Below are 57,671 nucleotides of genomic sequence, written 5' to 3'. Positions count from 1 at the left end.
GAGACCGGCCCGAGCATCGCCTTTGTGTGCGGAATGGTACAAAAATTAAACGCGATTTGCGCGGTGGCAAATATCCTCGCATCGCGCCGTCGCGCGCACCTCGCTTTTTCGGCGGGACCCAAAGGACCCGACGCCCGATTACGGAGGGGCCGCCATCTCCTGCGTTTCGCGCGTCATCACAACATCGATGCGAACCTGCAAACACCATCGCCATCATTGAGACGTGCCCTCGGGCTCACGTCTGCTTAGCCACCAAGACCTCAGTCGATAATTTCGGCGCTCACAAGAAGAGACGGTGGTATCGTGACGCCAAGCGCTTTGGCCGTCTTCATGTTGATCGCGAAGTCGAAGTGTGTAGGGCCCTGAAACGGTAGCTCGCCTGCGTGCGCGCCATTGAACATGCGCTCCACATAGCTTGCCGCCTGCTGGCCAAGTTCTTTAAGACTTGGGCCATAGCCAATGAGCAAGCCTTGTACGGCGCTCTCGCGGAAGCCTCCGATGGTCGGTAATCCAGCCTTTGCCGAAAGCGCGACGAGCGCTCCATTGTCGCGAAATAGTTCCGGTGTTGGCACGATGACGAGCGCTTCTGCGCCGCCTGCGCGCATGGCAGCAAACGCAGCATCATAATCGTTTGGGCCCTCGACCCAAATTTCGATCAGTTCCAGTCCGGCCTGGGCAGCAACCTTGCGCAAGGGCGGAAAGCCCGCTTCCACGACCTTGCGATGAGCGGACATCACCGCAATTCGATGCACTGATGGCAAGGCCTCATGAAGGAGGGACAGACGCTTGACCTCAAGTTCCCCCGCGATCAGACAAACGCCCGTGACGTTGCCCCCCGGATGCGCCCAACTCTCGGCGACGCCGGCGCGGACAGGGTCTGCGCCCATGGGCGCAGCGACAATCGGAATGGTGTTCGTTGCTGCACGGGCGGGATAAAGCGCCCAATCGGATGTGACGATGATGACATCGGGTTTGTCGCTGACCAGCGCTTGCGCCAGCGCCGGCATTTGCTCCTCCGTACCCATGCGAACATCAAGGACTAAGTTACGACCTTCAACGAAGCCCCGGGTCGCCAAGTAGGGCAGCATGATAGAACCGACAGCGTTGGCGCCAGCGGTCCCCGCGAGTGTGAGTAGACCCAAGCGCCAAACCCGCTGTGCGGCTTCTGCGTACCTCGACGAAAGCACCGCCAGTACGCCGCTGGCCGCCATCCTGGCGACGAAATCCCGCCGTCGCATGAGCCCCTGCCAAAGACCGAGTGTGTGGGAGGATGAGCCTAGCACTTTGTCGCGGGGCTGTGAGGTACTTTGAAGGACCGCTCCGGGTCAAAGGCGGTAAGGTTCAGAGCTGACGTCAGGGCAGACGCAAAGGCGCGACCAGATCGATCGCACGGCATCGGCTCGACCTCGACCATCTGAGCGGGACGACGCTAGGCATCATCAGGGAAAGCCGCAGGAAGGCCCTTCAGCGCGCTGGGAGCGCGCCGGCCCGGACTTCGGGCGCATCAGCGGCTTGTTTCAATCCATCCGGTTCCCACAAGGGGAGAAGGAAGAAGGCGTCCGCTACTTCTGCGGCGGTCCCAGATCCAGCGGCGGCAGGTCGATCTGCGGCACCTCGATCTTGACCTTGTCGAGGTCGACATTGACCGGCTTGTCCAGGAGGCCCGTCACCGTGATCGGGAATGCGATCACGATGAGCACCATGATCATCTGAAGGCCGATCCAGGGCATCGCGCCCCAATAGATGTCCGAGCTCTTCACTTCCTTCGGTGCCACGCCGCGCAGGTAGAACAGCGCGAAGCCGAACGGCGGATGCAGGAACGATGTCTGCATGTTGACGCAGAGCATCACGCCGAACCAGATCAGGGCCGGTCCGTCGCCGACGACGGGTCCCAGAATCTTCTGCGCGATCGGCGCGATCATCGGCAGGATGATGAAGGCGATCTCGAAGAAGTCGAGGAAGAACGCCAGGAAGAAGATGAAGAGGTTGATGAAGATCAGGAAGCCCCAGACACCGCCGGGCAGCGAGGTCAGGAGGTGCTCCAGCCAGACACCGCCGGAAACGCCAAGGAACACTACCGAGAAGCAGGTCGAGCCGATCAGGATGAAGGTGACCATGCAGGTGAGGCGCATGGTGGACTCGTAGCCCTGCTTGATGAGGTCGCGCAGGTCGGGGATGCGCGCGGCCGAGATGCAGATCCAGGCTACCGCCAGATAAGTCACGGCGAACGCGATCTTGAAGATCAGGTTCTCAGTGAACAGCATCGCGACGATGGTGCCGATGCCGGCCGAGATCACGCCGATGATCAGCACCTTGCGGTCGGTCGAGGTGAAGTCCTTGTGGTGGATCGCCGCGAGCACGATGGCACCGACCGCGCCCATGGCGCCGGCTTCCGTCGGGGTCGCAAGACCCATCATCATGGTGCCGAGAACGACGAAGATCAGCACGGCCGAGGGGATGATGCCCATCAGGCACTTCTTCCACAGCGCCCAGCCGGTCAGCGTGCGCGCTTCCAATGGCACCGGCGGCACGTGGCTTGGTTTGATCAGGCCGAGGATGAAGGTGTAGCCGGCGAACAGCAGGATCTGGAACACCGAGGGCCCCAGGCGCCGAGATACATGTCGCCGACCGACTTGCCGAGCTGGTCGGCGAGCACGATCAGCACCAGCGAGGGCGGCACCAGCTGCGTGATCGTACCGGAGGCCGCGAGCACACCGGTGATGTAGCGCATGTTGTAGCCGTAGCGGATCATGATCGGCATCGAGATCAGCGCCATGGCGATGACCTGCGCCGCCACCGTGCCGGTGATGGCGCCGAGGATGAAGCCGACGATGATCACGGAATAGCCGAGGCCGCCGCGGACCGGGCCGAACAACTGGCCCATCGAATCCAGCATGTCCTCGGCCAGCCCACATCTCTCCAATATGGCGCCCATGAAGGTGAAGAAGGGAATCGCCAGCAACAGCTCGTTGGAGAGCACGCTGCCGAACACGCGGCCGGGAATCGCCTGGAGGAAGTTGAGGTCGAAGAACCCGAGATGGATGGCGAGGAAGCCGAAGGAAAGGCCGACCGCCGCCAGCGTGAACGCGACGGGGAAGCCGATCAGCATCGCCAGAACCAGGCCGCCGAACATCAACGGCGGCATCATCTCCAGCGTAATCATTGGGTCGGCCTCTCGTACTTGGCGTCGATCGTCACATAGCCCTGGAGAGCCGCGATACGCTTGATGACTTCGGAAACACCCTGGAGCGCCAGCATCACGAAGCCGGCGGGAATCACGAACTTGATGGGCCAGCGGATCAGGCCGCCGGCATTGCCCGACATCTCGCCGACGTCATAGGCCTGCATGAAGAACGGCCAGGACAGATAGGCGAGCAGGAGGCAGGAGGGGATCAGGAAGAACAGCGTGCCGATCATGTCGAGCCAGAGCTGGCCGCGCTCGGACAGGGTCAAATAGAAGAGCTCGACCCGCACATGCTCATTGCGCTTGAAGGTGTAGGCGGAGCCGAACATCACGAGGATCGCGAACATGTACCATTGCAGCTCCAGCCAGCCGTTCGAGGAGTAGCTGAAGGCATAGCGGATCATGGCGTTGACCGCGCTGACCAGGCACGCCAGGAGCACGAGAAGATTACAGACGTAGCCGATCTTCTCGTTGAGGAGGTCGATGGCGTTGCTCACCGCCAGCAATGGACGCATCTTACTTTCTCTCCGTCGCGGCCATGAGCATCATCCGGAAAAGTGTGAAGCGGTTTTCCGAAGAGATCATGCTCGAACAACAACCCGGGGGCGCGATGATGATTCATCCCCATCTCATCGCGCTTTGGACTTCACGGGAGGCATCGGCGCGCATCGCTCGGTCCGCATGCTGATGCACGCGGCCACACGGCTCGTTTTCCGGAGCGATTACGGCGTCAGTCCTCCCCTCGTGCCTTGCCGTCTTGACCGCGACCGCCAAAGGGGCAGGCCGGCTTATTGCTGCCGGGCAAGCAAAGGCGGTCGCACCAAATCAGCGGGCTTGCGTGCCGTCAATCGGAAAATGGGCAAATTGACGCGCAGTCAAAACCTTAGGTTGGCGGGGAGTGGGACGAATCGTCAGCCGCCGGTGACGCTCATGTGCCTGTTAACGCTGGGGCGGTCGTGGCGGCGGTCGATGATGAAGTCGTGGCCCTTGGGCTTGAGCCCGATGGCGCGGTCGATCGCATCCGCAAGCAGCAAATCGTCGCTCGATGCACGCAAAGGTTTGCGCAAATCGGAGGCATCCTCGTGGCCGAGGCAGGTGTGCAGCGTCCCGGTGCAGGTGATGCGTACCCGGTTGCAGGATTCACAGAAATTATGGGTCATCGGTGTGATGAAGCCGAGCTTGCCGCCGGTCTCGGCGATGCTGACATAACGCGCCGGCCCGCCGGTGCTCTCGGCCAGATCCGTCAGCGTGAACTGCTGGGCGAGGCGCGCGCGCACCAGCGACAGCGGCAGATATTGGTCGAGCCGTCCTGATCCGATCTCGCCCATCGGCATCACCTCGATCAGCGTCAGCCCCATGCCCTTGCCATGGGCCCAGCGCATCAGCTCGGGGATCTCGTCCTCGTTGAGGTTCTTCAGCGCCACCGCGTTGATCTTCACGCTAAGGCCTGCAGCGCGCGCGGCTTCGATGCCCTCGAGCACCTTGTCGATCTCGCCCCAGCGCGTGATCTCGCGAAACTTCCGGGGATCGAGCGTGTCGAGCGAGACGTTGATGCGGCGGACGCCGCAATCGGCAAGTTCACTTGCATGCTTGGCGAGCTGCGTGCCGTTGGTCGTCAGCGTCAGCTCGTTCAGCGCACCGCTCGTCAAATGACGCGATAGCGAGTGGACCAGCGTCATCACGTTGCGCCGGACCAGCGGCTCGCCACCCGTGAGTCGCAGCTTCTTCACGCCCTTGGCAATGAAGGCGGAGCAGAGCCGGTCGAGTTCCTCCAGCGTCAAAAGGTCCGCCTTGGGCAGGAACGTCATGTCTTCCGACATGCAGTAGAAACAGCGCAGGTCGCAGCGGTCGGTCACCGAGACGCGTAAGTACGAGATGGTCCGCCCGAACGGATCGGTCATTGCGCTCGACAGCGCGGCGCGGGAGCTCGCGGAAGATCCGTTCATACCAAATGCCTTGTCACTTACGGCGACGGGCGCACCTTTGCGTCAGCGGTGCTCCGGAAGCAATCTAAGCATCGGACGCGCCAAGGACAATCGGGTCTATACCGAGGTCAGCGCGTGCCCGCACTCGGGTCGGGGAATGGCGAGGCCGCGGCCGCTGCAGCCTCGGCTGGCGCGGCGGCGGGCGCTGCTGCTGCTGCCGGTTTCGGCTTTCTGGGCTGGTGCGGCTTGCGGACCGGCTTCGGCGGGGTGGATGGCTGAAGCTCCGCGAAGACCGGGCTCGGGTCAGTTGCGACCGAGGCGGGCGTGGTGAAATCGCCGGGATTCTTGATCACGTTCACCGGTACGCTCGCGGGCTGGTACTTTGGGAGGGCGTAGCTGACTGTGAAGGGAGCGTCGGGCGCGGGAACCGAGACGGAGCAGGGGGTCTTGCAGCCCGGACCGAGCGAGGTCTTGGCATCAGCGCCCGGGGGACTGGATTCAAGCTGGACCTGGACCGTCGGCGGTGCCGATTTGAACATGTCCCAGGACGTCGAGGAACAGCCGCCTAGACTTGTTGCCCCCAGGAGGCTCGCTCCCGCTAGCGCGATGACACGACGCATGACCCATCCACTTCTACTGCGACGAACCGCCACATCCCCGGCCGGACCTTAGGGGCGTCGCCTGGGGCAGGCAACCGGCGCGATATGCATAGTTAGTAGATGGTTAATGCAGAGTTACGCAGAATAACCCAACGTTGTCAGTAGCTTGTGGGGCTACGCCGACATCAGGCTGCTGGCGGCGGCCGGCAGGTCGCGCATGTGATGGATCAGACGGTCCGGCTTCAGCTCGGCAATCGGCACGTCGGTGTAGCCGAAGCTGACCCCGATCACGGGCACCCCGGCCCGTCGGGCCACCCCGACATCGGTTCCGGCATCGCCGACCATGATGCTGGCCTTCAGCTCCCCGCCAGCCCTCGCCACCGTCTGCCGGAAAATGGTCGGGTCCGGCTTCTGGACCCCAAAGGTGTCTGCGCCGCAGATCGCCGCGAAGCGCCGGCTCAGGCCGAGCTGGTCCAGGAGCCGCTTCGACAGCCATTCCAGCTTGTTCGTGCAGACTGCCAGCCGATGGCCCTGCGCCGCAAACTGGTCGAGCGCCGCCTCGAGCCCCTCGAAGGGGCGGGATTCGACGGCGATATGGTCGGCATAATAGGCGATGAAATCCGCCGTCATCCGGTCCATCTCCGCGACGGTGACCGTGCGGTCCTTGGCCTCCAGCCCCCGCTCAATCAGCCTGCGGGCGCCGGCGCCGATCATGTTGCGGGCCGACTGCATCGGCACGGGCGGCAGCCCTTCGCGGTCGAGCACGTAGTTCAGCGCGGTGATCAGATCGGGCGCCGTATCCACTAGCGTGCCGTCGAGATCGAAGACGATGGTGTGAGGGGAGGCCATGTCGAAAGCGCTACCGGCCCGGCCGTACCGGCGCAAGGGCGGGGCCATAAGATCAGTTAATAGGCCTGTCCCCCAGACCTGTTCTCCGGGGAAAAACGAGGCTACATAGGCCGCCGAAAGCGGCCTATATCGACGGCACCTTCGTGAATTCAAAGGCGGGCGCAAACGTGAACATGGACCAGTTGAAGCGGCAGGCTGCGGCGCGCGCGCTCGAGGAGGTGCGTGACGGCATGCAGCTCGGGCTCGGCACAGGCTCGACCGCCAAGCATTTCGTTGAGCTGCTCGGCGAGCGCGTGCGCGCCGGGCTCAAGGTGATCGGCGTGCCGACTTCCGAAGCGACCCGCGCCGACGCGGAGCGCTGCGGCGTGCCGCTGACAACGCTGGACGAGATCGACCATCTTGACATCACCGTGGACGGTGCCGACGAGATCGATCCGGCGCTCAACCTCATGAAGGGCGGGGGCGGCGCGCTGCTGCGCGAGAAGATCGTGGCGGCCGCCTCGGATCGCATGATCGTGATTGCCGACGACACCAAATGGGTGCCGACGCTCGGCCGCTTTCCGCTGCCGGTCGAAGTCATCCCGTTCGGGCTTGGCGCGACGCGCCGGGCGATCGAGAAGGCATTTGCGGAATGTGGCGTTTCCGGGCAAATGGCGGTCCGCAAGGCCAGGGATGGCCACGTTTTCGTCACCGATGGCGGCCACTGGATCGTCGATGCCCAGCTCGGACGGATTGAGGATCCCCCCAGCCTCGCCAAGGCGTTGAGCGCGATCCCCGGCGTGGTCGAGCATGGGTTGTTCATCGGCTTGGCCAGCTCGGCTGTTCTGGCGGGTGGCGAGGGAATCCGCGTGATTGAACGGCGAAAGCCGAAAGGAGACTAGGAATGAAAAGCGTTTTGAAATTCTTGCCGGCCGCCGCCCTCGCGGTAGGGTTGTTCATTTCGGCCGCTCCGGCCATCGCGCAGCAGGGGACTCCGCCGAAATCGTCTCCGGCCGCCATCGCTGCGGCCAAGGAGATCCTGGCGTTGAAGAACGCCAGCGCAATGTACGCCAATGCCGTGCCGGGCATGGTCGAGAAGACCAAGGGCGCGCTGATCCAACAGAACCTCAACTACCAGAAAGATCTCAACGAGGTCGCGCCGATCGTGGCCCAACAGCTCGCCGGCCGCCAGGCCGAGATCGGCGAGGGCATGGCGCAGGTCTATGCCAGCGAATTCACCGAGCAGGAGCTCAAGGATCTGGTCGTCTTTTACAAGTCGCCGCTCGGCCAGAAGCTGATCACGGCTGAACCCAAGGCTATCGGACTGAGCATGGCCTTCATGAATTCCTGGGCCCAGAACTTCACCGAGACCGTGATGGGTGCCTTCCGCGCCGAGATGCGCAAGCGTGGCAAGGACATCTGACAGACACTATCTGATCAGAAATCCCTAAAGCGCGTCATCGCGCTTTAGGTTGTTATTTGAGCATGATCTCCGCGCAAACGCGTTCCGCGTTTGTCGCGAGGGAAAACCGCCGCAGACTTTGCGCTACCGGATCATGCTGTAGAGGTCGGAGTGGACAATGGCTGAATTCGACGTCGACCTCTTCGTCATCGGTGGTGGTTCGGGCGGCGTGCGTGCCGCCCGCATCGCGGCCGGTTACGGCGCGCGCGTGATGATCGCGGAAGAGTACCGTATGGGCGGGACTTGCGTGATCCGCGGCTGCGTGCCGAAGAAGCTGTTCGTGATCGGCTCGCATTTTCGTCACGAGCTCGAGGACGCCGCGGGGTTCGGCTGGACCGTTCCGCCCGTCACCTTCGACTGGCCGACGCTGATCGCCAACAAGGACAAGGAGATCGCGCGGCTGGAGGCTGCCTACACGACGAACGTCGAGAAGTCAGGCGCGCAGATTGTCAAGAGCCGCGCGGTGATCGAGGACAGGCACACTGTCCGCCTGCTCGAGAACGACAGGAAGGTCAGGGCCAAATACATTCTCATCGCCACCGGCGGCGCGCCCAACCACGGCGCTGCCATCCCCGGCATCGAGCACGTTATCTCCTCCAACGAGGCGTTCCACCTGAAGCATCTGCCGAAGCGTATCGTGATCCAGGGCGGCGGCTACATCGCGCTGGAATTCGCGGGCATCTTCGCCGGCTTCGGCTCCGACGTCACCGTGATCTATCGCGGCGACAACATCCTGCGCGGTTTCGACGAGGATGTTCGGATCCATGTCCGCGCCGAGATGGAGAAGCAGGGCATCACCATCCTCACCGGCTGCACGGTGACGAAGGTCGATCGCCACGGCGAGGAATTCACCGCGCACCTGTCGAACGGGTCGAGCATCGCTTCCGACCAGGTGATGTTCGCGATCGGCCGCCATCCCGCCGTCGCCAATCTCGGCCTTGAGAAGGCCGGCGTCGCCCTCAATCCGAAGAACGGCGGCATCGCGGTGGATGGTTTCTCCAGGAGCTCGGTCGACAGCATCTACGCGATCGGCGACGTCACCCATCGCTTCAACCTGACGCCGGTCGCAATCCGCGAGGGCCATGCCTTCGCCGACACCGTGTTCGGCAAGCGCGAGGTGAAGGTCGATCACGCCAACATCCCGACCGCCGTGTTCTCGCAGCCGGAGGTCGGCACCGTCGGCCTCACCGAGACCGAGGCGCGCGCGCAATTCAGCCACGTCGACATCTACAAGGCGACGTTCCGCCCGATCAAGGCGACGATGTCTGGCCGCGACACCCGCGTGCTAATGAAGCTCGTCGTCGACGGTGCCTCAGACCGTGTGCTCGGCTGCCACATCGTCGGCGATGCCGCCGCCGAGATCATCCAGGCGGTCGCGATCGCGGTGAAGATGAGGGCGACCAAGGCCGATTTCGATGCGACGATTGCGCTGCATCCGACCGCGGCCGAAGAGCTCGTCACCATGCGCACACCGACCGCACGCCATGTGCGGCAGGCGGCGGAGTAGGGCCAGCGCTTACGCGTACAAGAGTTGCGTAGAGCGTCCGAAGCTCAGTCAAACGACTGAAACGCGGCCCGTTCCGGCTTGCCCGTTGGGCTGTCCGCCCACTTTGCCATTTCCATCGTCCGCGCGTCAACGCCTTCGCACCAGAAGCAGCTGGGCTGTGTCGCCCCCTTTTTGGACAGGATGGGGACCATGCCGTGGCCGCAGCCGGCGCAATAGGTGACGTGATTCATGCGTTCCTCCAGGGCACACCAAACTCAGGGACGACGTTATCGTTCCCAAAGCTTGCGCGGGCGCTATGACGCAGCCGGATCGGCGCCTCCGATCGGAGCGCGGTCCCTGATGTCGTCGATGTAGCAGTCCATCGTGACATGGCTGCGATATCGTCACCGCTTTCGCGATAGGCGCGAAGCTGGAATTCGGCCGAGCTGCCGTGTTCCGCGATGGTGCGGCAGTGCTCGACCTCTGGTTCCAGCTGCCGAGCCCAAACAGCATATGCGGAGTGGGGTTGTCTTAATCCATTCGCTGTGTAGAACAGCATCCGGGTGCGCGCTGCACGTGGCAGCGCCAGGTCAAGCGATGGTCGGGCCGCCACGCGGAAAGCGTGCGCCCATGAACGATCAGCTGCCGGGCAGGGACCTGTCCAAATCCCCGTTTTTTGTCGAGCGAGCGCTCACCACGCTGCAGCATTTCCTGCATGTCGAGGCCATCAGCGGTGTCGTGTTGCTGGTGGCCGCGGCCGCTGCCTTGCTATGGGCCAACTCGCCCTTTGCTCACGCGTATCACCACCTCTGGAACTTGCCGATTTCGCTTCGCCTCGGCGAGTTTGTCTTCGTCAGATCGCTGCACTTCTGGATCAACGACGCCTGATGACGGTGTTCTTCCTCGTCGTCGGCATGGAGATCCGCCGCGAGATTCACGAGGGTGCGCTCAGTAAATTCGATCAGGCGATTCTGCCGGTGCTTGCCGCCTTGGGCGGTGTCGTTGTTCCTGCGCTGATCTACCTGAGCTTCAACAACGTTGCCGCGCGCGGCCAGGGCTGGGCAATACCTACTGCAACCGACATCGCGTTCGCCGTCGGTGTGCTCGCGCTGCTGGGGCGATCGATCCCCGCCAACGTCCGGGTATTTCTGCTGGCGCTTGCCATCATTGACGACATCGTCGCAGTGGTCATCATCGCGCTGTTCTACACCAGCGGGCTGGATCTCAACGGCTTTGCCGTCGCATCGCTCGGCGTTCTGATCGCGTTTGGCTTTCAGTGGCTCGGCCTGGCCTCCGCGTTCGCCTACATCCTGCCGGCGTTCATCGTCTGGACGGGCCTTCTCATCGCCGGTGTGCATCCGACGCTTGCAGGCGTCGTGCTTGGCCTGATGACACCGGTGCGGTCGGCCAATCCTGGGATTGTGCCGCCCGTCGTCCGCGTTCAGACGGCGCTGCATCCCTGGGTCGCCTACGGGATCATGCCGCTGTTCGCGCTGGCGAATGCCGGTGTCAATTTCACCGGCACGGAACTGACTGGCGGCGCGCAGCTCGTGACGCTCGGCGTCGCACTCGCGCTGTGCGCGGGAAAGCCAATCGGGGTGATCGGCGCGACGTGGCTTGCGGTGCGCACAGGTTGGTGCCGATTGGCGCCAGGCGTTTCGTGGGGCGGGGTCTGTCTCGTCGGGCTCCTGGCCGGCATCGGCTTCACCATGTCGATCTTCATCGCCATGCTCGCGTTCACGGACGACAAGCTGCTGAACGCGGCGAAGTTCGGCGTGCTACTCGGCTCGCTGATCTCCGTGACGCTCGGCCTCGGATGGGGAGCAGAATACGCCGAGCGCCGGCGCAAGGAGACCGAAGCCTGACGCTGTGTCCCGTCAGCGCGCGCGAGCGCGTCACACTGGAAGCGGGATCAAGGGCGCAACCTCGCGATCATGCGCGTTGTCGCTTGCCGCAAGCCCTTGTGCGACGCCGACGCGGTCGGCTTCGGGACGGTTCTGGCTCATCTTGCGCTTGCCCTCGAACCGCACGACGGGAATGCGCACGCCTACGATCCCGCGCAGTTGCGCGGCGATGAAATCGGCGGGGGCGTCACTGACGGCCCAGGGTTTCGCGCGCGCACCTTCGTGCCTGTTCGTGAGCCGCGTCACCGCTTCGAGCAAGCGCTCCGGTTCCTGGAAGAACTCCACCGGGCCGTAGGCATGGACCGCGATGTAGTTCCAGGTCGGCACGACCTTTTCGGTCTCCTGCTTGGTCGCGTACCAGGACGGCGTCACATAGGCGTCGGGACCGCTGAAGATCGCCAGCGCATTTCCGATCGGGGGCAGCTGCCATTGCGGATTGGCCTTGGCCATATGCCCGTACAGCACGCCATGCTCGCCTTCGCTCTCGTCGAGGAAGAGGGGGAGTGGGGTGGCGACCGGCCCCTCGGCGGTGGCCGTCACGAGGCTGGCGAGGCGGGCGCCGCGAATGGTCGCCCGGATGCTCTCGATGTCGTCGTCCCTAAAGGCGGGAGGGATGTACATGGCCTGTCTCCGGTGTTGGTCCGGAGATAGCCTGAATCTGGTCTGTGAGAAACGGCCAGTTTTCGATGTTTTCGTCAGTCCAGTTCGTCGATGGCCTGCGCCAGAAGCTTGCAGCCGCGCTCGATCTGGGCGATCTCCAGCGCCGAATAGCCCATGACGAGGCCGACGGTCATCCGCGTTCGTCTGTTGCCTGTCGAGCGGCTGTCGAACAGGGCCGAGACGGGATAGATGCCAACGCTCTTTGCGCGGGCCGCCTTGATCAGGGCATCCTCGCGCTTCTGCGGCAGATCATCGAACCAGGCCACCACGTGCAAGCCGGCGGCCGCGCCGTCGATCCTGACGCGATCTCCGAACCGGCGGCGCAGCGCACCGAGCAGCGCCTGCTGGCGTTCGGCGTTGCGCCGGCGCACGCGCCTGACATGGCTCTCATAAGCGCCGCTCTCCAGCATCGCGGCGAGGGCGTCCTGTTCGATGAGCGGGGTGTGCCGGTCCATGATCTGCTTGGCAGCGGCGAACAGCTCGCGCAGCCCGGCGGGCACGACCAGGTAGCCGATCCGCAAGGTCGGGGAGAGCGTCTTGGAGATGGTCCCGAGATAGATCACGTTGTCGCTGCTCTCCAGCGCATGCAGCGGCGGGATCGGCTTGGTGTCGTAACGGTACTCGCTGTCGTAATCGTCTTCGATCACGTAGGCGTCGTTCTTCCTGGCCCAGGCGAGCAATTGGTGCCGGCGCCCGATCGGCATGACCCCGCCGAGCGGATATTGATGGGACGGCGTCACATAGGCGAGACGGGCTTCGACGCCATCGAGCCGCTCGGTCTGAAGACCTTCCGCGTCGACCGGGATCGGCATCGCCTCGGCGCCCGCCGCCGCAAAAGTGTGCCGCGCCATCTGGTAGCCGGGATCCTCCATCACGAAGCGGTCGCCGGCGTCGAGCAGCAGGCGCGCGCAGATGTCGAGGCCTTGCTGCGAGCCGTTCACCACGACGATCTGGTCGACGTCGCAGCGTATGCTGCGCGATCGCCACAGGTAGCCCTGAAGTGCCGTGCGCAGCCGCAGCGCGCCGCAGGGATCGTCATAGGCGAGCCGCTCGGGCCTGCGCGTCATCGCAGCAGTCGTCGCCTTCTTCCACGCCAGCACCGGGAAGTCCGACGGCGAGAGCTCGCCATAGCGGAAGTTCGCAACGAGCCCGCGCGGCGGCTCGGTCCAGCGGGGCGGGTCCTGCCGCAGCCGCTCGCCGAATGCCGAGAGCTGCACCTTGCGCGCCGACGGCCGGGATGCGCTACGCGTGCGTCCCCGTTCGACGACGGCGCGGGCCACGCGGGGTCGGGCGCCATGGCGGGTCTCGATGAAGCCTTCAGCGGCGAGCTGTTCGTAAGCGACAGTGACAGTGGAGCGCGCTACGCCCATCTCGCCGGCCAGCGCGCGCGAGGACGGCAGCAGCCCGTCCGTGCCGTAGACACGCGCCATGATCTGATCTCTCAGCGCCTCGTAGATCTGCCGCGCGCCCATGCGGCCGGCGCGGCGCTCCGAGCGTGTTTTCATCCGGGTCGTCCACCGTTCGAGCAGGAACGTTCTCTCATGCTCGTGATCAGTACGCAGTGAGGGCCACGTTGTATATCTTCATTCCGGGGGCACCGGCTTCAATCCGGTCCGGCTGCCCGACATGAGAGAAGCCAAGATCCGAGATCGCGATGGACGATCAGGCGAAGCTTGCGGCGCTCCAGCGCCATTGGGACGCTTCGGACGCGAACGATTTCGAGGCCGAGCATGACATCTATCGCGAGGATGCGGTGCTCGACTATCCGCAGTCGGGCGAGCGCATCCACGGCCGCAGGAACATTCAGGAGAGCCGCTTCGTGCAGCCGAACCGGAAGCGCTTCACGGTTCGGCGGATCGTCGGCGGCGGCGACCTCTGGGTGAGTGAGTTCGTCCTGACCTACGACGGGGTCCCGTCCTACGTGGTGAGCATCATGGAATTCCGTGACGGACTGGTGACACACGAAACGCAATATTTCGGCGATCGGTTCGATCCGGCTCCGTCACGTGCGCATCTTGTCGAGCGGGTGGGATAGGACGCGCGCTCGGCTCCGTCATTGCGAGCGCAGCGACAAGATACTGTCTCGTGCCCCGGACGCAGCGCAGCGCGTCTTAGCGATGCGCCGCAGAGCCGGGGCCCATGCGACGGCCAAGAATGTGCGGCATTCTGGGTCCCGGCTCTGCGCCGCAGCGTTGCACGCTGCAGCGCGTCCGGGACACGAGAGCACACGTGGAACCCGATGCGGCGGCTGGTCGCAGGCTTGTCGCCTTGATTCCGACAGACCGCGCTTTATTTCTGGAGAGAACAACAATCCGGGCCCCTCTGGCGAGGCCGTCGGCAATGCCGGCAAACCTCGCGATGTCGGATGACCTGTCCCGCGCGAATGCGATGGATCAGCCGATTGTCGGGCCCTCTTAGTTCCCTCCGACTCAATCGTCCCCATCGCAGCTCCGCGCGGCCATTTCGCAAGATTGAGGAGCAACGATGTCTGACGCCAAATATTCAAATCCGATCGACCTCGAGATCACCGAACCGTTCAGCCTCAATGAGCAAGCTGCGGTCGCGCTCGTCATTGCCGGCGCACTCGTCGCCGTCGCTGACCGGCGAGTCTCGCCGGTCGAGCGCGACGAGGTGATCCGTTTCATCAGGGATCGCGGATGGGCGCCGCACATCGGCGACAACAGGCTGTTTGCGATGTTCGACGAACTGGCCGAGCGGCTCGAGGAGCCGGACTTTGCCAACGTGGTGATCGATACGCTGCGGCCGGTCTCGGATCTGCCGCTCTCAGCGCATCTGATCGAGCTGTCGGAGCGCGTTGCGGCCGCGGACGAAGACATTCATCCGCATGAAGTGCAGGCGATCAAGCTGTTGCGCCTGCTGACGCTGGTGTTGCCGCGCGCAAAGCAGGTCGGGCCGAGTGCGACAAGCGCCGCCTCAAAGGAGTGCGCGTGAGCTCAGCTTCGGACGAGCGCACAACGGCGACCGGGGACGCCGCCAGCCAGATGGCCGGCGGCGACCCGCGCCTCGACAAGCTGGTCCATCGCCTGCCGCCGCGCATGGAGGGCACCGTCTCCTATCTGCTCAAGCCGTCAAGCCGCTGGGTGAGGATCCCCTCGGGCGCGCTGCTCGTCGTCGGCGGCGTGTTCTCCTTCCTGCCGGTGCTCGGCGTCTGGATGCTGCCGCTCGGTCTGGCATTGCTCGCAGAAGACGTGCCCGCGCTGCGCTCCTCGCGCTCGAAGGTCCTGGATTGGGTCGAGCGGAAGAAGCCGCAATGGCTCGATCCGTCCGCAGCCAAAAATGATCAATCATGACTGAATTCATCACCGCCGACGCGCTGTCCGCGCTGCTCCAGGTCGTCCTGATCGACCTTGTGCTCGCCGGCGACAACGCCGTCGTCATCGGCCTTGCCGCCGCCGGCCTGCCGGCCGAGCAGCGCCGGCGTGCCATCGTCGTCGGCATCGTCGCGGCCACCGCGCTGCGCATCGTCTTTGCCGGCGTCGCGACCCAGCTCCTGCAAGTCATCGGCCTGTTGCTCGCCGGCGGCGTGCTGCTGCTCTGGGTGTGCTGGAAGATGTGGCGCGAGCTGCGTGAGCAGGCCGCGCACTCCAGCCAGCTTGCGTTCAGCCATGGCGGCGGCGGAAATGCTGCTCCCGCGCCGCGCAAGACCTTTGGCCAGGCCGCGGCGCAGATCGTCGCCGCTGACGTCTCGATGTCGCTCGACAACGTGCTCGCGGTCGCGGGTGCCGCGCGCGAGCATCCCTACGTCCTTGCCTTCGGCCTCTTGCTGTCGGTCGCCCTGATGGGCGTTGCCGCGGACCTGCTCGGTCGCGTGCTGCAGAAGCAGCGCTGGATCGCCTATGTCGGCCTTGCCATCATCGTTTACGTCGCCTTCGAGATGATCTATCGCGGCTCGCTCGAGCTCGCGCCTGTGATCGCGAGTCTCTGAGGCGGCAATTCTTGTCTGCAATCCGGAGTGACTAATGTCGATTGAACTCAAAGCACCTTTGGCGCGGCCTGCGTCGCAGCCGCCGATCGGCCTGTTTCCACGCCTGATCTTCGGCTCGCGCTGGCTGCAATTGCCTCTCTATATCGGCCTCATCGTCGCGCAGGCCATCTATGTGCTGCTGTTCCTGAAAGAACTCTGGCATCTCACCGCGCACTGGTTCGACGTTAACGAGCAGCAGCTCATGCTGACCGTTCTCGGGCTGATCGACGTCGTCATGATCTCGAACCTGCTCGTCATGGTGATCGTCGGCGGCTACGAGACCTTCGTGTCCCGCCTGAACCTGCGCGGCCATCCGGACGAGCCGGAATGGCTGAGCCACGTCAACGCCAGCGTGCTCAAGATCAAGCTCGCCATGGCGATCGTCGGCATCTCCTCGATCTCTCTGCTCAGGACCTTCATCGAGGCGGGCAATCTCGGCACGACGCGGAGCAATTTCACCGAGACCGGCGTGATGTGGCAGGTGCTAATCCACCTGACCTTCATCATTTCCGCAATCGGCATCGCCTGGGTCGACCGCCTTGCCGACAACGCGCACCGCAAGGAGGCCGGTCACGGCCACGGTCACGGCTGAGGGCGAGGGGCGCAATCGCGATCCTACACGGTAGGCAAAACGACCAGCTCGGGCCAAGCCTCGTTATGCACGATCCTGCCAATCCGACTGTCAGGATTTACGCGAACGGGAGATGTCGCTCCTGAGCGCTTCCAGCTCCTTGCGCACGGCGCGCGCGGCATCGCGCTCGATCTTGCGATAGCGTGCAACCAGTCCCTCACCGAATGGGGTCAGCATCGCGCCTCCGCCGTTCTTGCCGCCGGCCTGGGGCTCGACCGCGGCATGGCCGCAAATGCGGTTGATCTCGTCGACGAGATCCCAGGCGCGCTTGTAGGACATGTCCATGGCGCGGCCTGCCGCGGAGATCGAGCCGTGCTCGCGGATCTGCTCCAAAAGCTCGATCTTGCCCGGCCCGATCCGATCCTCGCTGTCGAGGTCGATACGAACGCTCAGCTGGGGAAGCGATTTGGCGTTCGCACGCGACATGATGCGGTCTCTTGACGGTCTCTTGATAGTCTCTTGGCCGATTGCGCCAAAGATTGCCACTCTTGCCCGCCGCGGACAAGGTGACGGTGTAGCACTGCGAGCCCTCGGTACCGCCCTCGCGTGGGTTCTCTTTCAAGATCGATAGAATTGTCTGCAATCCGCTCAGCGGCGGCAAACCCTGCGGACAAGAACCGCGCGGCCTTAAACCTCGGCTTTGGAACCGGCGTGCATCCTTCCCGGCAACAGGGTTGGGCATCAGCATGTCAGTTCTCAAGGAGATCGTCGCTGCGATGGCGGGAGTCTACGCGCTCCTGTTCGTCTGCGACGCATTGTTCGGGGTCGGTGAGGCGCGCTTCGACGACGCCTACTACCGCGCCAGCTTCTACGCGCCACGGCCGAAGGAATTCCGCTTTGCCGGCGATACGCCGCCGGCGGTCCGCGTCAGCGACGCCTTTGCGCAATTCGCGCCGAGCGAAGCCAAGCCGAACAAGCGCTATTCGTCGCTGACGACGATCATCCGCTAACTCAGGCGGCCGAGGATCAGATTCGGCGCTCGGCGAAAACGGTCTTGTGAAGATCGCTCCCTTCGGGCGGTGGTAAGAGCGGGTTCATGATCCTCTTTCTGCTTGCCTATCTCGGTGGCGTGCTGACCATCGTGAGCCCGTGCATCCTGCCGGTCATTCCCTTCGTGCTGGCCCGCGCCGATAGACCGTTCCTCAGGAACGGGCTGCCGATGCTGATCGGCATGTCGCTGGCATTCGCCGTCGTCGCCACGCTTGCCTCCGTGGCTGGCGGCTGGGTGGTCTCGGCCAATCAATACGGGCGTGCCGCCGCATTGGTCCTGCTGGCTGTGTTCGGCCTGACGCTGGTGTTTCCCGGACTCGCCGATCGCCTGATGCGGCCGCTCGTGGCGGTCGGTGCGCGCTTGTCGCAATCGGCGGACCAGCCGGGCAAGGACAGCCTTGTAGCGCCCTTCGTGCTCGGAATTGCGACCGGCCTTCTCTGGGCGCCCTGCGCCGGCCCGGTGCTCGGCCTGATCCTGACGGGCGCCGCGCTCCAGGGCGCAAATGCCGGGACGGCACTGTTGCTGCTGGTTTACGCGGCCGGCGCCGCCACGTCGCTGGCGCTGGCACTCGTGGTCGGCGGCCGCGTCTTCGCCGCGATGAAGCGCTCGATCGGGGCTGGCGAATGGATCAGGCGCGGGGTCGGCGTTGCTGTGCTTGCGGCCGTCGTAGCCATATCGCTCGGCCTGGATACCGGCTTCCTCACCAACCTTTCGGTCGGCAGCACGACGTCGCTGGAGCAGGCGCTGCTCGACAGGCTGCATCCGAACGCCAAGACGGCGATGACCGGGCCGTCGATGCAGGCCAAGCCGGCCGGCGAGTCCGCATCTGACCTGATGGTCGAGGATCTCAATCCCTCGCTCGCCGGCGCGCAGCAGTGGCTGAACTCGCCGCCGCTCACCTTTGAGGAGCTGAAGGGCAAGGTCGTCCTCGTCGATTTCTGGACCTATTCCTGCATCAACTGCCTGCGCTCGATTCCGTACGTCCGCGCCTGGGCGGAGAAATATCGCGACCGTGGTCTCGTGGTGATCGGCGTGCACGCGCCCGAATTCGCCTTCGAGCGCAATGTCGACAACGTCAAGAATGCCGTTGCATCCCTGAAGATCGACTATCCCGTCGCGATCGACAACGACTACAAGATCTGGCGCTCATTCGAGAACCAGTACTGGCCCGCACACTACTTCATCGATGCCAACGGCAAGGTCCGTCACCATCATTTCGGTGAGGGCGAGTATGCAGAGTCCGAGCGCGTCATCCAGACGCTGCTGAGCGAGGCCGGCAACAAGAACGTTCCGTCAGACATCGTTGCCGTCAAGGCGACGGGCGCGGAGGCCGCCTCCGACAGCGCTGAGGTCCAATCGCACGAGACTTATGTCGGGTATGACCGCAGCGAGAATTTCGTCTCGCCCGGCGGCGTGGTGAAGGACGAGGGCCACGTCTACGCGGCGGGTGAGCCGCAGCTTAACGACTGGTCGCTGACGGGCAATTGGACGGTCGGGCCGGAGCGCGCGCAACTGAACGAGCCGGGCGGCAGCATCATCTACCGCTTTCACGCCCGCGACCTGCATCTCGTGCTCGGTCCCGCCAGCGAAGGGGCCAGCATCCGCTTCCGCATCACCATCGACGGCAAGCCGCCCGGCGCAGCGCATGGCTTGGATGCTGACGCCGACGGCAATGGCGTTGTCACGACGCAGCGGCTCTACCAGCTCGTCCGTAACCCGGACGCCGTGACCGACCACACTTTCGAGATCCGCTTCCTCGATCCCGGCGTCCAGGCCTACGCCTTCACGTTCGGCTGAGCGTTGAGGCTCACTCTCCCTGGATCCATTCCGCCACGCCGCGCCACAGCGTGTCGCGGTGCTCGGGGCGGAAGAAACCGAAATGGCCGATCGCCTTGGCGCCGACGTCGGATGGCTTCACCGTCAGCACCTCCGGCTTGATCGCGGTGAAGCCGCTCGTGAGCAGTTCGACCGCCGGCCGCGTCGCCCACGGATCGTCCGAGAAACACAACGCGCGCAGCTCTCCCTTGAACTTGGCAAAGTTCTCAAGCGCCGGCAGTTTTGAATCGAAGAGATAGCGGGGGCTGGAGACCCACTCGGCCCACTGCAGGAACACGCCCTTGGGGAGGTCCTCGCCGATGCCGACCCAGCCCGGTGCGTAGCCGAGCATGTGGACCAGGGGTACGCCGACGAAATTCATGAAGGCGAAGACGCGGTATTTCTCGGGTGAGCTCATCAGCCGCCAGGTCGCGGCCTGCGAGGCGAGGAATACGGCGCGCGAAATCTCGGTGTTGTTCTCGATCAGCCCCAGCGCCTGGCCGCCGAAGGAGTGGCCGACATAGCAAGGGGCAGGGTGTTGTAGCGCTCGCGCATCCAGCGCACCGCGGCGGTGACGTCGAGCGCGGCCCAATCCGACATCGAGGCTGTGAAGCCGACCAGCGATTTCGGCTGGTTGTTGCCGACCGGCGCCGGCTGCCGGGAGTCGCCGATGCCGCGATAGTCGTAGGTCAGGACCGCGCAGCCGCGATGGGCGAGATAGGAGGCAAAGCCACGATAGATCTTGCGCGGGACGGCGGTCGCCGAATTGATCAGGATGGCGCGGCGCTTGGCGCCGCGCGGCAGGAACAGGGTGCCGGTCAGCCTATACCCGTCGGTTGCCGGGAAGCTGATCTCGTCGATGAAAACGTCGTCCTGTGCCGCGTCCATGGGCGGAGGGTGTCTTGCCGGTTTCTTCGCGGTTCCCAGCAAATGCGAATTCGGCTTTCGCCGCAAGGGTTTGCAGTGCGAAATGGATTTACAACTGGCGGCCGGGGACTAGCCTGTGTATAAGGCGGCCCTCGCAACCCACAGATCAGGTTGCACTTTTTGCTTCACGGAGAGATTGCGATGTCCGAGCGGTGGACGCCCGAGTCCTGGCGCAGCAAGCCGGTGCTACAGGTGCCCGATTATCCCGACGCCAAGGCCCTGGCCGACGTTGAGGCCCAGCTTGCGACCTTTCCGCCGCTCGTGTTTGCGGGCGAGGCGCGCAATCTGAAGAAGGCCTTGGGCCGCGTTGCGGCCGGCGAGGCCTTCCTGCTCCAGGGGGGCGACTGCGCCGAGAGCTTTGCCGAGCACGGCGCCAACAACATCCGCGACTTCTTCCGCGTTCTGCTGCAGATGGCGGTGGTGCTGACCTATGCCGGCGCCGTTCCCGTCGTGAAGGTCGGCCGCATCGCCGGCCAGTTCGCCAAGCCGCGGTCCTCGCCGACCGAGAAGGCCAACGGCGTCGAGCTGCCGAGCTATCGCGGCGACATCGTCAACGACATCGCCTTCACCAAGGAAGCGCGTGTGCCGGATCCGCAGCGCCAGTTGATGGCCTATCGCCAGTCGGCCGCGACGCTGAACCTGCTCCGCGCTTTTGCCACCGGCGGCTTCGCCAATCTCGGCAGCGTGCATCAGTGGATGCTCGGCTTCCTGAAGGATAGTCCGCAGTCCCGCCGCTACAAGGAGCTGGCCGACCGCATCTCGGAGGCGCTCAACTTCATGCGCGCCTGCGGCCTCGATCTCGAGAGCCATCCCGAGCTGCGCGCCACCGACTTCTACACCAGCCACGAGGCGCTGCTGCTCGGCTACGAGCAGGCCATGACCCGCGTCGATTCCACGACCGGCGACTGGTACGCGACCTCCGGCCACATGATCTGGATCGGCGACCGCACCCGCCAGCTCGATCACGGCCATGTCGAGTATTTCCGCGGCATCAAGAATCCGATCGGACTCAAGTGTGGCCCGTCGCTCAAGCCCGACGAGCTGTTGAAGCTGATCGACGTGCTCAATCCGGACAACGAGCCCGGCCGCCTGACGCTGATCAGCCGTTTCGGCTCCGACAAGGTCGGCGAGCACCTGCCGAACCTGATCCGCGCCGTGAAGCGCGAGGGCAGGGTTGTGGTCTGGTCCTGCGATCCCATGCACGGCAACACCATCACCTCCACGTCAGGCTACAAGACGCGGCCGTTCGACCGCATCCTGTCCGAGGTGAAGTCGTTCTTCGCGATCCACGCGGCAGAAGGAACTCACCCTGGCGGCGTGCATCTGGAAATGACCGGCAAGGACGTCACCGAATGCCTCGGCGGCGCCCGCGCGATCACGGACGAGGATCTCAACGACCGCTACCATACGGTCTGCGATCCCCGTCTCAATGCCGAGCAATCGATCGACATGGCTTTCCTGGTCGCGGAGCTCCTCAAGCAGGAACGCGTCGGCAAGACCAAGCCGATGCCGTTCGCCGCGGGGCTCTAGGACCTTGCTGCGGATCTGGAAGGCCACGATCAACTCCCGTAACGGTCTGGCCTTTGCGTTCCGCTCGGAGCAGGCCGTCCGCGAGGAGATCTTTGCGCTCCTGCTGTCGCTGCCGCTGGCGTGGTTCATCGCCGCGACCGCGATGCGCGCGGTCGAAATGGTGTGTGCCGTAGCGTTCGTGCTGGTGGTCGAGCTGCTCAACACTGCGATCGAGAAGCTCGCCGACCGCCTCACCATGGACCACGACAAGCAGATCGGCCGAGTCAAGGACATGGGCTCGGCCGCGGTCGGCATTGCGCTGCTGATGTCCGGTGCGTTCTGGATCTTTGCCCTCGTCGAGCGATTGGGGTTCCTCTAAAGCGCGCATCGCGCTTTAGGTTGTTGTTTGAGCATGATCTTTCGGAAAACCGCTCCACACTTTTCCGGATCATGCTCTAGCCGAATGATCGGAGCGCGGCAGCCATGACCCAACGTCTCAACGAATTTGCGGTCACGCTAGCCCAGCTCAATCCGACCGTGGGCGACATCGAGGGCAATGCCGCAAAGGCGCGTGCCGCGCGCGCGCAGGCCGTTGCCGACGGCGCCGATCTCGTGCTGTTTCCGGAATTGTTCATCGCCGGCTATCCGCCGGAAGACCTGGTGCAGAAGCCGGCCTTCCAGGCCGCCTGCCGCGCCGCGATCGAAGGCCTTGCGCGCGAGACCGCCGATGGCGGCCCGGCCATGCTGGTCGGCACACCCTGGGTCGAGGACGGCAGGCTCTATAATGCCTGTGCGCTGCTCGACGGCGGCCGGATCGCAGCGCTGCGTTTCAAGTGCAATCTGCCGAACTACGGCGTCTTCGACGAGAAGCGGCTGTTTGCGCGCGGCCCTGCCGCGGGACCCGTGACCGTGCGCGGCGTGCGCATCGGCGTGCCGATTTGCGAGGACATCTGGCTCGAGGAGTCCGAGGACTACGAGAATGTGGTCGAGACGCTGGCCGAGACCGGCGCGGAGATCATTTTGGTGCCGAACGGCTCGCCTTATGCCCGCGACAAGAGCGACGTGCGCCTGTCGGTGGCGGTGGCGCGCGTGACAGAGAGCGGCCTGCCGCTGGTCTATCTCAACCAGGTCTGCGGCCAGGACGAGCTGGTATTCGACGGCGCCTCCTTCGCGCTTAACGGCGATCTCTCGCTCGCGGCGCAATTGCCGGCATTCGAGGAGAGCATCACCACGCTGCGCTTCGTCAGGAACGGCGAGGATTGGCGCTGCACGGGGCCGATTGCAGAGCAGCCGGAGGGCGATCAGGCCGATTACGCGGCGTGCGTGCTTGGCTTGCGCGACTACGTCGCCAAGAACGGTTTTCCCGGCGTGCTGCTGGGCATTTCCGGCGGCATCGATTCCGCGCTGTGCGCGGCGATCGCGGTCGATGCGCTCGGCGCCGACCAGGTGCATGGCGTGATGCTGCCTTATCGCTACACTGCGGCGAGCTCGATCGCCGACGCCGGCGAGCTCGCCGGCCATCTCGGCATCCGCTACGAGGTTTTGCCGATTGCGGAAGCCGTGAATGGCTTCGAGACCATCCTCTCAGGCATCTTCAAGAATCTGCCGCCAGACATCACCGAGGAGAATCTCCAGGCCCGCACCCGCGGCACGTTGTTGATGGCGATCTCCAACAAGACCGGGCTGATGGTGGTCACCACCGGCAACAAGTCGGAAATGTCGGTGGGTTACGCCACGCTCTACGGCGACATGAACGGCGGCTTCAATCCGATCAAGGACATCTACAAGACGCAAGTGTTTGGGCTGGCGGCGTTGCGCAACACCTGGAAGCCGGACGGTGCGCTCGGGCCGGCGGGGGAGGTGATTCCGCCTGATATCATCGCGCGTCCGCCGACTGCGGAATTGCGCGAGAACCAGACCGACCAGGACTCGCTGCCGCCCTATGACGTGCTCGATGCCATCCTGGAGCGCCTGGTCGAGCGCGAAGAGCCGCTGGACCAGATCATCGCCGCCGGCTTTGATCGCGAGACGGTCGCCCGCATCGACCATCTCCTGAACATCGCCGAATACAAGCGCCGCCAGGCCGCACCCGGCGTGAAGGTGACGCGCAAGAATTTTGGCCGCGACCGCCGCTATCCCATCACCAACCGTTTTCGCGATAATGGCGCGCCGCTGTCGGTGCCCGACGAGACGCTGATCTCGCGCGGCAGCCGCGCCTCGATCGATGCGTTTGAGGGATAGCACGAGAGACGGGCGGTCTTTCCACGTACTCGAGGTGCCAGCTCGCGTACTGCTACGACGGGGTTGCGAAGAACAGCTCCCGAAGGAAGTGCGTGTACTCGGATTCGAGCACCATGATCGCCACAAAGACCAATACTGCAATCGGAGGCGTCAGGATGGCATAGGCCAGGGCCAGCCGCTCCCAGGCCATGTGCATGAAGACGGCGACGATCAGGCCGGCCTTCAACACCATGAACAGCAGGATCAGCGACCACCTGAGATAGCCATGCAGGCCAAAGTAGTCGACGAGGTAGGAGCACGTGCTGAGGACAAACAACCAGCCCCAGACCACGAGGTAGAGCTTGATCGGGTGCTGTTGACCCTTGGCGTGAACGGCTCCTGTTGCGACCGCGCCATGCGCCGGAGCGTGGAGCTGGCCTTCCATGTGTACCGCCGCGTTTGTCATGCGCCGACCTCACCAAAGATAGAACAAGGCAAAGATGAACACCCACACGAGATCGACGAAGTGCCAGTACAGGCCCATGATCTCGACGATCTCGTAGTAGCCCTTGCGGCTCGTGAAGAAGCCTCGCCTCTCGACATCGAAGTCGCCGCGCAAGACCTTCCGCGCAATGGCGATCAGGAAGATCACGCCAATGGTCACGTGGGTGCCGTGGAAGCCGGTGATCATGAAGAAGCTCGCGCCAAACTGCGGCGCGCCCCACGGATTGCCCCAGGGCCGGACGCCCTCCATGATCAGCTTGGTCCATTCGAAGGCCTGCATTCCGACGAAGGTTGCGCCGAAGGCCGCGGTGACCAGCATCAAGGCTGCGGTTCTGACGCGATCGCGGCGATAGCCGAAATTGACGGCCATCGCCATCGTCCCGCTGCTGCTGATCAGGATGAAGGTCATGATGGCGATCAGGATCAGCGGGATGTGCTTGCCGGCGAAGTTGAGGGCGAAGACTTCGCTCGGATTGGGCCACGGCACGGTCGTCGACATGCGCGCCGTCATGTAGGAGAGCAGGAAGCAACTGAAGATGAAGGTGTCGCTGAGGAGAAAGATCCACATCATGGCCTTGCCCCAGGACACATTCTTGAACGCGCGCTGATCCGAAGCCCAGTCCGCAGCGATGCCGCGCCAGCCCGGAAGCCGTCCAGGACCTTCCGATGGATGTGTCAGTGCAGTCTCAGCCATCTGGTCTCGCCTCCCTAGCTTAGCAATTGGCGACAGATGTTGACGAAATCGTCGGTCCAGCCCGTGAGAAGCCCGAGCACGACAAGCCAGACCAACAGCAGGAAATGCCAGTAGATGGTGCACAATTCCACGCTCAGGCGCATATCGGCGATCTTGGAACTGCGCCATACCTTGGCTGTGGTTCTGCCCAGCGCCACCAGGCCGCCCGTCAGATGCAACCCGTGCACCGCCGTCAACAGGTAGAAGAAGGAATTGGCCGGATTGGACGCCACGAAATATCCGGCCGCGTTGAGCTGCTGCCAGGCCAGGAGCTGTCCGGCGAGGAAGATCACGGCAGATGCTCCGCCCGCGAGCAGGCCGATCATGACGCCTTCAGCATCGTGTCGGCGCGCGGCCACGGACGACCATTGCAGCGCGACGCTGCTGAGGACCAGGACGCCCGTGTTGAGCCACAGCAGCCGCGGCACGGGCAGCGCCCGCCAGTCCACCGCGTTCATGCGCATCGAGTAGGCGCTGATGAAGAGGACGAACAATGCGCTCGCGACGGCGAGGAACACGCCAAGTCCGATCTTCGCCGCCGGCCATGTCATGGCATCGCCGCCGGGGAATTGACCGACCGGACCTTCCTCCAGCCAGGGCTTGGCCGTCAGCCGCTGCTGCGACAGCCACCATCCGGCGATGAGCGCGATCACAGCCAGGAACAGGATGATGGCGCTCACGAAGCAGCTCCCTGGACGACCTGCGTCGCGCGCGGCGGCTGGTTCTGCGGAATGAAGTCCTCCCCGGCGCCGGGTACGCTGTAGTCATAGGCCCAGCGGTAGACGACCGGGAGCTCCTTGCCCCAGTTGCCGTGCCCCGGGGGCGTCTCCGGCGTCTGCCACTCCAGCGTCGTCGCCCGCCACGGATTGCCGCCCGAGGCCTCACCTTTGAACAGGCTCCAGGCAAGATTGAACAGGAACACCATTTGGCTGAAGCCGACAGTCAAGGCCACCACGGAGATGAAGGCGTTCAGTGAATGGGCCGAGGGCGGGATGAACGCCGCGTCGCCGAGTTCGAAATACCGGCGCGGAACCCCGAGCAGTCCGAGATAGTGCATGGGGAAGAAGATCAGGTAGGCGCCGAGGAAGGTGACCCAGAAGTGAAACTTGCCGAGGGCGTCGTTCAGCATCCGGCCTGTGACCTTGGGGTACCAATGATAGATCGCACCGAGCACGACCATGATCGGCGCCACGCCCATCACCATATGGAAATGCGCGACCACGAACATGGTATCCGAGAGGGGCACGTCCACGACGACGTTGCCGAGGAAGAGGCCGGTCAGCCCGCCGTTCACGAAGGTGATGATGAAGCCGAGGGCGAACAGCATCGGAACCCTGAGATGAATGTCACCGCGCCACAGGGTCAGCACCCAGTTGTAGACCTTGATCGCGGTGGGGATGGCGATGATGAGCGTCGTCGTGGCGAAGAAGTACCCGAATTGCGGGAACATACCGCTCACATACATGTGGTGCGCCCACACGAGGAAGCTGAGCGCGCCGATAGCCACGATCGCCCAGACCATCATGCGGTAACCAAAGATGTTCTTGCGCGCATGCGTGCTGATCAGGTCGGAGACGATGCCGAAGGCGGGCAGGGCGACGATGTAGACCTCGGGGTGGCCGAAGAACCAGAACAGGTGCTGGAAGAGCAGCGGGCTGCCGCCACCATATTTCGACAGCTGGCCCATCTCGACGAGCGAGGGCATGAAGAAGCTGGTTCCCAGGAGACGGTCGAGCAGCAGCATGACCGAGGCCACGAAGAGTGCAGGGAATGCCAGCAAAGCCATGACGGTCGCCGTGAAGATGCCCCACACCGTCAGGGGCAGGCGCATCAACGTCATGCCGCGGGTGCGCGCCTGGAGCACTGTGACCACGTAATTCAGCCCGCCCATGGTGAAGCCGATGATGAACAGGATCAGGGACGACATCATGAGAATGATGCCCCAATCCTGCCCGGGCGTTCCGGAGAGGATTGCTTGCGGCGGATACAGCGTCCAGCCTGCACCTGTGGGGCCGCCGGGCACGAAGAATGTCGAGGCCAGCACCAGGACCGCGAGCAGGTAGACCCAGTAGCTCAGCATGTTCACGTAAGGGAAAACCATGTCCCGGGCGCCGACCATCAGCGGGATCAGATAGTTGCCGAAGCCGCCCAGGAACAATGCGGTGAGCAGGTAGATCACCATGATCATGCCATGCATGGTGATGAACTGGAGGTACTGGTTGGCGTCGATGAAAGAGAAAGTGCCGGGGAATCCCAGTTGCAGTCGCATCAGCCATGACAGCACCAGGGCCACCAGCCCGATGGCGGAGGCTGTCAGCGCGTACTGCACGGCGATCACCTTGGCGTCCTGTGAGAAGACATACCGTGTCCACCAGCTCCTCGGATGATAGAGCTCGACCTCAGGTACTTCGGCAGGCGGGATGTCCGCGATCCTGTCATAAGGAATATCGACCATAGAAAACCTCCTCGGTCGTTTCCATCGGGGGCGACGAGTTGACCTCGCGCACCCGATCTATCCTCGCGGCGGCACCTTGCTACTTGCCACCGGCTTGATATGTCGCCTTCACGATGGCGTTTCCGGACGACAACTCTGCAAACGTCTTCTGTTGCTCCAGCCAAGCGTGATATTCGCGCTCCTCATCGACGATGACCTTGGCCCGCATTTGATAATGAGCCGCGCCACAAAGCTCCGCACAGAGAACATCAAACGTTCCGGTTCGGATCGGCTTTATCCAGAAATAGGTCACCACGCCCGGAACCATGTCCATCTTGGCCCGGAACTCGGGCACGTAGAAATCGTGCAGGACGTCAACCGAGCGGAGGAGAATCTTGACCGGCTTTCCCAATTGAAGGTGCAGTTCGCCGTTCTCGATCACGACATCGTCCTGCGCAAGTGGATCGTCGCGATTAAGGCCCATCGGATTGTCGGAACTGATGTTGCGGACGTCCGATGTGCCCAACCGCCCATCCTTGCCCGGAAGGCGGAAGCTCCATTGCCATTGCTGGCCCATGACCTCGACCTCGGTGGCATCCGCGGGCACCGTCACGAACTGGTGCCAGACCACCAGGCCCGGCGCCAGCATGGCCGCGACGCCGACGCCGGTCCCGACGCTCAGCCACCATTCGAGCTTTTTGTTTTCCGGGTTGTAGTCAGCCCGTCTTCCCTCTTTGTGGTGAAAGCGGAAGACGCAATAGGCCATGAACGCGATGACCGCGACGAAAACGAAGCCCGTGATCCAGAACGTGATGTTGATGGTGTGGTCGATATAGGCCCAGTTGGTGGCGATCGGCGTCCACCACCACGGGCTGTAGATGTGAAACAGCACCGAGCCGATCGCGACCAGCAATAGTATCAATGCGACAACCATCCTGATCCATCCTTGCCATCAAAGGCTACGGATACGAATCCAGGGCGGAGCTCACGTCTGTCGCGATGGCTGGCTTTTCTTGGTTGGCGTCTATGCCATCGCCGGCCTTTTGCCTCGCCCATTCCGGCGGTCGCGAAGTCAAGAGAACGGTCGCGACCACCAATTTCATCGGAGCTACGGGCGTCTACTTTTAAAATGATACCAGCCGAACCCCGCGTCAATAGAGCATGTAAGCGTGCTGATGTGGTGTCGGCGTTGCTGTCGCGCGGCAAGAAGCGCCTGTTGCGCGGCGGCGTCTCAGGTGACGCAACGCATAAGGATCTGTGCAGATGCACAATTCACCTAACCGTGAGTGCAACCGGGCCCGGTGCGCGCTAGGCTTGCCAGGCAGGTCGCGACGGGTTCCGTCCGGCCAGGCTCGTTTCGCTGAACCTGGGTTCCGTACTCGGCCCATCGCGCTTCTCGCTCGTGGAGCGGACACGCGTGGCTGGAAAGCGCGTGTTGTCGCCACCGCGATTTTCAGCACGGGAGGGTGCGTTCATGGCCATTCTGTACTCCCACGGGATGATAAGGCGGCACGTATTCGGCGAAGCGGTCTCTTATCCCATTCGTAAGATCGGGCTGTCCGACCTAACTGGGGCGCTACGCCTGGGGTGGGAGGATTTCCAGGCGATGCCAAGTCACGCGCTCGTCCTGTGTGTGATCTATCCCGTCCTCGGCCTCGTCCTGTTCAGGATGGTCCTCGGCTATTCCGTGCTGCCGCTCTTGTTTCCGCTGGCCGCCGGGTTTGCCTTGATCGGTCCCTTTGCCGCGATTGGTCTCTACGAACTCAGTCGCCGCCGCGAGCGCGGCGAGGAGGTCGACGCATGGGACGCGATCAAGGTGCTGCGCGCACCGTCGTTCGGCGGAATGCTCGAGCTCGGCGTGCTCCTGCTCGTCTTGTTCGGGGCCTGGATCGGTGTCGCGAACGCAATCTACGTCACGATCTTCGGTCATGCGCCGGCTGCAAGCATTCCCGACTTCGCAACGCGCGTGCTGACGACACCGGAAGGCTGGTCGCTCATCATCGTCGGTTGTGGTGTCGGTTTCCTGTTTGCGGTTGTGGCCCTGTGCATCAGCGTCGTGTCGTTTCCGTTGATGCTCGACCGGCATGCGACTGCGATCGATGCGATCCGCACGTCGCTCCGAGTGGTGGCGGAAAATCCGGTTGCGATGGCCGGGTGGGGCCTCATCGTGGCGGCGCTCCTCGCGATCGGCTCGCTACCGCTCTTCGTCGGTCTCGCTGTCGTTCTTCCGGTGCTCGGCCATGCCACCTGGCACCTCTATCGGCGGGTGGTCGAGCCGAACCCAAATCCACCGGACGAACCGCCGCCGCCGCCGCCGGGAAAGCGCTACGCAGCGGACTTTCCGGCCAATCTCTTCCCGTGGAGCCGCGAGCGCGAGCAGTAACAGCGAAGTGGCCGCGTCTGGCGGCCGCCGACATGACAGAGAGTAACGACCTACTTCTGCTGCTGCGGCAGGAAGGTCGGCCCGACCGAACGGATCGGCTTGTTCTCGGACGCGGTGGCGGTGGTTGCATCGGCCGGCGGTGTCGCGGCCGGTGCGGTAGCGGTCGTCGGGGCCGGAGCTGCGCCTTTCTTGGCATTCGCAGGCGTGCCCTTGTTGAGCCGCTGCTGCTGCATCCTCTTGGCGCTCTCCTCGGTGACGATGATGTCACCCTGCTGTTCGGCCGCAGCCTTGTCGTCGGCCGATTTCAGCGCGTCGGCCCAGGTCTGCCCGGCTGCCTTGCAGGAGCAGGACGGGTTGAACTCGCTGCGGAATTTGAACGCGGCCGGCAGCGACGTGTAGGGCTGGCCGCTGGTGGAGACCGCAGAGTTCATGTCTTCGCCGGGGTTGCGATGGGTGTAGAGCACGGCTTCCGCGGCCGGGCAGAGCGCCTTGCAGGTCTTTTCGTCGTCGGGAAAGCGCGCCGGCACGGTGGCGAACGAGATCGGGAAATAGGCGCCGTCGCAGGTGCGCACGCACACGGTGCGGTAGGTACCCGACTGCGGCCCCAGATCGGAGGGCGGTACGCCTTGCGGATTATTGGGGTTGTTGCCGCCGCCGAACAGATTGCCCAGGAAGTTGCCGCCCTGCGACTGCACGGCGTTGGCATATTGCGAACCGCAATTGTTCTGCGCCAGCGCCATCAGCACCGAGCGGCGCTGGTTGTCGCGCTCGGGGCTGAAGCCGCCGGGGCCGCCGCCGCGCAGGCGTTCGAGATTGCCGGTGATCTGGTCCAGATTGGCGCGCATCTGCTGGATCTGGGTGTTGACCGGACCGCATTGCGCCGACTGGCCGTTGAACAGTGAGAAGAAGCCGGAGGAATCGCAGCCCATGCGCTTGGCCTGCATGGTGACGCGGTCGAGCTCGGCCTGCTGACGGGCCTGCGAATCCTGGTAGCGCCGGATCTGGTCTTCGCGTGCGGGGTCGCCGCCAATTCCGCGGTCGAGCGCGGCGAGCTGGCCTTCCAGTCGTGCGCACATCGGATTCGGCCCGAGCCCGTTTTGGGGGGGGCTGAGGCGGCGGTCCGGGAGGGCCGGCCTGCGCGAAAGCGCCGGTGGCGAGCACGACCGTGCTCAGGAGCACGGTGCAGGCAAGGATGGAGCGAGCACGGGAGGGAGACAAAAATTGAGGCATATCCGCCATTCTAGCGAGGTCACGGCCCAATGTGACACTGGGAGGCCGAAGCGCGCCCTCCCATAGCCGCTTCCTGCGGCATCGTCACGTCGTTTCAGGGGTTAAAGACTGGGCCTAAGGTGCGCCAGATCCGAGCGAATTCAGCGCTGGCAGGTAATTGCGACATATTCGTCGCAATGGCCATGGGAGCAGTTTGCGCCGGTTTTGGGGACAGAGCCGGTAATTTCGTCGGGATCAACCCGCCGGTAGGCCGAGGCCTGGGCAAAATCCCGTGACTGGCAGTAGGTGCGCGCGACCTGCGCGCCGCATTTCTCGCCTTTGGCCAGGCACTGGTCGACGCCGTAGCCGTCCGCCTGGCTGGCGATGATGAAGACGCGCGTCTCGGCGCATGCGCTGGATGCCGCGACGATGGAGGCAAAGGCGAGCGCGAACAGGGATCGCATGGGTAGCACCGGGGGCTGAGGGAACCGCCGGCTTCCGAGTAAACTCAAAAGGTTAAGGATGATGAACCATCAAGGCGGGACGGCCGCTCATTGCGAAGATAAGGCGGCTTTTTCGCGGCTCTCTTGACGCAAGGGCCCTTCGTGGCCCATATGTTCCCGCATGAACGGTCTCCTCGCCATTTGCGCCATTTGCCGCGAGATTACGAGCTAGCGATTCGCTGGCTGGAGCCGTCTTTTCTCAAAAGCATTGAGAGCCTCGGACGCCCGGCCAACAGCCGACGGGTATCCATATGGAATTGCGCCTTTACGATACGCTGACGAAGGAGAAGCGGCCGTTCCAGCCGCTCGATGCGAAGAATGTCCGCATGTATGTCTGCGGACCGACGGTCTACGATTTCGCCCACATCGGCAATGCGCGGCCGGTGATCGTGTTCGACGTGTTGTTTCGGCTGCTGCGCCATCTCTATGGCGAGGCGCATGTCAAATATGTCCGCAACGTCACCGACGTCGACGACAAGATCAACGACCGCGCCGCGCGGGATTTTCCAGGGCTCCCGCTGAACGAGGCGATCCGCAAGGTCACCGAGCAGACGGGCAAACAGTTCCACGCCGACGTCGATGCGCTCGGCGCGCTCCGGCCCAGCGTCGAGCCGCGTGCGACCGAGCACATCGGCGAGATGCGCGAGATTATCGAAATGCTCGTCGCCGGCGGCTTTGCCTATGTCGCGGAGGACCATGTGCTGTTCTCGCCGCAGGCGATGAACGCGGCCAACTCCACGCTGCCGCGCTACGGCGCGCTGTCCAAGCGGTCGCTGGACGAGATGATCGCCGGCGCTCGCGTGGATGTCGCGCCCTACAAGCGCGATGCGACCGACTTCGTGCTGTGGAAGCCGTCCAAGCCGGGCGAGCCGTCATGGCCGTCGCCGGCCGGCATCAAGGCAGAGGGGCGTCCGGGCTGGCACGTCGAGTGCTCGGCCATGGCCTGGAAGCATCTCGGCAAGCATTTCGACATCCACGGCGGCGGCATCGATCTCGTGTTTCCGCATCACGAGAACGAAGTCGCGCAGACCTGCTGCGCCTTCCACCAGTCGCGCATGGCGAACTACTGGATGCACAACGGCTTTCTGCAGGTCGAAAGCGAGAAGATGTCGAAGTCGCTCGGCAACTTCGTCACGATCCACGAGCTTCTCGCGGATTGGCCGGGCGAGGTGCTGCGCCTCAACATGCTCAAGACGCATTACCGCTCACCGATCGACTGGACCATGAAGTCGCTGGAGGAGAGCGCCAAGACGCTCGACGACTGGTATCGCGTCGCGGCCGATGTCGAGCACGGCAAGCCGGCCGCGTCCGTGGTCGAGCCGCTGCTTGACGACCTCAACACGTCCCTGGCGATCGCGGCGCTGCATGGCTTGCGCAACAGCGACGTGAGCGCCCTGGCGGGTTCGTTGCGTCTGCTCGGCTTCCTCTCCGAGAGCGCCGCGCAGTGGGAAGGTCGCAAGCAGCAGGCAAGCGGGGTCGATGCCAAGGAAGTCGAACGCCTGATCTCGGAGCGGACGGCCGCGCGTGCGCGCAAGGACTTCAAAGAGTCCGACCGCATCCGCGATCTGCTCGCCGCGATGGGCGTTGCGATCAAGGACTCCAAGGAAGGCACGACCTGGGAGTTTTCGCGATGAAACGGCCCGACACGCCTTTCCCGAGGCACTGGCTCTATTACATCGCGCTGAAAATCCTGCTGCTCGGCGCCGCGGTGGCGCTCGTGCTCAAGCTCTATGGGATGTGGTGAAGACGATGGGAAAGACTTTGCCAAAGCCTGGCTTGCGGCCCTTCCTGCCGGACGATGTGCCGGTGCTCGCCGCGATCTTCACCGCGAGCATCGAGGAGCTCACCGGCGACGACTACAGTGAGTCGCAGCAGCAGGCCTGGATGGAGGCGGCGGAAAGCGAAGAATTCGGCAAGCGGCTCGCCTCCGACCTGACGCTGATCGCGACGCTCGAGGGTTCGCCCGTGGGCTTCGCCTCGCTGCGCGGCACCGACCACATCCGCATGCTCTATGTGCATCCGGCGGTGGCCGGGCAGGGCGTCGCGACTATGCTGGTCGACGCGCTGGAGAAGCTGGCCGGCAGCCGCGGTGCGAAAAGCCTCTCGGTCGATGCCAGCGATACCGCGCAGGGGTTCTTCGCCAAGCGCGGCTACACCGCCCAGCAGCGCAACAGCATCACAATCAACGACGAATGGCTCGCCAACACCACCATGAAGAAGACGCTCGGAGCAGCGCAATGAGCAAGGAGCGTCTCTATCTGTTCGACACAACGCTGCGCGACGGCGCGCAGACCAATGGCGTCGATTTCACGCTGACCGACAAGCGGGTCATTGCCACGATGCTGGACGAGCTCGGCATCGATTATGTCGAGGGCGGCTATCCCGGCGCCAATCCGCTCGACACCGAGTTCTTCGGTACCAGGCCGAAGCTCACCCATGCGCGCTTCACCGCCTTCGGCATGACGCGGCGGGCAGGGCGCTCGGTCTCCAACGATCCCGGCGTGGCTGGGCTTCTGGAGGCGAAGGCGGATGCGATCTGCTTCGTGGCAAAGTCCTCCGCCTATCAGGTGCGCGTCGCGCTGGAGACGACGAAGGAGGAGAACCTCGCCTCGATCCGCGACAGCGTTGCCGCGGCAAAGGCTGCCGGCCGCGAGGTGATGCTCGATTGCGAGCATTTCTTCGACGGCTACAAGGAAGACGCGAATTTTGCGCTCGCCTGCGCGAAAGCCGCCTATGAGGCCGGCGCGCGCTGGGTGGTGCTGTGCGACACCAATGGCGGCACCATGCCGAACGAGGTCGAGGCCATCGTCACCGAGGTGACAAAACACATCCCCGGCGACCATATCGGCATCCACGCCCATAACGACACCGAGCAGGCGGTGGCGAATTCGCTCGCGGCGGTGCGCGCCGGTGCGCGGCAGATCCAGGGCACCTTGAATGGCCTCGGTGAGCGCTGTGGCAACGCCAATCTCTGCTCGCTGATCCCGACGCTGACATTGAAGAAGGACTTTGCCGACGCTTTCGAGATCGCCGTGACGCCCGAGAAGCTGGCGACGCTGGTCAAGGTCTCGCGCACGCTGGACGACATGCTCAACCGTGTACCGAACCGGCATGCGGCTTACGTCGGCGAGAGCGCCTTCGTCACCAAGACCGGCATCCACGCCTCCGCTGTGATGAAGGATCCGCACACCTACGAGCACGTGACGCCTGAAACGGTCGGCAATCACCGCAAGGTGCTGGTGTCGGACCAGGCCGGGCGCTCCAACGTCATCGCCGAGCTCGATCGCGCCGGCATCGCCTATGAGAAGAGCGATCCGAAGCTGACGCGGCTGATCGAGGAATTGAAGGAGCGCGAGGCAGCCGGCTACGCCTATGAATCCGCCAACGCTTCGTTCGATCTGCTGGCGCGCCGCACGCTCGGCAAGGTGCCGCATTATTTCGAGGTCGAGCAGTTCGACGTCAATGTCGAGCAGCGCTACAATTCGCACGGCGAGCGTGTCACCGTGGCACTCGCGGTGGTCAAGGTCGACGTCGCCGGCGAGCGTCTGATCTCGGCGGCCGAGGGCAACGGCCCCGTCAATGCGCTTGACGTCGCCCTGCGCAAGGACCTCGGCAAGTACCAGAAATACATCGAGGGGCTGAAGCTGATCGACTATCGCGTGCGTATCCTCAATGGCGGCACCGGCGCGGTCACGCGCGTGCTGATCGAGAGCGAGGACGAGAACGGCGACAGCTGGATCACGGTCGGCGTCTCCCCGAACATCATCGACGCCTCGTTCCAGGCGCTGATGGATTCGGTGATCTACAAGCTCGTGAAGTCGGGCGCGCCGGCGTAAGCAAGATGTAGCCCGGATGAGCGAAGCGATATCCGGGACGGTATTTGGCGCACGGATAGCTTTTCCCGGATGTCGCTTCGCTCATCCGGGCTACGGGCAAGGGGGAGAGCCAAGGCATGATCGACCACATCTCTGTCGGCGTCAGCGATCTCGATCGCTCCGCAAAGTTCTACGAGGCCACGCTCGCCGCGCTCGGCCTCACGCGCCTCGTGGCGCGGCCGCGGACGATCGGCTTCGGCAAGGCCTATCCGGAATTCTGGATCAATCTACGCGATGGCATGCCGCCCGTAGCGGCGGAGAGCGGCGTGCACATCTGCCTGCGGGCGAAGACGACGGGCGAGGTCGATGCTTTTCACGCCGCGGCGCTGTCCGCCGGCGGCGTGTCGGAGGGCGCACCTGGTATCCGCCCGCACGACCGCGTACGCTACTACGCTGCTTTCGTCGTCGATCCCGACGGCAACCGGATCGAGGCGGTAACGTTTCCGCCCGTATAGCGCGTCAGGAGAGCCAGCGCGCCACGTCCGGCGCAAGATCCTTGTCCGCCTCGGCGACCCCTGCCGCGGCCGCCTTGAGCTTCGGCAAGATCTCCTCAACGCGATTGGCCATGAGGATATCGACCGAAAGGCCGGCGCGGATGAACTCGGTCTGGCGCATATGCGAGATCAGCGAGAACAGCGGCTCCCAGAAGTTGTCGATATTGGCGAGCAGCACGGGCTTGGCGTGGCGGCCAAGCTGCTTCCAGGTGAGTTGCTCGACCAGTTCCTCCAGCGTGCCGAGGCCGCCTGGCAGCGCTACGAAGGCGTCGGAGTGTTCGAACATCAGCCGCTTGCGCTCGTGCATGTCGGGGGTGACGATCATCTCCTGCACGCGGGTCAGCGCGTTCTCGCGCATCCGCAGGAAGTCGGGGATGATGCCGGTGACGCTGCCGCCGTGATCGAGCACGGAGGTCGCGACCGCGCCCATCAGGCCGAGGGAGCCGCCGCCATAGACAAGTCGGATGTTGCTTTCAGCGAGAGCCTTGCCGAAGGCCTTGGCTGCCTCGACGAAGCTGGGATTGGTTCCGGGACCGGAGCCGCAATAGACACAGACGGTTTTAATGGTGCTCATTGGCGTCATGATGCATTGCAGCGAAGACGCGTCAAGCCCAATTGGTAATTCGGGCCACCCGGGAATCTACCGGTAAATGACGACAAACAATCGAAGATTCGCCATCTGGCGGGGTGCGCTGGCATCGGGAAGTCTCTATATAGCGAGCGAAAACCGTTAATCGTAACGCCGTCCGCATCCGGCGGGCTTTCAGGCTTCTTGATGAACCAACCTCAACCGCTAGACGGCGCCGACGTTCCCGATCCTGCCGGCGGACCGCTGGAGCAGGCCACGCTGATGGGCACGCTGGCGCATCTGTGGCCCTTTATCTGGCCGGGCGACCGTTTCGACCTGAAGATGCGGGTGGTCTGGTCGCTGGTGCTGCTGCTTGCGGCCAAGCTGATCACGCTGGCCGTGCCGTTCAGCTTCAAATGGGCGACTGACGCGCTGACCGGGGCCAACACCGCGCCGGTGCAGGCCGACAACTGGCATCTCTGGGTGATTGCGTCGCCGCTATTGCTCACCGCGAGCTACGGCGCGATGCGCATCCTGATGGCGGTCCTGACGCAATGGCGCGACGGCATCTTTGCGCGCGTCGCCATGCATGCGGTGCGCAAGCTCGCCACCATCACCTTCGTCCACATGCACGAGCTGTCGCTGCGCTTTCATCTGGAGCGCAAGACCGGCGGCCTGACGCGCGTGCTCGAGCGCGGCCGCGAGGGCATCGAGGTCATCGTGCGCATGGTGATCCTCCAGCTGATCCCGACCATCGTCGAGGTCTCGCTCTTGATGGCCGTGCTGCTCTGGCAGTTCGACTGGCGTTACGTGGTCGCGACGCTGATCACGGTCATGGTCTACATGTATTACACCTACATCGCGACCGAGTGGCGGATCGGCATCCGCCGCAGGATGAACGATTCCGACACCGAGGCGAACACCAAGGCGATCGACTCGCTGCTGAATTACGAGACCGTCAAATATTTCAGCGCCGAGACGCGCGAGGCGCAGCGCTACGACAAGTCGGTCGCGCGCTACGAGGAAGCGAGCGTCCACACCTACACCTCGCTCGCGGTGCTCAACACCGGCCAGGCCGTGATCTTCACGCTGGGGCTGACCGCGACCATGCTGATGTGCGCGATCGGCGTGCGCAACGGCACCAACACGGTCGGCGATTTCGTGCTGATCAACGCCATGATGATCCAGCTCTACCAACCGCTGAACTTCATGGGCATGGTCTATCGCGAGATCAAGCAGGCCATCATCGACATCGAGAAGATGTTCAACGTGCTGGGCCGCGAGGCCGAGATCAAGGATGCGCCGGACGCGCAGCCGCTGGCCGTCTCTGCCGGCACCGTGCGTTTCGAGGACGTGCGCTTTGCCTATGAGCCGACGCGGCCGATCCTCAAGGGGATCAGCTTCGAGGTGCCGGCCGGCAAGACGGTCGCGATCGTCGGCCCGTCGGGTGCAGGCAAGTCGACCATCTCGCGCCTTTTGTTCCGCCTCTACGACGTCTCCGGCGGAAAGATTCTGATCGACGGCCAGGACATCCGCGAGGTCACGCAGGCCTCGCTACGCGCCTCAATCGGCATGGTGCCGCAGGACACCGTGCTGTTCAACGACACCATCCGCTACAATATTCGCTATGGCCGCTGGGACGCCAGCGATGCCGAGGTCGAGCAGGCCGCGAGCCTCGCGCAGATCGACCATTTCATCCGCATGGCGCCGAAGGGCTATGAGACCCAGGTCGGCGAGCGGGGCCTGAAGCTCTCCGGAGGCGAGAAGCAGCGTGTCGCGATCGCGCGCACGGTGTTGAAGGCGCCGCCGATCCTGGTGCTGGACGAGGCGACCTCGGCGCTCGACACCCACACTGAGCACGAGATCCAGGGCGCACTCGATCGCGTGGCGAAGAATCGCACCTCGCTCGTGATCGCGCACCGACTCTCGACCATCGTCGGCGCAGACGAGATCATCGTGCTGGACCAGGGGCGCATTGCCGAACGCGGTACTCATGCCAAGCTGCTCGGGCAGGGCGGCCTCTATGCCAGCATGTGGAACAGGCAGCGCGAGGCCGAGGCCGCACGCGAGAAACTGGCCAGGATGGCCGACAGCAGCGAGGCGCCAAACCGCGAGCCCCCGCGAATCGACGACGTCCTGACGACGCCAGCGGCCGCGGAGTGATCTTGTCTCCGGTCCCAACTCTGGCCTAAACAACTCCACCGCGCGGGACGATCTGCGCGCCACCAACCCTGAGCGGCAGATAGCGATGTCCATTCTCGATTCGATCCAGCGTCAGATCCCGCCGATCCACAAGGAGGGCTATCCCTTCATCGGCGGCTTTGCGCTCGCAAGCCTCGTCCTGTTCTGGTTGTGGTCGCCGCTCGGGTGGATCGGCACGATACTGACCGTGTGGTGTGCGCTGTTCTTCCGCGACCCCGTCCGGGTGACGCCGGTGCGCGAGGGGCTCGTGGTGTCGCCGGCCGACGGTCGCGTCTCGATGATCACCATGGCCCTGCCGCCGGCCGAGCTCGGGCTCGGCGACCGGCCGCTGCCGCGCATCTCGGTGTTCATGAGCGTGTTCAACTGCCATGTGAACCGCAGCCCGATCGCGGGCAGGGTGGACCGCATCGCCTACCGGCCCGGCCTGTTCATCAATGCCGAACTGGACAAGGCGAGCGAAGACAACGAGCGCAACTCGCTGGTCATCTCGACGCCCACGGCGCGAATCGGCGTGATCCAGATCGCAGGCCTGGTCGCCAAGCGCATCGTTTGCTTCGTCAGGGAAGGGCAGGCGATCGGGGCCGGTGAGCGCTTCGGCCTGATCCGCTTCGGCTCGCGCCTCGACGTCTATCTGCCGCCGGGCACCAAGGCGCTGGTGTCCGAGGGGCAGACCGCGATCGCCGGCGAGACGATCCTGGCAGACCTCGCCGAGGAGGACCCGACCCGCGCCTATCGCGCCAGTTAACCAAAGGCCGGTTCCTGGGGGGGCCTTCCGCCGCAATGGCGGAGGGGGACGCGGCTTGCTATATCTCGCCTGAAGGTGAGGACGAGCCATGACGCCCTATGACTTCAAATATCCCGACGCGCCCCGCCGGCGGTTCCGTCCGATCCCGGTGCGGATGCTGGTGCCCAACGTCATCACGCTGCTGGCGATCTGCGCCGGCCTGACCGCGATCCGCCTGTCGATCGAAGGGCGGATGTCGCTCGCCGTCTACGCCATCGTGTTCGCGGCCGCGCTCGACGGCATCGACGGCCGCGTCGCGCGCATGATCAAGGGTCAGTCCAAGTTCGGCGCCGAGCTCGATAGTCTCGCAGACTTCGTCAATTTCGGCGTTGCGCCCGGCCTGATGCTGTATTTCTGGCAATTGCATGAGCTCGGCAATGCCGGCTGGATTGCCGCCATGGTGTTTGCGATTTCCGGCGGCCTGCGGCTGGCGCGCTTCAACGCCACCATGGACGATCCGAACAAGCCGGCCTTCGCTGCCAATTTCTTCACCGGCGTGCCGGCTCCTGCCGGCGCGATCACGGTGCTGCTGCCGATCTATATCGCATTCCTCGATCTCGGCCGGCTGCCGGCGGCGGTGACGGCGACCTATACGCTTCTCATCGCGTTCCTGATGGTGTCGCGCCTGCCGGTGTTCTCCGGCAAGACCAAGCGCATGCGCGTGCCGCCCGAGCTGGTGCTGCCGGCGTTCGTCGCGGTCATCGTCTTCATCGCTATCCTGATCGCCTATCCTTGGCACGTGCTCTCGATCGGCACGGGGCTGTATCTGCTCAGCCTGCCGCTCGGCTACAAATCCTATCGCGACCAGGCGCGCGCGATGGCGGCCACCCCGCCGGCGGCAGGCGAGGTCTCGTCGCCGCCCTCGGCGCCGACGCTGGCAAACCTGTCGGAGCCGCCGCACGACGATCGGCCCGAACGGCTGCACTGAGCGTCAGCACACGGATATCTGCCATGAGGGCGCCCTGAGTTGGGTTGAGACCCGATCTCGGCTATATCGCCTCGTGCCGGCGGCAACACGACAACAGCCGCCAATCTGGGAGAGAACGCCGTGACTGATACCGTGACCGGGCCGCTGCCCGCTTCCGTCCTCGAAGCGCTGGGCCGCTATGACACCCCGACGATCTGCAACGCCATGGAGATCGTGGCGCCCGAGCGCCGCCTGATCGGCTACACCACGAAACAATTGGTCTGCCCGTTTCCCGATCTACCGCCGATCGTCGGCTACGCACGCACGGTCGCGATCCGCTCGGTGCTGAAGTCCTCGCTGCCGGCGGAAGAACAGTCCAAGCGCCGCATCGAATACTACGAATATGTCGGCACCGGCCACGGCCCGCGCATTTCGGTGATCCAGGACATCGACGGTCCCGATGTCGGCTACGGCGCGTTCTGGGGCGAGGTGCAGAGCAACGTGCACAAGGCGCTCGGTTGTCTCGGCGTCATCACCGACGGCTCGATCCGCGACATCCCGCAATGGGCTCAGGGCTTCCAGGCACTCGCCGGCTCGATCGGCCCGTCGCATGCCTGGGTGCATGCCGAGAGCTTTGGCGGCGAGGTGCGCGTCGCCGGCATGACCGTGAAGTCGGACGATCTGATCCATGCCGACCAGCACGGCGCCATCGTGATCCCGCTCGACGTTGCCGCAAAGCTGCCGGAAGCCGCCGAACTCTGCGGCCGCCGCGAGACGCCGATCCTCGAGATCGCCCGCAGCCCCGACTTCTCGCTGGAGAAGCTGAAGGCCGCGCTGAAGCGCTCGGCGGAGATCCACTGAGGCGCGATGATCATCGCGCCTTAGGTTGTTCTTTGAGCATGATCTTGTCGGAAAACCGCTTCCACTTTTCCGGATCATGCGCTAGCCCGGGGTGACGTCATGGAAATGGCCGGCAAGACGGTGCTGATCACGGGCTCGACCGATGGTGTCGGGCGCTACGTCGCAAGCCGTCTTGCCGCCGCGGGCGCACGCGTCCTGATCCATGGCCGGAGTGCCGAGCGTGCGAAAGCGCTGGTTGACGGGATCAAGAAGGGCGGCCACGTCGCGCCGACCTTCTACCAGGCCGACCTGTCGACGATGGCGGGTACCCGCGAACTCGCCAATGCCGTAATGCGGGATCATCAGGGGCTCGACGTTTTCGTCAGCAACGCGGGCATCGGCTCGCAGAACGACGGCCGCAACGCCAGCAGAGCGCCGATGGTTACGAGCTGCGCTTTGCCGTGAACTATCTCTCGGGCTTCCTGCTTGCCCATCTGTTGCTGCCGCTGCTGAAGGCCGCAGCCCCGTCGCGCATCGTCAACGTCGCCTCGCTCGGCCAGCACCCGATCGATTTCGACGACGTCATGATCACGAAGGGCTACAGCGGCTCACGCGCTTATGCACAGAGCAAGCTTTCGCAGATCATGTTCACGATCGATCTTGCGGAGGCACTGAAGGGCACCGGCGTCACCGTGAACGCGCTGCATCCCGCGACCTACATGAACACCACGATGGTGCGCGCCGGCGGCGTCACGCCGATCTCGACGGTGGAGCAAGGCGGCGCCGCGATCCTGCATCTCATCGAGGGCGACGATGTCGCTGATAAGAGCGGGTTGTTCTTCAACGGCATGAACGAGGCACGGGCCAATCCGCAGGCCTACGATGCCAACGCGCGCAGGCGCCTGCGCGCAATCAGCCTGGAGCTGACGGAGCTGACGTCTTAGCGCGCCCGGTTATGGTTAGCGAAGTGTTGAGATTCCTGCCCGCGGTCGGCAAAGCCGGCGTCCTTTCAGCGCGCTGTACCGGTCTAGCGCGCCGGCTCAACTTAACCTTTACGCGGCTTTAAGGGCGGCCCTCTAGGGTTTCCGATGCGGTTCGGGGTTGGGCCGCGCCAGCGGCCAGGACGGCCGTTGTTGCGTACGCGTTGGAGTATCCCATGGATATTATGACGGGCGTCGGGCTCACGGCGGGCATCATCGTCATCACGGCGATGATCTTCATGGGCGGCGACCTGCACATGTTCATCTCCGAACATGCGATGATCATTATCTTCGGCGGCTCGATCTCCGCCACCATGATCCGCTTCCCGCTCAGCGCGCTCCTGCACGGCCTTCCGCTCGGCGCCAAGTTCGCCTTCACCATGAGCCGCCTGTCGGCCCACGACCTTGTCGACGAACTCGCCCGCATCGCCGAGATCGCCCGCAAGCAGGGCCCGGTGGGCCTCGAAAAGGTCGAGACAGACGAGCCGTTCCTTGCCAAGGGCATCCGCTACGTCGCCGACGGCTACGATCTCGACTTCATCCGCGACAATCTCGAGCGCGACCGCGACAACTTCCTGATGCATCTGGATGAGGGCAGCAAGATCTATCGCGCCATTGGCGACTGCGCCCCGGCCTTCGGCATGATCGGCACACTGATCGGCATGGTGCAGATGTTCGCGAACATGACGGATCCCTCCAAGCTCGGCCCGTTCATGGCGACCGCGCTGCTTGCAACGCTGTACGGCGCGCTTGTGGCGAACCTGTTCTGTCTGCCGATTGCCGACAAGCTGCACGGCAAGCTGCTCGACGAGGAGACCAACCGCACCCTGATCATCGACGGCATCCTGATGATCCGCGACTCCAAGAGCCCGACGCTGGTGCGCGAAATGCTGCTGGCCTATCTGCCGGAGAAGCATCGTCAGGCCGAGGGCGAGCCGGTGCCGGCGTAAGACGCCCGCCGGGATTTTGACAGATGGCCAAGAAGAAACGCGGCGATGCGCACGGCGGCGGTCACGGCTGGTTCGTGACCTTCGCCGACCTGATGGGCCTGATGATGAGCTTCTTCGTGATGCTCGTCGCGTTCTCGACGCAGGACGCCAACAAGCTGAAGATCGTCGCCGGCTCCATGCGCGATGCCTTCGGCGTACAGAGCGAAGCGCGCTACGCCGGCATCGTCGAGTCCGACGGCCTGCCGACGCGCCCGCGGCTGAAGCACGTCGACCACATCCAGCCCGAGGATTCCTCCAACACCCCGACGCCGGACCAGGACGATCGCGACCGCACGTCGGGCGCCAAGCTCAAGGTCGATCGCAATTTTGCGCTCGCCGCCGCCTCGTTGCGCCAAGCCTTGCAGGACATGCCGGAACTGACCGAGATGTCCAAGCACATCATGTTCGAGGAGACCAAGCAGGGCCTCAACCTGGAGATCGTCGACCAGGACGGCCGTTCGATGTTCGCCGACGGCTCCAAGGTGCCCTATGACCGCACCCGCCGCCTGATCGAGAAGCTCGCGATTCCGCTCAAGGCCACGCCGCTCCGCGTCTCCATCGCCGGCCATACTGCGGCCGGATTCGTCCCGACGCGCAGCGACTATGGCGCCTTCGATCTGTCCGCCGACCGCGCCAATGCCGTGCGCCAGATCCTCGAACGCGAGGGTCTGCCGCCGTCGCACATCTTCGCCGTCGCGGGCAAGGCGGACACCCAGCCGCTGTTTCCGGACGATCCTTCGCTCGCGGCTAACCGGCGGGTCACGATCACCCTGATGCGCGAAGATCCGCCGCTTCCGCCGAATTTGAAGCCGTAGCGCTTTGTGCTACCATTTTACCTGAGACGTCGCGTCGCATTGGCGACGACTGACCGTTGCTGCGCCGTCACAGTGTCGGCGCCTGCTACGCTGTCCTGATTGACAGGCGCGCAGGAACCGTCAAAAGGCGCCGGATCAATTCTCGGGAAGAAGCGTTTCTAGTCTCACATGGCGGCGAGCATCACATCGACCGAAACCCAGGAAGGTTCGGTCACCTCGGGTTTCTGGGGCCTGACGCTCGGAAGCATAGGCGTCGTCTTCGGCGATATCGGCACCTCGCCGCTCTACGCATTCCACGAGGCGGTCCGGGGCGCGGCCCATGGCGAACCGGTCTCGCGCGGCATGGTGCTCGGCGTGCTCTCACTGATTCTGTGGGCGCTGCTGATCGTCGTCACTGCCAAATACGTGCTGTTGCTGCTGCGCGCCGACAACAACGGGGAGGGCGGTACGCTTTCGCTGATGGCGCTCGGCCAGCGCGCACTCGGGCGGCGAAGCTGGTTCCTGCTCGCGCTCGGCGTGGTCGGCGCTTCCATGTTCATCGGCGATTCCATGATCACGCCGGCGATCTCGGTGCTGTCGGCGGTCGAGGGTCTCAAGCTCGCGACGCCTGCGTTCGAGCACTACGTCGTACCGCTCACGGTCCTCATTCTGGCGCTGCTGTTCGCGGTCCAGAGCAAGGGGACGGCGCGGGTAGCCTCGGCGTTCGGGCCGGTGATGGTGGTGTGGTTCACCTGCCTTGCGCTGATGGGCATCGTCAACATCGCCAACGATCCGTCGGTGCTGGCTGCGATCAATCCGTATTACGCCCTGCAGTTCCTGCTGTCGCACGGCACGATTGGCCTCGTGACACTGGGCGCCGTGTTCCTGGCGGTGACCGGCGGCGAAGCGCTCTACGCCGATCTCGGTCATTTCGGCCGCAAGCCGATCCAGTCGGCGTGGATGTTCTTCGTGCTGCCCTCGCTCCTGATCAACTATTTCGGGCAGGGCGCGCTGGTTCTGTCCGATCCCAGCGCGATCGAACATTCCTTCTATCGGATGGTGCCGGAGAATCTGGTGCTGCCGCTGGTCGGACTTGCGACCGCCGCGACCGTGATCGCGAGCCAGGCGGTGATTACGGGCGCCTATTCGCTGGTCCATCAGGCGGTGCAGCTTGGCCTCTTGCCGCGCTTTGAGGTGCGCTACACCTCTGCAACCCATGCCGGCCAGATCTATTTGCCGCGCGTCAACCGGCTGCTTCTGATCGGCGTGTTGCTGCTGGTGATGTTGTTCCATACCCCCAGCAACCTGGCTTCGGCCTACGGGATCGCGGTCTCCACCACCATGGTTGCCGACGGCATCATGGGCTTCGTCGTGATCTGGAAGTTGTGGAACTGGCGTGCCGCCACGGCTGCGGCGGTGATCATGCCTTTCGTTGTGGTCGACATGAGCTTCTTCAGCGCCAACCTGCTCAAGTTGCTCGAAGGCGCCTGGGTGCCGCTACTGTTCGGCGTCGCCATGGCGGGGACGATCTGGACCTGGCGACGCGGGTCGGTAATCCTGATCCAGAAGACGCGCCGGATCGAGGTGCCGCTCGACGATCTGATCCGCAGCCTGGAGAAGCGGCCGCCGCACATCGTCAAGGGCACCGCGGTGTTCCTGACCAGCGATCCCGCCTTCGTGCCGACCGCGCTATTGCACAACCTCAAGCACAACAAGGTGCTGCACGAGCACAACGTGATCCTCACCATCGAGACCGCGCATACGCCGCGGGTCGATCTGTCCGAGCGATTCCGGATGGAGAAGATCAGCGACAAGTTCTCGAAGGTCCGCCTGCGCTTCGGCTTCATGGAGCAACCGAACGTTCCCAAGGCGCTCGCGATCGCGCGCAAGCAGGGCTGGCAGTTCGACATCATGTCGACGTCGTTCTTCGTGTCGCGAAGGTCGTTGAAGGCTTCGGCACAGTCGGGTATGCCATTGTGGCAGGACCACATCTTTATTGCGCTGAGCCGGTCTGCCAATGACGCCACCGACTATTTCCAGATTCCGACGGGGCGGGTGGTTGAAGTCGGAACCCAAGTGACTATTTGAGCGGAATTGGCGGACCCATGCGAATTTCGCATGGTGTGGGCTCAGAATCGGGCTAGGCTATGCCATCAGCGCAGGACTATAAGCCGCGCGCTCTTCCCGCCGTTGGGCAGCGAAGCATTTTTAGAGGCCACCGGGCTCTCCCATGACAAGCGACGTAGCGATTTCCGCCCCGGAAACGGCGGCGGCCAATGGCCATGGCGAGGCCCATACAACCGCCGGTTTCGGTGCGCTGACGCTCGGCAGCATCGGCGTTGTCTATGGCGATATCGGCACCAGCCCGCTCTACGCGTTCCGCGAGGCAGTGCTGGCCGCCTCGGGCGTGGAGGGGGTGCCGACGTCGGCGGCCGTTCTCGGTGTGGTGTCCCTGATCCTCTGGGCGCTCATCGTCGTGGTGACGCTCAAATACGTCGTGATCCTGCTGCGCGCCGATAACAATGGCGAGGGCGGCACGCTCGCCCTGATGGCGCTGGCCCAGCGCGCGGTCGGCACGCGCGGGGCGACGATCGTCTCGCTCGGCATCATCTCCGGTGCCCTGTTCTATGGCGATGCCGTGATCACGCCTGCGGTCTCGGTGCTATCGGCGATCGAAGGCATGAAGGATGTCACGCTGCGGTTCGAGTCCTATATCGTTCCGCTGACGGTGGTGATCCTGGTCTGCCTGTTCGCCGTCCAGTCGCGCGGCACGGCCCGCGTCGCAGCGTTCTTCGGCCCCGTGATGTGCGTCTGGTTCGCAGTCATTGCTGTGGCTGCGATCCATCCGATCATCGAGCAGCCGCAGGTGCTGTTCGCGCTGAACCCCTTCTATGCCGTGTCCTTCATGTTCCACCACGGCATCATCGGCTTCGTGACGCTGGGCGCGGTGTTCCTGGCGGTCACCGGCGCCGAGGCGCTCTATGCCGACCTCGGCCATTTCGGCAAGCGGCCGATCCAGACCGCCTGGCTGTTCATCGTGCTGCCGTCGCTGGCGCTGAACTATCTGGGGCAGGGTGCGCTCGTCCTCGGCGATCCCGGCGCCATCGTGAGCCCGTTCTTCCAGCTCTTCCCGCAAGGTTTCATGCGCGGCAGCATGGTCGTGCTTGCTACCGCGGCCACGGTCATCGCGAGCCAGGCCGTCATCACCGGCGCCTATTCGCTGACGCGCCAGGCGATCCAGCTCGGGCTGCTGCCGCGCTTTGAAATTCGCCATACATCTGAAGCCCATTCCGGCCAGATCTTCATCCCGCGCATCAACCAGCTGCTGCTGGTCGCGGTGATCATGATGGTGCTGCTGTTCCGCTCCTCCAGTGCGCTGGCCTCCGCCTACGGTATCGCGGTCACAGGCACCATGGTGGTCACTGGAATGATGGGCTTTGTCGTGATCTGGAAGGCTTGGAAGTGGTCGCCGGTCGCCGCCGCCGCGCTGATCGCACCGTTCCTCTGCCTCGACCTGACCTTCCTCGCCGCGAACCTCTTGAAGGTGTTCGAGGGCGGCTGGGTGCCGCTCGCGCTCGGCTCCCTCATGATCACCCTGATGTACACGTGGCGGCGCGGCAGCCGGCTCCTGTTCGAGAAGTCGCGCAAGCTCGAATTTCCGCTCGCCGACCTCGTCGCGATGCTCGAGAAGCGGCCGCCGCAGCGCGTGCCTGGCACCGCCGTGTTCCTGACCAGCGATCCCCTCAGCGCGCCGACCGCGCTGATGCATAGTCTGAAGCACTACAAAGTGCTGCACGAGAAGAATGTCATTCTCACCATCGAGACCGCGCAGACCCCGCGCATCGATCCGGCCGAGCGCGTCAGGCTGGAGCAGATCAGCCCGACCTTCTCCAAGGTGGCGCTGAAGTTCGGCTTCATGGAATCGCCGAACGTGCCGAAGGCCCTTGCGATCGCCCGCAAGCTCGGCTGGCAGTTCGACATCATGTCGACCTCGTTCTTCCTGTCGCGCCGGGCGCTCAAGCCCGCCGCCCATTCCGGCATGCCACGCTGGCAGGACCGGCTGTTCATCTCGCTCAGCCGCTCCGCCAACGATGCCACCGACTATTTCCAGATCCCCAGCGGCCGCGTGGTCGAGGTCGGCACCCAGGTGACGATCTAGGCCGGGGAACTCCAGGGCATTCAAAGCCGCGCTTCAAGTCGCTGCGATTTAGCTTTAACTTGCGCCGCGCGGCCCAAGCCTTTGTAGCGCTTGATTTTCGTGAGCCGAGAGGCGAGGTTGCCGGCGCCGGGACCACCCCGGCATGCGGCTGCGACGTTGGAGGATGATGTGGCGAACCAGGTACAGGATCTGACCCCGGAGGAGGTCTCCAAGGGTGTCGAGGAAGGGCGCTATCTGCTCGTCGACGTCCGCGAGCCGAACGAGGTCGAGGCCGAGGCCTATCCTTACGGCGTCGTTGTGCCACTCTCGACCTTCGATCCCAAGGCGATCCCCGATCCCCAAGGCAAGCAGGTCGTATTCGCCTGCCGCTCCGGCAAGCGTTCGGTGACGGCCTCGCTCGCGGCGCAGGCGGCTGGCCTTGCTTACGACAAGCATCTCGCCGGCGGCATCCTCGGCTGGAAAGCGGCGGGGCTCCCCACCAAGGTCGGTGGCTGACCTCGCGATGACGACCAAGAGCTCTTCGCTGAACAAGGTCTTCGCCGACCTTCCCGTCACCATCTTCGAGGCAATGTCGCAGGCCGCGCGCGACAACAACGCCATCAATCTCGGCCAGGGTTTTCCTGACGATCCGGGACCGGAGGACATCCGCCGCGCCGCGGCCGATGCGTCGCTGAACGGCTACAACCAATACCCGTCGATGATGGGCCTGCCGGAGCTGCGCCAGGCGATCGCGACGCATTACGGACATTGGCACGGACTCAAGCTCGATCCGATGAGCGAGGTCATGGTGACCTCCGGCGGCACCGAGGCGCTGACCTCGGCGATCCTTGCGGTGGTCCAGCCCGGCGACGAGGTGGTCTGCTTCCAGCCGGTCTATGATTCCTACCTGCCGATCATTCGTCAGGCCGGTGGCATTCCGCGCCTCGTGCGGCTCGAGCCGCCGCATTGGCGGTTGAATGAGGACATGCTGAAAAGCGTCTTCAATTCAAAGACCAAGGCGGTGCTCTTCAACAATCCCCTGAATCCGTCCGCGGTGGTCTATCCGCGTGAGGACCTCGAGCTGCTGGCGCGCTACTGCCAAGAGTTCGACGTCATCGCGATCTGCGACGAGGTCTGGGAGCACGTCACCTTCGACGAGCACAAGCACATCTCGCTGATCACCATCCCCGGCATGCGCGAGCGCACCATCAAGGTCGGCTCGGCCGGCAAGATCTTCTCGCTGACGGGCTGGAAGATCGGCTTCGTCTGTGCTGCGCCGCCCTTGCTGCGCGTCGCCGCCAAGGTGCATCAGTTCCTGACCTTCACCACCGCGCCGAACCTCCAGGCCGCCGTCGCCTACGGCCTCGGCAAGTCCGACGACTACTTCCTGTCGATGCGCAAGGACCTGACGCGGAGCAGGGACCGCCTGACCAGGGGATTGGAGAGCCTCGGCTTCCCCGTGCTGAAGTCGCAAGGCACCTACTTCCTCACCGTCGACCTGTCGCCGCTCGGGCTCAACGAGAGCGACACCGAGTTCTGCTGGCGGATCGTGAAAGACTACAAGGTGGCGGCGATCCCGGTGTCGGCGTTCTACGAGCAGGACCCCGTGACCTCGGTGGTACGCTTCTGCTTCGCCAAGAAGGACCAAACCCTCGACACCGCATTGGAGCGGCTGTCCGACGCGGTGCGCGGGCGCAAGAGGTAGGTGAAGATGACGAACGTCGGCCGCTCGGGGCTTGGTCTTGGTTTTGCAATCGCCGCGGCGCTGACGTTGCTTTCGGCTCCTGCAGGGGCCGGGGAGCGCGTCGTCAACTTCTACAACTGGTCCAACTACATGGCGCCTGATGTCCTTGAGGCCTTCACCAAGGAGACCGGCATCAGGGTGGTCTACGACACCTTCGACGCCAACGAGACGCTGGAGACGCGCCTGATGGCCGGCAAGTCCGGCTACGACGTCGTGGTGCCCACCGCCTATTTCCTGCAGCGCCAGATCAAGGCCAACATCTTCCAGAAGCTCGACAAGTCGAAGCTGCCGAACCTCGCCAACGCCTGGCCGATGGTGACCAAGCATCTTGCGACCTACGATCCCGGCAACGACTTCGCCGCGAACTACATGTGGGGCACGACGGGCATCGGCTACAACGTCGCCAAGGTGAAGCAGATCCTGGGACCGGATGCGAAGATCGACAGCTGGGACATCGTCTTCAAGCCGGAGAACCTCGCCAAGTTCAGAGATTGCGGCGTACAGATGCTCGACTCTGCCGACGACATCTTTCCGGCGGCGCTGAACTATCTCGGGCTCGATCCGAACTCGACCAAGCAGGCCGACCTCGAGAAGGCGGCCGATGTCGTCGCCAAGGTGCGCCCGTCCGTGCGCAAGTTCCACTCGTCCGAATACCTCAGTGCGCTCGCAACCGGTGAGATCTGCTTCGTGGTCGGCTGGTCCGGCGACATCATGCAGGCCCGTGCCCGCGCCGCCGAGGCCAAGAATGGCATCGAGATCGGCTACGCCATCCCGAAGGAGGGCGCGCAGATGTTCTTCGACAATCTGGCGATCCCCGCGGACGCCAAGAACGTCAACGAAGCCTACGAGCTGATCAACTATCTCTACCGCCCCGACGTCGCCGCCAGGAACTCGAGCTTCCTGTCCTACGCCAGCGGCAACCTCGCCAGCCAGAAGCTGGTCGATCCGAAAATCCTGAACGACAAGAACATCTATCCGGATGAGGCGACGCTCTCAAAGCTGTTCGTCATCACTGCCCGCGATCCGGCAACGCAGCGTATCATCAACCGGCTCTGGACCAGGGTGAAGACGGGGCGCTGAAGCGCCCGCGGTCACACCTCGGATCGACCCGGAAACTAAATTCTGCAAAACAACCCCATGCACAGTAGAACCGCGTCCTTCGGGTTGTCGGCGGTGGAGGTGCGCAAGTCGCGATGCGGTCTGGTTTAATCGACGCGCGGGCGCAAGACCCTGGAGCACCTCGCGAGCGGCGAGAAATGACCGGCCGGCCGCGCCTGATCTCATCAGGCTCCGCTCATTTGACTCGTCGGGCAAAACACCGGCAGATTTGCATCGTGGCAATCAGGCCCAAATGCCTCTCGTCATGCGAAGCCTCGAGAGGCAGGGAGCCATCTACCATTCATAACGCACCGTGCCCTTGCCCGTGTAAGTCTGCGTGCTGCTCGAGAACTCGCCCTCGACCGTTCCCGCGAGCGATAGACCATTCCGCCATTTCATCTCGGCGCGGCCGCTGACGAGTGCGGAATCCGCGGCAGGCCGCGCCCCGTTGACCGTGAAAGCGGCGCCGGGCAGCGTCTGGAAGGCGGCGCTGACGAGGCGATCGGTATTGGAGTCATGGGCCCAGGCGAACCGGCCGCGCAAAGTGAGCAGGCCATCGTTGACCAGGAGGCGCTGGTCGGTGCGGGCGCCGAGCTCGGTGCGGACATTGGTCGTGTCCTGTGAGGCGCAAGACAGCGCGAACTGGTTGCTGCCGACGATCGCGGTCTCGCCATAGCCGGGCAAATGGAAGCTGGTGGCCTGCACCGCCGCATAGGGCGTCACGCCAAGCGTGGACGCAGGCAATGGGACGAAGCGCCAGCCGGTTTCCAGGCGGCCGGCAAAGGTGCTGGCCCTGAAGTTCGCGGTCAGCCTGTCGGTACCCGAGACCGTTACGGTGCGATCCGTAGTCACGTCCTGCCAGCCATACGCGAGCGCCGCCGAAACATAACCCGGTCCAAAGTTATGCCGGGCATAGAGGCCGGCCTGGAAGATATCGGCGCGGCCGCTGCCGAGCGCATCTGCCACCGAGAAATTGAAGCCGGCGCCGCCAAGGGCGAAGCCGACCAGCGTGTCCGGTGAGAGGCGATAGTCGGCGCCGGCCGCGGTGCCGTAGATGCGGCTGGTGGTGGAGCTCGAACCGGCCACGGTGCTGCCGTTCACCGTGCTCGCGCCGCCATAGCCGGAGGCCCACACGCCCCAGCGTCGGTCGATGACATCACCGCTCGCATCAACCGGTGTCACTGCGGCATAGGCCTCGCGGTTCCTGGCGTCGTCCTGTGCGGTAGAGGCATAGCCCAGCGTTCCGCCGTCCATCGCGGAGCCGCCCGTGCCGCGCTCGCCGTCCATGCTGCCATAGAGCGGATCGAGCATTCCCAAAAACTGTTGCATGGCGTTGAACGCGGCTTGCGTGCTGGCGGCGCCGGGCTGGCCCGAGACCTGGCTGAGTGCGTGGTTCAATTGCGCACCGCTCATGTTGAGCAGCACATCGAAGCCGGCCGGCGGCGTCCCACCGCTCTCGACCGCCTTGTTGATGCCGCCGGCGACGCTGATCTGGTTGCCGCTCGCGCCCGCCGGCAGCACGATCGTGCTTGGATCGAGCACGAGATAGACGTTGTTCAAATCGTAGGTGAGGTGGGGATTGCGGGCAGGGCTGAAACTGCCGGTGACGTTCAGCCCGGAGAACCGCGTTCCGCCGAGCCCGCCGGTCGCGTTGAGAATGGTGTAGGTCTGGCTGCGGAAGCTGCCGGGCAGCGCCACGGCCTGCACAGTGCCACCAGTGAGCGTCGCGGTGCCCGAAACATTGGTCCTGTCGGCGGCGGCCGTGGAGACCTCGACCGTATAGAAGCTGCCGGCACTGAAGGTGAGGTTGCCGCTGACGGTGAGTGTGCCGATGGAATTGCCGGGCGCGAGCGCGCCGCCGCTTGCAATCGTGGTGTTGCCGACGATGCCGGTGCCGCCGAGAATGCCGCCGCTGTTCACGGTGACGCCGCTTGAGGAAGCGATCGATCCGTTCACCGCCAGGATGCCGCCGTTCACAGCCGTGGCGCCGGTGTAGGTGTTGATGCCCGACAGCGTCAGCGTGCCGGTGCCGGTCTTGACCAGCGAGCCGCCACTGCCGCCGGAGAAACCACCATCGGCGATCACGCCGGTGACAGTGGTCGACAAATTGTTGGAGCCGACCGTCAGCTCATTGGCGCCGAGATCAAACGTGCCGTTGCCCGCGATCGAGCCGGCGGTGAGTTTGTGGTCGCTGTTTGGACCGGTGCTGCCGGAAAAATCGATCTGCGCGGCGGTGCCGTTGTTGATCAGCTGCGCGTTGCCGGCATTTGCCTTTTGATTGAAGTAAACAGAATCCGTGTTGGTAATTTTGGCGTTGCCGGCCGTGCTTTCGTCGGAGAAGTAAAGCAGGCTGCTATTGGTGATGACGGCACTGCCGGCCGTGCTGGTGTCAAAGAATTCCGTATAATTATTGCTGGTGATGCTGGCGCTACCGGCTGAACTGCTGTTTTGGAAGTAGAGTCCGTAATTGTTCGTGATGACGGCGGTGCCCGCTATGCTGGTGTCCTGAAAATAAATCCGGTTGCTATTGGTGATGCTGGCACTACCCGCCGTGCTGCTGTTTTGAAAATTAATCGTCCCGGTGCTGGTGTTGGTGATACCCGCGTTGCCGGCTGTGCTGCTATTGGCGAAGTTCAGCGTGCCGTTGTTGGTGATGGTGGCGTTGCCTGCCGTGCTGGTGTCGTTGAAACCAAGAGTGCCCAACGTGTTGTTGGTGATCGTCGCGCTGCCGGCCGAACTGCCGTCGTTGAACAACGTCGTACTGTTGTTTGTGATAGTGGCGCTGCCGGCCGTGCTCGCATTCGCAAACGAAATGGAGGAGACGTTGGTGATGGTCGCGTTGCCTGCCGTGCTGTTGTCCCTGAAAGTCAGGTTGCTGTTGTTGATGATGGTCGCATGACCGGCTGTAGCGGAGTTGCCGAATGTCATGCCGCCATTGTTGGTGATGTCCGCGCTTCCAGCCGTACTCGAGCCGATGAAGGTCAGGGTCTGGTTGTTGGTGATGGTTCCGCTGCCGGCCGCGCTCGTGTCGTTGAAGGTTAGTTGACCGCTGTTGGTGATTGTGGCGGCCCCGGCGGTGCTCGAGTTGTTGAAGTTGATGCTGCCGGTGGAATTGTTGGTGATCGTGGCGGTCCCAGCCGTGCTCGTGTTGTTGAAGAACAGGGCGCCGCTGTTGGAGATGGTCGCGCTGCCAGCAGTGCTGGTGTTGCGGAAATTCGTCGTGCCGTTGTTGGTAATGGTAGCGGTACCGGCTGTGCTGGTGTCGTAGAAATTCAGCTGGCCGTTATTGGTGACGCTGGCGCTGCCGGCACTTGTATCGTTGCGGAAATTTGTGTTCCCGCTGTTCGAGATGCTGGTGATGCCGCTCGTGTCGACGTTGACGACGTCGAATGTGGCCCCACTGCCGACGGTGACTGTCCCCAGAATAGAGCCGGTCGCACCGCCACTGCCGATCTGGAGCGTACCGCCCGAAATCGTTGTGCCGCCGCTATAGCTGTTATGTCCGGTCAGGATGAGCGTGCCGGCGCCAGCCTTGGTGAGCGACGTGCCGTTCCATCCGGCCGCGGGGTTCGCTGCCTGATCGGTCAGCGCTGTCCCGACCGTGAAGGTGTCGGTGGCGTTGGTCAGCGTGAAGGTGCCATGGGCGAGGTCGTTACCCGCCGTCCAGCTCAGACCGTAGGTGGCGAGGTATTGCAGGTCGTCGGCCGATTTACGGACGGACATCGTGAGGTAGTCTACCGTGCCGCTGAAGCCGCCGATGGTGACGTTGGCGAAGTCGCCGCTGATGCCCGATCGGGTGTCAATCAGCAACTTGTCGAGCTGGCTCGCATCGTTGATGCCGCTGATGTTGAAGGCGACGCCGTTGCCGATCGCGACGCGGTCGGCGGACAGCGCGGGGCTGTTCGTGCCAGCGACGATGGATAATGCGGTGTTGTTGCCGAAGGTTACGGTCTGCGCGACATTCAGGGTGGCCGGCGCCTGAATCGCCAGCGTGCCGCCGGTCACATTGAGGTTGCCGCCCAGATTGTTGCTGCCGCTCGCGCTGCCATCACCGAACTGCAACCGGCCGCTGGAGACGGTTGTATCGCCGCTATAGGTGTTCGTGCCGGTCAGGATCGTGGTGCCCGAACCGATCTGCTGTACGGAACCGCTGCCGGAAATATTGACGGCCAAGGTGACCGCGTTGCCGCGGTTGAAGGCGAGCACGCCGTCGTTGACGACAGTGCCGGCAATCGAGCCGGTCGTGCCGCCATTGCCGATCTGCAAAGTGCCGGCCGCGATCGTGGTGCCGCCGGTGTAGCTGTTGTGTCCGGTCAGGATCGTGGTGCCGGAGCCGATCTGCTGCACGGCACCGCTGCCGGAAATATCGCCGGGCAAGGTGACCGCGTCGCTGCGGTTGATGGTGAACACGCCGTCGTTGACGACATTTCCGTCGATCGAGCCGGTCGTCCCGCCATTGCCGATCTGCAAGGTGCCGGCCGCGATCGTGGTGCCGCCAGTGTAGCTGTTGTTTCCGGTCAGCGTCAGCGTGCCGGTGCCGGTCTTGACCAGCGAACCGCCGGTGCCGCCGGAGACGCCGCCATCCGCGATGACCCCGCTGACCGTGGTGGAAGCATTGTTGCCGCCGACGGTGAGCTGCTTCGACCCTAGGAAATAATTGCCCGCGCCCTCGATCGAGCCGGCGGTCATCCCGGCCACCGTCAGGCCCGAGATGTCGAACGCGCCGCCGGCGTTGGTGATGAAGCGGGCGCTGCCGCCGCTGCTGGAGTTGTGGAACGCTGTCGTTCCGCCAGCATCGGTGGTGACGGTGGCGTTGCCGGCGCTTGTGCCGTTGCGGAAATCCGTGGTTCCAGAATTCCAAATGCTGGTGATTCCGCTGGTGTTGGCGTCAACGAGACTGAACGTGCTGCCGGCGCTGACGGTGACATTGCCCTGGATCGCGCCGGTGCTGCCGATGGCGCCGAGCTGCAGCGTGCCGGCGTTGATCGTGGTGCCGCCGGTATAGGTGTTGGCGCCTGTGAGGATCGTCGTCCCGGCGCTGGCTTTGGTCAGGGCGCCGGCGCCGGCGAGCGTCGCGCCGATCGAACCGCTCGAGAGATTGATTGCGGTTGAAGCCGTGATCGTGCCTGTTCCGGTCACGCTGCCGCCATAGACGTTGAACGTCCCGACGCCGAGATTGTAACCTGCGCCGATGTTGACGATCGCGCTTCCGCTGTTGGTCAGCGTGCCAACTCCGGTCATGTTGCCGCCGGTCAGCGTCAGCACGCCGTTGTTCTGGTTTATGATGTCGCCTGTGACGGCGACGTTGCCGCCGAGCACTTTGATGTTGCCGTCATTGACGATACTGTTCGTTCCCGAAGACAGCGTCGCCGTTCCGGTGGGACCGTTGAAATTGATCGTGCCGCCGCCAAGATTGTTCACCGCACCGGCATCCACAATGGCACCGCCGGCGCCGACATCGATGACCGCGTTGTTGTTGAGCGTGTTGCCGACGCCTTGCAACGTCGCCCCGGCGCCGATGCTGATCGTGCTTCCATTGTTGTTGATCGTCTGGGCGCTCAGCGTGCGGCCGGCGCCGATGGCGATGGCGCCGTAGTTCGTCAGCGTCGTGATGCCGGTTGCGTCATTCGCCGCCGTTGCCCCGGTCACCGACATGGTGACGCCGCCATTGACCTGGACCGTGCTGTTGAAAGCGCCTGCCATCGTCGTGGCGCCGCCGAGTTCGATCGCGCCGATGTTGCTGCCGGCGAGCGCCGTGATGCTGTTGACGCCGCCGGTGATGACGATGGCGGACGAAAGCACGCCGGTGCCACCGCCAAAAGGCATCGTGTTGGCGGCACCCTGCTCACCGCCGGCGATCGTACCGCTGTTCACGATCGTCAGGTTCTGTCCGACGATTCCATAGCCGCCGGCCTGCGGCCTGGAGGAAATATTCACGTTCTGGAAATCTGTGCCGCCGCCACCGCCCTTGATCGAGCCTGAATTGGTGATCGTCAGTCCGGCGGAAGCCGTAGCGGTAACGCCATTGCCGCCGCGCCCGCCGGTGCCATCAGCGGGAGAACTCGGGAAGGGGACGCCCGGACCCATCCCCGCGCCACCGCCGCCGCCATTGCCGCCGGCGATCGTGCCGGTGTTGACGAGATTGCTGCCCGCCGTGGCGATGACGCCCGACCCGCCGCCGCCGCCACCACCACCGGCCCCATAGGAGTAGGTCGGGCTGTTGGCCGAACGGCCATAGCCGCCGTTGCCGCCGTTGCCGCCCGTGATCGCGGCGTTGTTCGTCAAGTCCGAGGTTAAGGTCAGCCCGGCGCCGCCGGCACCGCCGCCGCCGCCGCCCGATGCAGCGCTGTAGCCCTGGCCACCCCC

46 protein-coding genes and 5 pseudogenes are annotated in these 57,671 nt (G+C 64.1%); 31 read left to right on the top strand and 20 right to left on the bottom strand.

All coding sequences use genetic code 11. The annotated features are described in order from the left end of the window. Nucleotides 1-260: 260 nt before the first annotated feature. From AC629_RS17275 to AC629_RS17250, 6 genes and pseudogenes are all read right to left on the bottom strand, one after another. Nucleotides 261-1,025: an ABC transporter substrate-binding protein gene (locus AC629_RS17275; protein ID WP_283846908.1), complete on the bottom strand. Its 765-nt coding sequence runs from the start codon at nt 1,023-1,025 to the stop codon at nt 261-263. A 537-nt stretch (nt 1,026-1,562) separates the two neighbouring features. Next, a pseudogene (locus AC629_RS17270) lies at nt 1,563-3,163 on the bottom strand (TRAP transporter large permease). After that, entirely contained in the window at nt 3,160-3,699 is a 540-nt protein-coding gene (locus tag AC629_RS17265) for a TRAP transporter small permease subunit (RefSeq protein WP_084806192.1), read from the bottom strand. Before AC629_RS17265 ends, AC629_RS17270 begins: the two are co-directional and overlap by 4 nt. Nucleotides 3,700-4,095: 396 nt before the next feature. After that, the gene (gene moaA, locus AC629_RS17260) at nt 4,096-5,130 is read right to left on the bottom strand and encodes a GTP 3',8-cyclase MoaA (RefSeq protein WP_084806190.1); all 1,035 of its coding nucleotides are present in this window, start codon (nt 5,128-5,130) and stop codon (nt 4,096-4,098) included. Nucleotides 5,131-5,237: 107 nt separating this feature from the next. After that, nucleotides 5,238-5,729, bottom strand: a complete 492-nt coding sequence (locus AC629_RS17255; protein WP_084806188.1) for a hypothetical protein — start codon at nt 5,727-5,729, stop codon at nt 5,238-5,240. Between the two features lie 153 nt (nt 5,730-5,882). Then, nucleotides 5,883-6,557 carry an HAD-IA family hydrolase gene (locus tag AC629_RS17250; RefSeq protein ID WP_084806186.1) on the bottom strand — a complete coding sequence of 225 codons (675 nt, stop codon included), beginning with the start codon at nt 6,555-6,557 and terminating at the stop codon, nt 5,883-5,885. 167 nt (nt 6,558-6,724) lie between these two features. Here AC629_RS17250 and rpiA point away from each other — a divergent pair, with 167 nt between their 5' ends. The 3 genes from rpiA to gor all read left to right on the top strand — a co-directional run bounded on the left by rpiA (nt 6,725) and on the right by gor (nt 9,505). Beyond that, a complete protein-coding gene (gene rpiA / locus AC629_RS17245; RefSeq protein WP_143199195.1) occupies nt 6,725-7,438 on the top strand; it encodes a ribose-5-phosphate isomerase RpiA in 714 nt (237 codons plus the stop codon). Between the two features lie 2 nt (nt 7,439-7,440). Beyond that, nucleotides 7,441-7,959: a DUF2059 domain-containing protein gene (locus AC629_RS17240; protein ID WP_084806183.1), complete on the top strand. Its 519-nt coding sequence runs from the start codon at nt 7,441-7,443 to the stop codon at nt 7,957-7,959. Nucleotides 7,960-8,116: 157 nt separating this feature from the next. Continuing rightward, nucleotides 8,117-9,505, top strand: coding sequence for a glutathione-disulfide reductase (gor, locus tag AC629_RS17235; RefSeq protein WP_084806181.1), 1,389 nt, complete (start codon nt 8,117-8,119; stop codon nt 9,503-9,505). Nucleotides 9,506-9,549: 44 nt separating this feature from the next. On the opposite strand, the gene AC629_RS17230 is transcribed toward gor, so the two are convergent. After that, a complete protein-coding gene (locus AC629_RS17230; protein WP_084806179.1) occupies nt 9,550-9,735 on the bottom strand; it encodes a hypothetical protein in 186 nt (61 codons plus the stop codon). 379 nt (nt 9,736-10,114) lie between these two features. Between AC629_RS17230 and nhaA the strand changes: the two are divergent. Next, nucleotides 10,115-11,349: pseudogene (nhaA, locus tag AC629_RS17220) on the top strand (Na+/H+ antiporter NhaA). 30 nt (nt 11,350-11,379) lie between these two features. On the opposite strand, the gene AC629_RS17215 reads toward nhaA, so the two are convergent. Both AC629_RS17215 and pdxR read right to left on the bottom strand, forming a co-directional pair. Next, complete coding sequence (locus tag AC629_RS17215) at nt 11,380-12,009, bottom strand: FMN-binding negative transcriptional regulator (RefSeq protein ID WP_084806177.1); 630 nt, start codon at nt 12,007-12,009, stop codon at nt 11,380-11,382. 74 nt (nt 12,010-12,083) lie between these two features. Beyond that, a complete protein-coding gene (gene pdxR, locus AC629_RS17210) occupies nt 12,084-13,553 on the bottom strand; it encodes a MocR-like pyridoxine biosynthesis transcription factor PdxR (protein WP_084806175.1) in 1,470 nt (489 codons plus the stop codon). A gap of 149 nt (nt 13,554-13,702) precedes the next feature. Here pdxR and AC629_RS17205 point away from each other — a divergent pair, with 149 nt between their 5' ends. The 5 genes from AC629_RS17205 to AC629_RS17185 all read left to right on the top strand — a co-directional run bounded on the left by AC629_RS17205 (nt 13,703) and on the right by AC629_RS17185 (nt 16,625). After that, nucleotides 13,703-14,083, top strand: coding sequence for a nuclear transport factor 2 family protein (locus tag AC629_RS17205; protein WP_084806173.1), 381 nt, complete (start codon nt 13,703-13,705; stop codon nt 14,081-14,083). 449 nt (nt 14,084-14,532) lie between these two features. Beyond that, nucleotides 14,533-15,000: a tellurite resistance TerB family protein gene (locus AC629_RS17200; RefSeq protein WP_084806172.1), complete on the top strand. Its 468-nt coding sequence runs from the start codon at nt 14,533-14,535 to the stop codon at nt 14,998-15,000. Continuing rightward, complete coding sequence (locus AC629_RS17195; protein WP_084806205.1) at nt 14,997-15,359, top strand: hypothetical protein; 363 nt, start codon at nt 14,997-14,999, stop codon at nt 15,357-15,359. The genes AC629_RS17200 and AC629_RS17195 overlap by 4 nt, the downstream gene beginning before the upstream one ends. Continuing rightward, a complete protein-coding gene (locus AC629_RS17190) occupies nt 15,356-15,994 on the top strand; it encodes a TerC family protein (protein ID WP_084806170.1) in 639 nt (212 codons plus the stop codon). The genes AC629_RS17195 and AC629_RS17190 overlap by 4 nt, the downstream gene beginning before the upstream one ends. A 34-nt stretch (nt 15,995-16,028) precedes the next feature. Then, nucleotides 16,029-16,625 (top strand): TIGR00645 family protein, encoded by a 597-nt coding sequence (locus tag AC629_RS17185; RefSeq protein ID WP_084806168.1) that lies wholly within the window; start codon nt 16,029-16,031, stop codon nt 16,623-16,625. A gap of 90 nt (nt 16,626-16,715) precedes the next feature. On the opposite strand, the gene AC629_RS17180 is transcribed toward AC629_RS17185, so the two are convergent. Beyond that, the gene (locus AC629_RS17180) at nt 16,716-17,090 is read right to left on the bottom strand and encodes a winged helix-turn-helix domain-containing protein (protein ID WP_084806166.1); all 375 of its coding nucleotides are present in this window, start codon (nt 17,088-17,090) and stop codon (nt 16,716-16,718) included. 260 nt (nt 17,091-17,350) lie between these two features. Between AC629_RS17180 and AC629_RS17175 the strand changes: the two genes are divergently transcribed. Next, a complete protein-coding gene (locus AC629_RS17175; RefSeq protein ID WP_084806203.1) occupies nt 17,351-17,614 on the top strand; it encodes a hypothetical protein in 264 nt (87 codons plus the stop codon). Nucleotides 17,615-17,700: 86 nt separating this feature from the next. Then, a complete protein-coding gene (locus AC629_RS17170) occupies nt 17,701-19,452 on the top strand; it encodes a cytochrome c biogenesis protein DipZ (RefSeq protein WP_084806163.1) in 1,752 nt (583 codons plus the stop codon). Between the two features lie 10 nt (nt 19,453-19,462). On the opposite strand, the pseudogene AC629_RS17165 reads toward AC629_RS17170, so the two are convergent. Next, a pseudogene (locus tag AC629_RS17165) lies at nt 19,463-20,358 on the bottom strand (alpha/beta hydrolase family protein). A gap of 180 nt (nt 20,359-20,538) precedes the next feature. Here AC629_RS17165 and AC629_RS17160 point away from each other — a divergent pair. The 3 genes from AC629_RS17160 (at nt 20,539) to AC629_RS17150 (ending at nt 24,147) form a co-directional block, all read left to right on the top strand. Then, complete coding sequence (locus AC629_RS17160; RefSeq protein WP_084806161.1) at nt 20,539-21,927, top strand: class II 3-deoxy-7-phosphoheptulonate synthase; 1,389 nt, start codon at nt 20,539-20,541, stop codon at nt 21,925-21,927. 4 nt (nt 21,928-21,931) lie between these two features. Then, the gene (locus AC629_RS17155) at nt 21,932-22,285 is read left to right on the top strand and encodes a diacylglycerol kinase (protein WP_084806159.1); all 354 of its coding nucleotides are present in this window, start codon (nt 21,932-21,934) and stop codon (nt 22,283-22,285) included. Nucleotides 22,286-22,389: 104 nt separating this feature from the next. Next, nucleotides 22,390-24,147: an NAD+ synthase gene (locus tag AC629_RS17150; protein ID WP_084806157.1), complete on the top strand. Its 1,758-nt coding sequence runs from the start codon at nt 22,390-22,392 to the stop codon at nt 24,145-24,147. Nucleotides 24,148-24,199: 52 nt separating this feature from the next. On the opposite strand, the gene AC629_RS17145 is transcribed toward AC629_RS17150, so the two are convergent. From AC629_RS17145 to AC629_RS17125, 5 genes are all read right to left on the bottom strand, one after another. Further along, on the bottom strand, nt 24,200-24,592 hold the full coding sequence (locus tag AC629_RS17145) for a cytochrome C oxidase subunit IV family protein (RefSeq protein WP_084806156.1): 393 nt from the start codon (nt 24,590-24,592) through the stop codon (nt 24,200-24,202). 9 nt (nt 24,593-24,601) lie between these two features. Further along, nucleotides 24,602-25,324 carry a heme-copper oxidase subunit III family protein gene (locus AC629_RS17140; RefSeq protein WP_084806154.1) on the bottom strand — a complete coding sequence of 241 codons (723 nt, stop codon included), beginning with the start codon at nt 25,322-25,324 and terminating at the stop codon, nt 24,602-24,604. A 14-nt stretch (nt 25,325-25,338) separates the two neighbouring features. Continuing rightward, a complete protein-coding gene (locus AC629_RS17135; RefSeq protein WP_084806153.1) occupies nt 25,339-26,043 on the bottom strand; it encodes a cytochrome c oxidase subunit 3 in 705 nt (234 codons plus the stop codon). Next, complete coding sequence (locus AC629_RS17130; RefSeq protein ID WP_084806151.1) at nt 26,040-27,818, bottom strand: cbb3-type cytochrome c oxidase subunit I; 1,779 nt, start codon at nt 27,816-27,818, stop codon at nt 26,040-26,042. The genes AC629_RS17135 and AC629_RS17130 overlap by 4 nt, the downstream gene beginning before the upstream one ends. A 79-nt stretch (nt 27,819-27,897) precedes the next feature. Further along, the gene (locus AC629_RS17125; protein WP_084806150.1) at nt 27,898-28,731 is read right to left on the bottom strand and encodes a cytochrome c oxidase subunit II; all 834 of its coding nucleotides are present in this window, start codon (nt 28,729-28,731) and stop codon (nt 27,898-27,900) included. Nucleotides 28,732-29,271: 540 nt separating this feature from the next. Here AC629_RS17125 and AC629_RS17120 point away from each other — a divergent pair. Continuing rightward, nucleotides 29,272-30,180, top strand: a complete 909-nt coding sequence (locus AC629_RS17120) for a DUF2189 domain-containing protein (RefSeq protein ID WP_084806148.1) — start codon at nt 29,272-29,274, stop codon at nt 30,178-30,180. Nucleotides 30,181-30,230: 50 nt separating this feature from the next. Here the strand turns inward: AC629_RS17120 and AC629_RS17115 are convergent. Then, nucleotides 30,231-31,419 (bottom strand): annotated as a pseudogene (locus AC629_RS17115) (DUF2865 domain-containing protein). A gap of 131 nt (nt 31,420-31,550) precedes the next feature. Next, on the bottom strand, nt 31,551-31,853 hold the full coding sequence (locus tag AC629_RS17110) for a hypothetical protein (RefSeq protein ID WP_084806146.1): 303 nt from the start codon (nt 31,851-31,853) through the stop codon (nt 31,551-31,553). A 290-nt stretch (nt 31,854-32,143) separates the two neighbouring features. On the opposite strand from AC629_RS17110, the gene cysS reads away from it, so the two are divergent. The 4 genes from cysS (at nt 32,144) to AC629_RS17090 (ending at nt 36,222) form a co-directional block, all read left to right on the top strand. Then, nucleotides 32,144-33,526, top strand: a complete 1,383-nt coding sequence (gene cysS / locus AC629_RS17105) for a cysteine--tRNA ligase (RefSeq protein WP_084806145.1) — start codon at nt 32,144-32,146, stop codon at nt 33,524-33,526. 115 nt (nt 33,527-33,641) lie between these two features. Then, nucleotides 33,642-34,133, top strand: a complete 492-nt coding sequence (locus AC629_RS17100) for a GNAT family N-acetyltransferase (protein WP_084806201.1) — start codon at nt 33,642-33,644, stop codon at nt 34,131-34,133. Further along, entirely contained in the window at nt 34,130-35,728 is a 1,599-nt protein-coding gene (cimA, locus tag AC629_RS17095; protein ID WP_084806143.1) for a citramalate synthase, read from the top strand. Before AC629_RS17100 ends, cimA begins: the two co-directional genes overlap by 4 nt. Before the next feature lie 116 nt (nt 35,729-35,844). After that, entirely contained in the window at nt 35,845-36,222 is a 378-nt protein-coding gene (locus AC629_RS17090; protein ID WP_084806141.1) for a VOC family protein, read from the top strand. A gap of 4 nt (nt 36,223-36,226) precedes the next feature. On the opposite strand, the gene AC629_RS17085 is transcribed toward AC629_RS17090, so the two are convergent. Next, on the bottom strand, nt 36,227-36,835 hold the full coding sequence (locus AC629_RS17085; RefSeq protein WP_084806138.1) for an LOG family protein: 609 nt from the start codon (nt 36,833-36,835) through the stop codon (nt 36,227-36,229). Nucleotides 36,836-37,036: 201 nt separating this feature from the next. Here AC629_RS17085 and AC629_RS17080 point away from each other — a divergent pair, with 201 nt between their 5' ends. From AC629_RS17080 to AC629_RS17025, 12 genes and pseudogenes are all read left to right on the top strand, one after another. Continuing rightward, nucleotides 37,037-38,992, top strand: coding sequence for an ABCB family ABC transporter ATP-binding protein/permease (locus AC629_RS17080; RefSeq protein ID WP_084806136.1), 1,956 nt, complete (start codon nt 37,037-37,039; stop codon nt 38,990-38,992). Between the two features lie 52 nt (nt 38,993-39,044). After that, nucleotides 39,045-39,776, top strand: coding sequence for a phosphatidylserine decarboxylase (locus tag AC629_RS17075; protein WP_283846906.1), 732 nt, complete (start codon nt 39,045-39,047; stop codon nt 39,774-39,776). A gap of 88 nt (nt 39,777-39,864) precedes the next feature. Then, entirely contained in the window at nt 39,865-40,743 is an 879-nt protein-coding gene (locus AC629_RS17070) for a CDP-alcohol phosphatidyltransferase family protein (RefSeq protein WP_084806133.1), read from the top strand. A 120-nt stretch (nt 40,744-40,863) separates the two neighbouring features. After that, nucleotides 40,864-41,583: an RraA family protein gene (locus AC629_RS17065; protein ID WP_084806131.1), complete on the top strand. Its 720-nt coding sequence runs from the start codon at nt 40,864-40,866 to the stop codon at nt 41,581-41,583. Nucleotides 41,584-41,682: 99 nt separating this feature from the next. Then, nucleotides 41,683-42,506 (top strand): annotated as a pseudogene (locus AC629_RS17060) (SDR family NAD(P)-dependent oxidoreductase). A gap of 212 nt (nt 42,507-42,718) precedes the next feature. Then, the gene (locus AC629_RS17055) at nt 42,719-43,492 is read left to right on the top strand and encodes a motility protein A (protein ID WP_084806128.1); all 774 of its coding nucleotides are present in this window, start codon (nt 42,719-42,721) and stop codon (nt 43,490-43,492) included. A gap of 23 nt (nt 43,493-43,515) precedes the next feature. Continuing rightward, on the top strand, nt 43,516-44,346 hold the full coding sequence (locus AC629_RS17050; RefSeq protein ID WP_084806126.1) for an OmpA/MotB family protein: 831 nt from the start codon (nt 43,516-43,518) through the stop codon (nt 44,344-44,346). A 168-nt stretch (nt 44,347-44,514) separates the two neighbouring features. After that, on the top strand, nt 44,515-46,413 hold the full coding sequence (locus AC629_RS17045; RefSeq protein WP_084806124.1) for a potassium transporter Kup: 1,899 nt from the start codon (nt 44,515-44,517) through the stop codon (nt 46,411-46,413). A gap of 142 nt (nt 46,414-46,555) precedes the next feature. Then, nucleotides 46,556-48,484, top strand: coding sequence for a potassium transporter Kup (locus AC629_RS17040; protein ID WP_084806122.1), 1,929 nt, complete (start codon nt 46,556-46,558; stop codon nt 48,482-48,484). A gap of 168 nt (nt 48,485-48,652) precedes the next feature. After that, complete coding sequence (locus AC629_RS17035; protein ID WP_084806199.1) at nt 48,653-48,979, top strand: rhodanese-like domain-containing protein; 327 nt, start codon at nt 48,653-48,655, stop codon at nt 48,977-48,979. A gap of 7 nt (nt 48,980-48,986) precedes the next feature. Then, entirely contained in the window at nt 48,987-50,168 is a 1,182-nt protein-coding gene (locus AC629_RS17030; protein WP_084806198.1) for an aminotransferase, read from the top strand. 6 nt (nt 50,169-50,174) lie between these two features. Beyond that, entirely contained in the window at nt 50,175-51,287 is a 1,113-nt protein-coding gene (locus AC629_RS17025) for a polyamine ABC transporter substrate-binding protein (RefSeq protein WP_084806197.1), read from the top strand. A gap of 312 nt (nt 51,288-51,599) precedes the next feature. Here the strand turns inward: AC629_RS17025 and AC629_RS17020 are convergent, their stop codons facing one another. Then, nucleotides 51,600-57,590, bottom strand: a complete 5,991-nt coding sequence (locus AC629_RS17020) for an autotransporter-associated beta strand repeat-containing protein (protein WP_210419058.1) — start codon at nt 57,588-57,590, stop codon at nt 51,600-51,602. Nucleotides 57,591-57,671: the final 81 nt, after the last annotated feature.

This window comes from Bradyrhizobium sp. NAS80.1, from assembly GCF_001908205.1.
GTDB lineage: Bacteria > Pseudomonadota > Alphaproteobacteria > Rhizobiales > Xanthobacteraceae > Bradyrhizobium.
The sequence above is the reverse complement of the archived record's forward strand: the minus strand, read 5'-3'. Positions and strand labels throughout refer to the sequence as shown.

Bases quoted from the DNA above. Each gene is read 5' to 3' on its own strand.
- AC629_RS17275 (WP_283846908.1), bottom strand. From the start codon at position 1,025: ATGGGTACGGAGGAGCAAATGCCGGCGCTGGCGCAAGCGCTGGTCAGC.
- AC629_RS17265 (WP_084806192.1), bottom strand. From the start codon at position 3,699: ATGCGTCCATTGCTGGCGGTGAGCAACGCCATCGACCTCCTCAACGAG.
- moaA (WP_084806190.1), bottom strand. From the start codon at position 5,130: ATGAACGGATCTTCCGCGAGCTCCCGCGCCGCGCTGTCGAGCGCAATG.
- AC629_RS17255 (WP_084806188.1), bottom strand. From the start codon at position 5,729: ATGCGTCGTGTCATCGCGCTAGCGGGAGCGAGCCTCCTGGGGGCAACA.
- AC629_RS17250 (WP_084806186.1), bottom strand. From the start codon at position 6,557: ATGGCCTCCCCTCACACCATCGTCTTCGATCTCGACGGCACGCTAGTG.
- AC629_RS17240 (WP_084806183.1), top strand. From the start codon at position 7,441: ATGAAAAGCGTTTTGAAATTCTTGCCGGCCGCCGCCCTCGCGGTAGGG.
- gor (WP_084806181.1), top strand. From the start codon at position 8,117: ATGGCTGAATTCGACGTCGACCTCTTCGTCATCGGTGGTGGTTCGGGC.
- AC629_RS17230 (WP_084806179.1), bottom strand. From the start codon at position 9,735: ATGAATCACGTCACCTATTGCGCCGGCTGCGGCCACGGCATGGTCCCC.
- AC629_RS17215 (WP_084806177.1), bottom strand. From the start codon at position 12,009: ATGTACATCCCTCCCGCCTTTAGGGACGACGACATCGAGAGCATCCGG.
- pdxR (WP_084806175.1), bottom strand. From the start codon at position 13,553: ATGAAAACACGCTCGGAGCGCCGCGCCGGCCGCATGGGCGCGCGGCAG.
- AC629_RS17205 (WP_084806173.1), top strand. From the start codon at position 13,703: ATGGACGATCAGGCGAAGCTTGCGGCGCTCCAGCGCCATTGGGACGCT.
- AC629_RS17200 (WP_084806172.1), top strand. From the start codon at position 14,533: ATGTCTGACGCCAAATATTCAAATCCGATCGACCTCGAGATCACCGAA.
- AC629_RS17190 (WP_084806170.1), top strand. From the start codon at position 15,356: ATGACTGAATTCATCACCGCCGACGCGCTGTCCGCGCTGCTCCAGGTC.
- AC629_RS17185 (WP_084806168.1), top strand. From the start codon at position 16,029: ATGTCGATTGAACTCAAAGCACCTTTGGCGCGGCCTGCGTCGCAGCCG.
- AC629_RS17180 (WP_084806166.1), bottom strand. From the start codon at position 17,090: ATGTCGCGTGCGAACGCCAAATCGCTTCCCCAGCTGAGCGTTCGTATC.
- AC629_RS17175 (WP_084806203.1), top strand. From the start codon at position 17,351: ATGTCAGTTCTCAAGGAGATCGTCGCTGCGATGGCGGGAGTCTACGCG.
- AC629_RS17170 (WP_084806163.1), top strand. From the start codon at position 17,701: ATGATCCTCTTTCTGCTTGCCTATCTCGGTGGCGTGCTGACCATCGTG.
- AC629_RS17160 (WP_084806161.1), top strand. From the start codon at position 20,539: ATGTCCGAGCGGTGGACGCCCGAGTCCTGGCGCAGCAAGCCGGTGCTA.
- AC629_RS17150 (WP_084806157.1), top strand. From the start codon at position 22,390: ATGACCCAACGTCTCAACGAATTTGCGGTCACGCTAGCCCAGCTCAAT.
- AC629_RS17145 (WP_084806156.1), bottom strand. From the start codon at position 24,592: ATGACAAACGCGGCGGTACACATGGAAGGCCAGCTCCACGCTCCGGCG.
- AC629_RS17140 (WP_084806154.1), bottom strand. From the start codon at position 25,324: ATGGCTGAGACTGCACTGACACATCCATCGGAAGGTCCTGGACGGCTT.
- AC629_RS17130 (WP_084806151.1), bottom strand. From the start codon at position 27,818: ATGGTCGATATTCCTTATGACAGGATCGCGGACATCCCGCCTGCCGAA.
- AC629_RS17125 (WP_084806150.1), bottom strand. From the start codon at position 28,731: ATGGTTGTCGCATTGATACTATTGCTGGTCGCGATCGGCTCGGTGCTG.
- AC629_RS17120 (WP_084806148.1), top strand. From the start codon at position 29,272: ATGGCCATTCTGTACTCCCACGGGATGATAAGGCGGCACGTATTCGGC.
- AC629_RS17110 (WP_084806146.1), bottom strand. From the start codon at position 31,853: ATGCGATCCCTGTTCGCGCTCGCCTTTGCCTCCATCGTCGCGGCATCC.
- cysS (WP_084806145.1), top strand. From the start codon at position 32,144: ATGGAATTGCGCCTTTACGATACGCTGACGAAGGAGAAGCGGCCGTTC.
- AC629_RS17100 (WP_084806201.1), top strand. From the start codon at position 33,642: ATGGGAAAGACTTTGCCAAAGCCTGGCTTGCGGCCCTTCCTGCCGGAC.
- cimA (WP_084806143.1), top strand. From the start codon at position 34,130: ATGAGCAAGGAGCGTCTCTATCTGTTCGACACAACGCTGCGCGACGGC.
- AC629_RS17090 (WP_084806141.1), top strand. From the start codon at position 35,845: ATGATCGACCACATCTCTGTCGGCGTCAGCGATCTCGATCGCTCCGCA.
- AC629_RS17085 (WP_084806138.1), bottom strand. From the start codon at position 36,835: ATGAGCACCATTAAAACCGTCTGTGTCTATTGCGGCTCCGGTCCCGGA.
- AC629_RS17080 (WP_084806136.1), top strand. From the start codon at position 37,037: ATGAACCAACCTCAACCGCTAGACGGCGCCGACGTTCCCGATCCTGCC.
- AC629_RS17070 (WP_084806133.1), top strand. From the start codon at position 39,865: ATGACGCCCTATGACTTCAAATATCCCGACGCGCCCCGCCGGCGGTTC.
- AC629_RS17055 (WP_084806128.1), top strand. From the start codon at position 42,719: ATGGATATTATGACGGGCGTCGGGCTCACGGCGGGCATCATCGTCATC.
- AC629_RS17050 (WP_084806126.1), top strand. From the start codon at position 43,516: ATGGCCAAGAAGAAACGCGGCGATGCGCACGGCGGCGGTCACGGCTGG.
- AC629_RS17045 (WP_084806124.1), top strand. From the start codon at position 44,515: ATGGCGGCGAGCATCACATCGACCGAAACCCAGGAAGGTTCGGTCACC.
- AC629_RS17040 (WP_084806122.1), top strand. From the start codon at position 46,556: ATGACAAGCGACGTAGCGATTTCCGCCCCGGAAACGGCGGCGGCCAAT.
- AC629_RS17030 (WP_084806198.1), top strand. From the start codon at position 48,987: ATGACGACCAAGAGCTCTTCGCTGAACAAGGTCTTCGCCGACCTTCCC.
- AC629_RS17025 (WP_084806197.1), top strand. From the start codon at position 50,175: ATGACGAACGTCGGCCGCTCGGGGCTTGGTCTTGGTTTTGCAATCGCC.